Consider the following 54,205-nt stretch of genomic DNA (forward strand, 5'->3'; position numbering starts at 1 on the left):
CCTGTGCAGCGACGGAGCGGCGTTCACCACCGGCCACGCCTTGGCCGTGGACGGTGGCGCGACGGCGATCTAGGACCTTGCGTCGGCCCCCATTCGAAATAGGCTGGGGCGCTGTGGGGCGTTTCCAGAGCTGGCACAACGCCGCGACCGAATATGTGTCATTAGGTAAATAACCCAATAAAATCAATACTTTAATAAATTTATGCGCCCGGCAATCAACCGCTTCTGTGCTTAACTCTTTGGGTTGATAACAGACAGTTGAAGTGAGTGGCTCATGGATTTAGGGATCGATCGACAAGCCCTTGTACCGGTGGTGCAGCAAATCGTCAGTGCAGTGGCGCAATGGATTCGCAAGGACGGGATCAGCCCCGGCACGCGCTTGCCGTCCATCCGCCAGTTGGCCCTGGATAACCTGCTCAGCCAATCCAGCGTGATCGAAGCACTCGAACGGATGGTCGCGCAGGGGGTGCTGGCGCCCCGGCAGGGCTCGGGATTTGTGGTGGCCCAGCCGGGGGATTCCCACGAAGGCAATTGGTATGAGGGGGCGGAGCGCGAATGGGGCAGCTTTGCCGACAACCCGCTGGGCGAGTTGAAACTGGGCTGCGGCTGGTTACCCGATGCCTGGCGCGAGAGCGATGACATCAGTTATGCGATTCGTGAAGTCACCCGTACCGACACTGCAGGCCTGTTCAACTACAGCACGCCGTTGGGGCTGCCCGCGTTGCGTGAGCAACTGCTCAAGCGTCTGACGCAGATTCATATCGCTTCCAGCGTGGACCGCATCCTCACGACCGCAGGCGCGGGCCATGCCCAGGACTTGCTGATACGCACGCTGCTCAAGGCAGGCGATTGCGTGGTGGTGGAAACACCGGGGTACGGCAACCTCTATCAGCAACTGGTGTTCCAGGGCGTGCAACTGCTGGAGGTGCCGCGTATACAGGGCGGTCCCGATCTCTCGGTCCTGGAAGCCTTGCTGCAGCAACATCGGCCCAAGTGCCTGTTCATCCACAGCGTTCATCACAACCCTACGGGTACGAGTTTGTGCCGCGAGGTGGCCGAGCGCCTGCTGGAGCTGGCTCACCGCGAAAACTTCCTGATCATTGAGGAAGACGTCTACGGTGACCTGCAACATGCCAGTTGCGTGCGGCTCGCGGCGTTGCCCCATGATGATCGGGTGATCTACGTCGCGAGTTTCTCCAAGACCTTGAGCAGTGCGTTGCGCGTGGGGTATCTGAGTGCCAGTTCGGCGATCATCGCGCAACTGGCCAGCCTCAAGACCTTGACCGGGTTCGGCACCTCGCGGTTCGCCGAGGCAGTGGTGGCCACGCTGCTGGCCAATGGCACCTATCGTAAATGGGTACAGCGCCTGCGCAAGCGACTGGGTACCGAAATGAAGGCCACCCTGCAAGTGCTGGAAGACGAAGAATGGGAGGTGTTCGCGGTGCCCGCCGGGGGCATGTTCCTGTGGGCGCGACCGGGAGAGGTGCAGCCTTCGCTGTTGCAGATGTGTGCCCGGCGGCTAGGGGTGTTGTTGTCTCCTGGGGCGTTGTTCAGCCCGACGGCGCAGGCCAGCGAGTGGCTGCGCATCAATGTGGCCTATGCAACTGATCCGCGGGCCTTGGCGTTGTTCAGTGCCATGGGACCCGCCAGATCGACCTCGATCATTCTGAAAACGACGAGCGTGTAGCTTTTTGCCATTATTGTGGCGCCAGCGTCTTGTGTTCAGTGCCTTGTGGTTGCGAATCTCGCTGCATGTCAATCGGGCTTGATGGCATCTGCCATTGCAAGAGGATTCAAGTGCAATGATTTCAGGCGTGCAACGACGTTTCGCCAACCTCGGTATGGCGAAAAAACTGGGCTTGGGCTTTATGCTGGTGCTGCTGCTGACCGCGTTGGTGGCGGCCATTGGCGTGTGGTCCCTGCAGACCGTTGGCCAGCGTTTCGAAGGGCTCAAGGCCATGTCGTCGCTCAATAGCGGCTTGCTCAAGGTGCGCCTGATCGAGCAGGACTACGCGCTGCACGCCGACCCCAAGGCGGTCGACGCGCTGCATGAAAGCGTCGACGCCTTGGCAGCCCAGGCCGCCTCCCTCAAGGTCCAGTCTGCGGCGAACGTGCCGGTGATGACCGATGTCGAGCAGGCACTGGCCGCTTACCGCAAAGCGTTCGATGAGTTTGTCGAACTGACCCAGACCAAGGATCTGGCGCTGGAAATGGCCAGTTGGTCGGTGTCCAGCGTGGCGAATAACCTTGATGTGTTGCAGGCCGGCCTTGCGGACGATGGGGCTTATGGCCTCAAGCAAAGCCAGGGCAAGGAGGGCGCCGAGTTTATCGAGCAGGCCGGACAGGTCAGCCAGGTATCGCGCTTGATGTTGCAAGCCATGAACGAAGCCCATGTGCGCCTTGACCAGAGCCGCAAAGGGGACGCCGAGGACGCCGAGCAAGGCAAGATCGAGCAGGCCGACCAGGCCTTGGCTCAGGTCGAACAGCTGAAAACCTCGGTCAAGGACTCCGGATACCAGACAGTGCTCAATGAAGTCTCCGGGCACATTGCTGCGTTCAGCGAGAAGCTGGGTGAGTACACCGGCCTGCTGGCGCAGGAAAAAGTGGTCTACAAACAACTGCATGACCGGGCGGCCCTGGTGGTCAGCCGGGTCAATCAGGCCTATGACGCCGAAGACCTGTCGATGCAGGCACAACTGAAAAAAAGCGCACTGTTGATCATCGGCTCGTCGGCCCTGGCCTTGCTGGTGGGGCTGATTGCCGCATGGGTGATTACCCGTTTGATCGTCGCGCCGCTGCGCAGTGTGATTGCGGTGGCGCAGCAGATTGCCGCTGGGGATCTGAGCGGGCGCATGGAGGTCAGTCGTCGTGATGAGATCGGCCAGTTGATGCAGGCCATGCAACAGATGGGCAACGGCCTGAGCCAGATGGTCAGCGGCCTGCAGGCCGGAATCGAGCAATTGGCCAGCTCGGCGCAGACGCTCTCAAGCGTCACCGAGCAAACCAATGTCGAGGTCAGCAGCCAGAAGGAAGAAACCGAGCAGGTGGCCACCGCGATGAACCAGATGACCGCCACGGTGCACGACGTGGCGCGCAACGCCGAAGAGGCCGCGCAAGCCGCGCAGACGGCGGATGACAAGGTCGACAGTGGGCAGCAAGTGGTGCGCCAGAGTCTGCAGCGCATCGAGTTGCTGGCCACTTCCAGCACCAGTGCCAGTGCGAGCATCGAGAGCCTCAGTGCCGAAATCCAGAACATCGGCACCGTGCTGGGCGTGATCAAAAGCGTGGCGGAACAGACCAACCTGCTGGCCCTGAACGCGGCGATCGAAGCCGCGCGCGCAGGTGAACAGGGCCGTGGCTTTGCGGTAGTGGCCGATGAGGTGCGGGCGCTCGCCAAGCGTACCCAGCAATCAACCGAAGAAATCGAGCGGTTGGTCAGCACTTTGCGCAGCGCGGCGCAATCCTCGGTGCAGCAGATCCAGCAAAGCGGCGAGCTGGTCAAACTGGCGGTCAGCGATGCCCTGGAAACCGAAAGTGCCCTGGGCAGTATCGCGGGCGCGGTGTCGTTGATCCAGCAGATGAACCAGCAGATCGCCGCTGCGGCCGAGGAGCAAAGCTCAGTGGCCGAAGAGATCAACCGCAGCGTCACCAGTATCCGGGCGAGTGCTGATCAGTCGGCGTTGAGCATGCAGGGCAACGCGGCGTCGAGCATCCAGCTGGCGCAGTTGGGGGCGGAGCTCAAGGGGATGGTGGGGCATTTCCGCCTTTGACCGCAGTGCAGAGGCTGCGATCAAAGGGGAGGGCGATCAGCGTGGTTGGCGAGAAAGGTCAGCAGCGCTTCGTTGACGAAGTCCGGGTTTTCGCGGCTGGAGATATGCCCGGCGTCTGGAATCAACGTCAGGGCACAGCCAATCAGTTCGGCCATTTCGTTGGATTCGGTGGGTGGGCGGGGTTTGTCCTGCTCGCCGCACATCACCAGGGTGGTGTCAGCGTCCAGGTCCGACAGCTGTTCCAGCACGTCGTCGCGGCTGAAGATCAACCGACCCAAGGGCACGATGCTCTGCAGCAGGCGGTCTCGGGAAAAAGCTTGCAGCGACGCGCGAAAGTCCTGGTAGAGCGCTGATTTGCGGTCGATCTCCGGGCGGAAGAAGATCGGCGCGATCACATCCAGCAACGGCTCGGGAATCGCGCCGGCGTCTTCAATCATCTTGAACAGCGAGAAGTAATACTGGCGCGTAGCCTCGGGCTCTGCGCCGAGGTAGGTGTCCAGGAGCACCAGGCTATTGATGCGCTCGGGCGCCTTCAACGCCAGGCGCGCACCCCACATTCCGCCGACCGAGAGGCCCACCAGGTTGATCTGCGTAATATCCAAGTGATCCAGCAGGGCCAGGTTCTGGTGCGCGAGGTCGTCGAGGGAGCGAGTCTGCGTGGGTAGTTGGCCCGATTCACCGTGGCCCCAGAGTTCGGGCACGATCACACGGTACTGTTGCGACAGGGCTTCGATCTGCGGCGCCCACATGCCGCGGTCCCACAGGTAGCTGGAGCCGAGCAGGACGGCCGGGCCGGTGCCCTGGTCGAGATAATGCAGTGGATGTCCATCAATGACGGCGATAGGCATAGCAGGCCTCTGACTTCACGGAGTGAGGGGCACTTTTTTACGCTAGTCGGCGGGTGGAGGATAGGTGCCAGGGTGATGGCACCTATTGTTTCGCGAGCATCAGTCGTAGATGACTTTCTTCTTCCACTCGGCGTCGGCTTCGACTTCTTTCATGCCTTCGGTCAATTCGCTGACTTCTTCTACCGCCTGTTGGCTGTTAGCCAGCACCGTGGAGTTGGCGCGGGCCAGTTGGCCTTCCAGTTGTTGCAACTGGGCGCTGTAGAGCACCGGCTCCGGCTGCTTGCGCAGGTACTGCACGCCACGTTCGAAAGCCAGTCGTGCCTGGCCTGGTTGGCCTTGCTGCAGCGCGTGCTGGCCGAGATTGTTGAAGAATTCGATGTGCAGCAGCACCAGGATATGGCGGATTTCCTTGATCCAGTGCTTGGCTTCGTTGGAGGGCAGGAAGCCATCCTGGGCCGCGCGCGTTACCTGGCCGTGCAGGGCTTCGAGCAGGAAACGCACGTCCTTGGCCTTGGCTTCGGTCTGGATCGGTGCCGGCGGGTTGTTTACCGGGATGGATTCGCCCTGGGCCACCAAGGTGTTCAGCTCGGTGATGCGCGCCTTGATCGGTGCACTGGTCTTGTTGAGATTCAACAACCGCTGGTTGACGTTGAGCTCCAGGCGGGTCAACAACAGTTTGAGCGCCGGCGTCATCAGTTGGCCTGGGAATGTTTCGGTGATCTCACCGCAACGGCGCAGGCGATCGTTAAGCTCGATCTGGGTGCGCTGCTTTTCCAGCTTGTTGTTTTCCACCACGTGGTTCATGTAGCCAATGGCGATCAGTATTGCGATCCCGGCTATTACCAGCAGGGTGATCATGAGTGGTGTCACCGGTGTGACCTCTTTATAGGGTTTGCAGTGGAGTGTAGTGACTGAGCCGGCTATCGGATAGGTCTGATCGACCAGTTGCCCAGGTAGTTTCTTCTATATAGATACGCGCTCCCTGCGTGAATGCACATTGCCATCATTTGCCAGGGCGAACTATAGCGTCTTGTCGGGTGCCAGAATATAGGCGTCAAGGTGCGGACAGGCAGAATGCCCGCAAGCGCCGGTAAACGCGGGCGAAGTCATTGATTTTAATAAATTTATCCTTGGGGGTTGACGACCTCCCAATCCATCCATAGAATGCGCGCCACTTAAAGCGTAAAGCACACAGCGAAACGCGATGAGTAGTGAATGTTGTACGTGTGTCCCCTTCGTCTAGTGGCCTAGGACACCGCCCTTTCACGGCGGTAACAGGGGTTCGAGTCCCCTAGGGGACGCCATATGCGGGAATAGCTCAGTTGGTAGAGCACGACCTTGCCAAGGTCGGGGTCGCGAGTTCGAGTCTCGTTTCCCGCTCCAATTTACAAACAGTGTGGCTTTAGGGCGGCACTGAGTGAAACCAGGACCCCATCCTCGGATGCGGCCTCTGGGCACTGAAGCACACACCATGTGTTTCAGTAGCGTGTCCCCTTCGTCTAGTGGCCTAGGACACCGCCCTTTCACGGCGGTAACAGGGGTTCGAGTCCCCTAGGGGACGCCATTTGCGGGAATAGCTCAGTTGGTAGAGCACGACCTTGCCAAGGTCGGGGTCGCGAGTTCGAGTCTCGTTTCCCGCTCCATTTTAAGCAGTGTGGCCTTCGGGCGGCGCTGAGTGAAACCAGGGCCTCATCTTCGGATTCGGCCTCTGGGCACTGAAATACACACCATGTGTTTCAGTAGCGTGTCCCCTTCGTCTAGTGGCCTAGGACACCGCCCTTTCACGGCGGTAACAGGGGTTCGAGTCCCCTAGGGGACGCCATTTGCGGGAATAGCTCAGTTGGTAGAGCACGACCTTGCCAAGGTCGGGGTCGCGAGTTCGAGTCTCGTTTCCCGCTCCATATTCAAGAAAAAAGCCACTCAATCGAGTGGCTTTTTTTTGCCTGGGATTTGAGCAACACCCTGAAGTGAGGGGCCAACGCCCGCCTGGCGGCGGGCGCGAACGCGGGTCAGAGCGTGGGCAGTTGGCCGATGCGGCCCATCATTTCGGTGACGATTTGCAAGTCCAGCAAGAACTGGTCGACCGTCTTGAACTCGTTGTCGGTATGCCCGGTGTATTTCACTTCCGGGCGCGCGAGGCCAAACTGTACACCGTTCGGCAGCTCGTGGACCGAGGTGGCGCCGGCCGAAGTACCGAATTTATGTTCCATGCCCAGGTTTTCGCTGGCGACCGCGAGCAAGGCCTTCACCCATTCACCTTCCGGGTTGCGGAACATCGGCTCGGCCACCGAGTAGGTGAAGTCCACGTTGACCTTGGTCTTCTTGTCCCAGGCGCTCAGTTTCTCGGCGATCTCAGCCTTGAGTTTCTCCGGGGATTTGCCCTTCGGCACCCGCAGGTTGACCGCCAGCTTGAAGGTGTTGTCGTCCAGCCCGACAAAGGTCAGCGACGTGGTCAGCGGCCCCATGAAATCATCGGAGAAGCCCACGCCCAATTTGCCACCCAGGTAATCCAGGCCCCAATTGTCGGACGCATACCGTGCAGCGTCGGTGATGTGGTTGTGCTTGAGGGCAATCTTGCCGTCGACGCTGTGGATCAGCTCCAGCATGCGCGCCACCGGGTTGATACCGGCCTCCGGCTCGGAGGAGTGCGCCGACACGCCGGTGACGGTCAGTTTGACATCCTTGCCCACGACCTTGGCGCTCACCTCAAAATCACCACCGTTGCGCTTGGCGTATGCCGTGCCGGCGTTTTGCAGGCTGGCTGCCAATTCGGCAGGTTTTTCGCTGACGAACGTGGCCACCGACGCCGACGGAATCTGGTTGGTGGCCATGCCGCCGGTCATTGCGATGATTTCTGCGCCTTTGCCTTCCCCTTTACGGCGCGGGAAAGTGGCCATGACGGTGCCATAACCTTTTTCGGCAATCACCACCGGATAGCCGCCGTCCAGCGCCAGGTTGTATTGCGGCGTCGGGTTGCGTTCGAAGTAGTAAGGGATTGCGTCGCCGGAGGTTTCTTCAGTGGTGTCCACCAGCAGCTTGAAATTACGCGCCAACGGCAGCTTTTCTTCCTTGATCACCTTCATGGCATACATCGCTACCACGATGCCGTTTTTATCATCCTCGGTGCCGCGGCCATACATGCGGTCGCCGATCAGCGTGACCTTGAAGGGATCGAGGTGGGTGCCGTCCTTCAATACCCAGTTTTCCGGTGTCACCGGCACCACGTCGGCGTGAGCGTGGATACCCACTACCTCGTCGCCGCTGCCTGCCAGGGAGATTTCATACACGCGGTTGTCGACGTTACGGAAATTCAGGTCAAAGCTCTCGGCCAGGGCCTGGATCTTGTCGGCAATCCGAATGAATTCCGGGTTCTTGTATTGCGGCACACCGTCCACGTTGAAGGTCGGGATTTCCACCAGTTCGCGCAGGGTGTCGAGGGCGGCTTTGCCGTACTTCACTCGGGTGTAAATGCCCAGCAAGCGATGGATGTCGTTCTGCTGGTCGGCGGTCAGGGCCTGGTTGTCGAGGAAGGCGCTGATGGCCGGGCCCACGTCAGCGGTTTTACCCAGGTCGCCCTTGGCCAGGGTGCTGAGGAAACCACGAAAATCGGTAACTGACGTTTCGTTGAAACCCTTCAGAATTGCCGTGCTTTGCTCCGGCGTAATGTTGGCAAAAACGGCGGAGCTCATCACCGAAAGGCTCGCCGCGAGCAAGGTCGCAGCTGCCAATTGCTTGAGGGGAAAGTGCATGGTTAGAGGCATTCCTTTGCAAAGGGAGAGTAGGGGGTTTCTGATCAATGTGTCAGAAACATTTCCACACACTAACACTGCAAAGGTGTGCCAGGGAGGCCAAAAAGAGGCTTATCTAAAAACTCGATAGCACCCTCGAATGCGCACGTTGCAGCGCTGTAACCTGCGGTTTAGAGGCGTCTCTGGGCGCAGCGCTCGAAGAATCGTCGCGGTTTAGTCCAGGCTGTACCGCACCGACAGCGCGCCCTTTTTTTCCGACAGGGCCAGGATAGTTACCTCACCCAGCTCGCCAAGTGTTTGCACATGGGTACCGCCGCAAGCGTAGGTGGGCAGCTCGCCGAAGCCCACCTCGCGGGTGCCGTCATCCAGGGCCATATGGCGCGGATAATCTGCGGCGATCCATTGGTTGATCCGCTGCTGGAGGGTCTCGGCGTCAATGGCTTGCGCGCTTTCGCCACGGATAAAAGTGATCTTGCCTTCGCCCGGCCAGTGGTGCGCCTTGATCGGCATCCAGCCCAGGGTTTCGCCGGCGTTGCCGATCAAATGTCCGGCGGAATGCAGGCGTGTGTGCAGGGTACGGCGTGGTTCATCGACCCGCGCGGTGATGGGACCCACAGCTACAGGTTGGTTGACATAGTGCACTACGCGATCAGCTTCCTGAGTGACGCGCAGGACCTGAGCATCACCGAGCCAGCCCGTGTCGAACGGCTGGCCACCGCCCTGGGGATGGAAAATCGTCGACTGTAAAATGACCGCAAACTGGTCGTCGCAGTGCGTGCAACTCAGTACTTCAAGCTCGGCACTGAGGTGATCGTGGGTGAAAAACAGGCGCTCGGTCATCTTCTACATCCGCATCAGGGTTCTGCGGGCAGTATAAATAGTGCTTGGATAGGTGATAATCCGCTCAAATATCAATGGACCTGTGCGTCATGAGCATCAATCTTCCGTTACCGCTGCTGGGGGAAATGGCGATTTTCGTCAAGGTGGTAGAGACCGGCAGCTTCTCCGGAGCGGCACGGCAATTGAGCGTTTCGCCCTCGGCGGTGAGTCGCAGTATTTCGCGCCTGGAAAAGGCCCTGGCTACCCGGTTGCTGCAACGCACCACGCGCAAACTGCGCTTGAGCGAAGGCGGTGAAGAGGTGTTCAAGCGCTGCCAGGAGATGGTCAGCGCAGCGCGTTCGGTGATGGAAATAAGTGGCCAATTCACCCATGAGGCCGAGGGGCTGGTGCGGGTCAGTGTGCCTAAGGCGGTGGGGCGGTTTGTGGTGCACCCACATATGCCGGAGTTTCTGCGGCGGTATCCCAAGGTGGATGTGCAGTTGATCCTAGAGGACCGGCAGGTAGACATGATCGATGACAATGTTGATCTGAGCATTCGCATCACCGACAGCCCGCCGCCGGGGCTGGTGGGGCGGCAGCTATTGCCGATTGAGCATTTGCTGTGTGCTACGCCGCAGTACCTGGCCAATCACGGTATGCCGGAGCATCCCCACGATTTGCTGGAACACAGCTGCATTTACCTTGGCGAAACCCCCGGCGACTCGCGTTGGAAATTCCGACAGGACGGTAAGGCAGTGACCGTCGGCGTGCACGGGCGTTATGCAGCGAATCACACCGGCGTGCGGCTGGATGCGGTGTTGCAACATGTGGGGATTGGCAGCCTGCCGTTCTTTACGGCGCGCCATGCGCTGGAGGAGGGGCGTTTGGTACAGGTGTTGCCAGGGTGGGATTTTATTGCGTCCTACCATGGCGAGGCGTGGTTGCTGCATTCGCCCACGCGCTACCTGCCGCCGAAGCTGCGGGTGTTTATTGATTATCTGGTGGAGTGTATGGCGAAGGAGCCGACATTGCGTCGGCCCTCTGGTACGGCTGGCTGATCAGTGCTTGCTCTGATCCTGGGGCATGGCCAGCAGTTGCTTTTCCTGGTTCCAGTCGAACGGCTCGTCGTTCTGTTCGGCCTCATAACGACGTTCTTCCAGAGCCTGGTACAGGTCCAGCTCTTCGTCGGGCATAAAATGCAGGCAATCGCCGCCGAAGAACCACAGCAGATCGCGTGGCACCAGGTGGGCAATTTGCGGGTAGCGCAGAATGACTTGGCTCATCAGGTCCTGGCCCAGGTATTGGCTTTCGATCGGGTCAATCGGCAGCAGGGCGCGCAGTTCGTCGAAGCGCTCCAGGAACAGGGTGTGGCTTTCCTCGGGCACCTGTTCGGCTTCGCCGACGGCAACCAGGATGCTGCGCAGGTGGTCGAGCAAGACGAGATGATCGGCAACGACGTTGGACACGAGATAAGTCCTCTAAAGCAAAAACGGGCGCGAGAGTATATAGCCCTCGCGCCCGTTTTTATATGACCGCTGGGATCAGCGGACTGTGCCCTCAGCCTGGGTCAGTTCTTCCTTGCTGAAATCATCCACGTCGATCACCTTGCGCCGCGCTGCTTCAGCGTCGCGCAACGTCTGCGCCTCGCCCGGTTGCAGCACGTTGGCATGCAGCGCGGCGTCGATGGCATGCTCGCCGGCCGTCGGTTTGACCTGGCCGCTTTTGAGCGCGGTGTGGAGTTTTTTCTGCAGCGGATGGCTGGCACCCAATAGGTCGTAGGCGTGTTGCAGGGCGCCGACCGGATCGTCCGCCGATTGTGGGCGGTAGCAGCCGGCCAGCAATTCTTCCAGTGTCGGGTCGCCTTTGGCGCGGCCGATGACGGCGGCCACCTCGGCATCCAGTGCATCGGACGGCCCGGTATGGCGACGGCCGAACGGGAACACAATCACCCGCAGCAGGCAGCCGAGCACCTTGTTCGGGAAGTTGCCCAGCAACTCATCCAGCGCACGTTCCGACTCGCCGAGGCTTTCTTCCATGGCCCAGGCGAACAGCGGTTCCAGGTGGTCCGGCGAATCCAGATCGTGATAGCGCTTGAGCGCCGCTGAAGCCAGGTACATATGGCTCAGTACATCCCCCAGGCGTGCCGACAGGCGTTCGCGGCGTTTCAGCTCGCCGCCCAGCAGCATCATGCTCAAGTCCGCAAGCAGGGCGAAGGCCGCAGCCTGGCGATTGAGTGCACGGAAATAACCCTGGCTCAAGCGGTTACCCGGCGCTTTCTCAAAGCGGCCAAAGCCCAAGTTCAGTACCAGGGTGCTCGCGGCGTTGCTCACGGCAAAACCGACGTGTTGCATCAGCAGGCCGTCAAATTCCTTCAGCGCCTGGTCATGGTCTTCGCGACCGGCCAGCGCCATTTCCTTGAGCACGAACGGATGGCAGCGGATGGCGCCCTGGCCAAAGATCATCAGGTTGCGCGAGAGGATATTCGCGCCCTCGACAGTGATGAAGATCGGCGCACCTTGCCAGCTACGGCCCAGGTAATTGTTGGGGCCCATGATGATGCCCTTGCCGCCGTGTACGTCCATCGCGTGGCTGATGCATTCACGGCCGCGCTCGGTGAGGTGGTACTTGAGGATTGCCGACAGCACTGAAGGTTTTTCCCCGAGGTCAACGGCATTGGCGGTGAGCATGCGCGCACTGTCCATCAGCCAGGCGTTGCCGCCGATACGGGCCAGGGCTTCCTGGATACCTTCGAAGGCGGAGAGTGGCACGTTGAATTGTTCGCGCACCTGGGCGTACTGGCCGGTCACCAGGCTGGTGAACTTGGCCGCGCCGGTGCCGACTGCCGGCAGGGAAATCGAACGGCCCACCGACAGGCAATTCATCAGCATCATCCAGCCCTTGCCGAGCATTTCCTGGCCGCCGATGAGGAATTCCAGGGGGATGAACACGTCCTTGCCGGAGTTGGGGCCGTTCATGAAGGCGGCGCCGAGCGGCAGGTGACGACGGCCGATTTCCACACCGGGGGTGTCGGTGGGAATCAGCGCCAGGCTGATACCCAGATCTTCCTCTTCACCCAACAGATGGTCCGGGTCATGGGCTTTGAAGGCCAGCCCGAGCAGGGTCGCGACCGGTCCCAGGGTGATGTAGCGTTTTTCCCAGTTCAGGCGCAGGCCGAGGGTTTCCTTGCCTTCCCATTCACCTTTGCAGATCACGCCAGTGTCAGGCATGGCGCCCGCATCGGAGCCGGCCAGTGGGCCGGTGAGGGCGAAGCACGGGATATCATCGCCGCGGGCCAGGCGTGGCAGGTAGTGGTTGCGTTGTTCATCGGTGCCGTAGTGCAGCAGCAGTTCGGCCGGGCCGAGGGAGTTTGGCACCATCACGGTGGAGGCGAGGTCGCCGCTGCGGGTGGCGAGTTTCATCGCCACCTGGGAGTGAGCGTAGGCTGAGAAACCCTTGCCGCCGTACTCCTTGGGAATGATAAGTGCGAAGAAACCGTGGGTCTTGATGTGCTCCCAGGCAGCCGGCGGCAAGTCCATGGCCTGGCCGATTTCCCAGTCGCTGACCATGGCGCAGAGTTCTTCGGTGGGGCCGTCGATGAAGGCTTGTTCCTCTTCGGTCAGCTGCACTTTGGGGTAGGCCAGCAACTTGTCCCAATCGGGGCGGCCGCTGAACAGCTCGCCGTCCCACCACACGGTGCCGGCGTCGATGGCATCGCGCTCGGTTTCGGACATGGGCGGAAGGACTTTCTGGAACCAGCTGAACAGTGGCTTGGTGAAATATTGGCGGCGCAGGTCCGGCAGCAGCAAGGGTGCGGCCACGACAGCGATCAACACCCAGAAGATCAGCAACAGCCAACCCGGTGCGTGGCTCCAGGCGCCCATCGCCAGCAGGTAGACGGCGACCACGCCCAAGGCGGGCAGGGGCGCGGTGCGGCGATGTGCCAGGTAGGCAACGCCGACCACCAGAACCAGTATCCACAACAACAGCATATTCAATCCTCCGTGAAACCAGGGGCGAAACCACCAGGGAGCTTAGTCGGCATCCGAGAAAGCGCGGTGATCAGGGTGTTACGAGATTTGGCCGATTCGTCGTTATCTCCACGGCCGACCTGTCGTTAGACTCCAGGCTTCCCTCGGAGACAGCGCTCATGGAAACGTACCTGAGTCCCAGCCGCTTCATCGATAGTGACCACCCTGCGGTGGTGGAGTTCGCCGAAAAACATCGCGGAACCCGTGCGGATTTAACTGACCAGGCAGTCAGTCTCTATTACGCCGTGCGTGATGCCGTGCGCTACAACCCCTACACCTTCAGCCGCGATCCAAACACCTTGAATGCCAGCTCTGCCTTGGCCACCCGTGAGAGCTACTGCGTGCCCAAGGCCACCTTGCTTGCTGCCTGCGCGCGCCACTGTGGGATCCCGGCGCGCATTGGCCTGGCGGATGTGCGCAATCACCTGTCGACCCCGCGCCTGCTTGCGTTGCTCAAGAGCGATGTGTTCGCCATGCACGGCTACACCGAGCTGTACTTGAACGGCCGCTGGGTCAAAGCCACGCCGGCATTCAATCAGCAATTGTGCGAAGTATTCGATGTTCCGCCGCTGGACTTCGACGGGCGCAACGACAGTGTGTTTCACGCGTTCAATCGCCAGGGCCAGCGCTCCATGGAGTACTTGGTGGACCACGGGCAATTTGCAGATGTGCCCGAGGAATTGTTCTTCACCCATATTCAGAAATGTTACCCGCACCTGTTTGTCGACGATAAGCCAAACCTGTTGGGCGACCTGCAGAGCGATTTAAGCCGCGGGTGAACCGGCGTATGCTGCTGCGTCCATCAAGCCATGTTCATCAACAATAAGGCGCGGTCATGCTGAAGATCTGGGGTCGTAAAAATTCATCAAACGTCAGGAAAGCACTGTGGTGCGCCGAGGAACTCGGCCTGGACTATGAGGCGATTGATGCGGGCGGGGCTTTTGGTGTGGTCGACACCCCGCAATACCGGGCGTTGAACCCCAATGGCCGGGTGCCGATGATTCAGGACGATGACTTTGTGTTGTGGGAATCCAACACCATCGTGCGTTATCTATGTGCTAAGCAAGCGTCGGAATTTTATCCGACCGATCTGCAAGCCCGAGCCAGCGCGGAGAAGTGGATGGACTGGACCACCTCGACCCTGGCCGAGCCGTTCAAGGCGGTGTTCTGGGGTGTCGTGCGTACCCCGGCGGAAAAACAGAACTGGGACAGCATCAATGCCGGGCGCCAAGCGTGTATCGATGCGCTCAAAACAGTCGACCAGGCCCTCGCCGAGCAGCCTTACCTGTCCGGCAGCGCCTTCGGCATGGGCGATATCCCCTTGGGCTGCTTCGCCTACGCCTGGTTCGAAATGCCCATTGAGCGCCCGGCAATGCCCCATCTTGAAGCCTGGTATCAGCGCCTGCAACAACGCCCGGCCTATCGCAAAGCGGTCATGACCGCGTTGACTTAATACTGACTATTAATACAGGTGACTGTACTTGTGCGGCGCGGGCAAGCACCATGCTTGTCATGCGCCGCCTTTGAACTACGTGGGCTGCGCGCTCATCTACTCTTTTCATTCCCTTCTTTGGTGCGTATTCCGATATGAGTTCCGCTCTGTCCATCCGGCAGCTAACCAAAACCTACGGCAACGGTTTCCAGGCCCTGAGTGGTATCGATCTGGATGTTGCCGAAGGTGACTTCTTCGCCTTGCTCGGCCCCAACGGTGCCGGCAAATCCACCACCATCGGCATCCTCTCCACCCTGGTCAACAAGACCAGCGGCACGGTGAATATCTTCGGCCATGACCTGGATAAATCCCCGGCGGCGCTCAAGCGCTCCATCGGTGTGGTGCCTCAGGAATTCAACTTCAACCAGTTCGAAAAGACCTTCGATATCGTTGTGACTCAGGCCGGTTACTACGGCATCCCGTCGAAAGTCGCCAAGGAACGCGCCGAGCAGTACCTGACCCAGCTCGGCCTGTGGGACAAGCGCGACGTGCCGTCCCGTTCATTGTCCGGCGGTATGAAGCGTCGCCTGATGATCGCTCGCGCCCTGGTGCATGAGCCACGCCTGCTGATCCTCGATGAGCCCACCGCTGGCGTGGATATCGAGTTGCGCCGTTCGATGTGGACCTTTCTCACCGAGCTGAACGAGAAGGGCATCACCATCATCCTCACCACCCATTACCTGGAAGAGGCTGAGCAGTTGTGCCGCAACATCGGCATCATTGACCACGGCACCATCGTCGAGAACACCAGCATGCGTAACCTGCTGGGCCAGTTGCATGTGGAAACTTTCCTGCTCGACCTGAAGAACAATCTGTCGGCGCCGCCGCAACTGCTGGGCTACCCAAGCCGGTTGTTGGACAGCCACACTCTGGAGGTCCAGGTCGACAAGGCCATGGGCATCACCGCGCTGTTCACGCAGTTGGCGACCCAGAACATCGAAGTGCTGAGCCTACGTAACAAAACCAATCGCCTTGAGGAGTTGTTCGTGTCCCTGGTGGAGAAAAATCTGACGAAGGTGGCGGTATGAGTTCCGAACTGCAACCCAACCTCGTCGCGCTGCAAACCATCGTTTACCGTGAAGTGAAGCGCTTTACCCGGATCTGGCCGCAGACCCTGCTACCGCCAGCGATCACCATGGTCCTGTACTTCGTGATCTTCGGTAACCTGATCGGCCGGCAGATCGGTGACATGGGTGGTTTCACCTATATGGAGTACATCGTGCCGGGCCTGATCATGATGTCGGTGATCACCAACTCCTACGGCAACGTGGTTTCAAGTTTCTTCGGCAGCAAGTTCCAGCGCTCGATTGAAGAACTGATGGTCTCGCCGGTGTCACCGCACACCATCCTGCTGGGCTACACCGCAGGCGGTGTGTTGCGTGGCTTGATGGTCGGGGTGATCGTGACGCTGTTGTCGCTGTTCTTCACTCACCTGCAGGTGCATCACCTCGGGGTCACCATTCTGGTGGTGGTGCTGACGGCGACGATCTTCTCGCTGCTGGGGTTCATCAACGCAGTGTTTGCACGCAACTTCGATGATATTTCGATCATCCCGACCTTTGTGCTGACGCCGCTGACCTACCTGGGCGGCGTGTTCTACTCCATCACCTTGCTGCCGCCGTTCTGGCAGACCGTGTCGCTGGCCAACCCGGTGTTGCACATGGTCAACGCCTTCCGTTACGGCATCCTGGGTGTGTCGGATATCAAGATCAGCGTGGCGATCACCTTCATGATCGTGGCGACCATCGTCTTGTATATCGGTTGCGCGAAGTTGCTGGTCAGTGGACGCGGGATGCGTACATAACTCACTGAATGCATGTGGGAAAGTGTGGGAAGGGGCTTGCCCCTCCCACATTGGGTTATGAGTGAGGCTTTTATCTCCCCAAGGCGAGTTCAATCAGTGCAGACAGTTCTTCAACCGCCAACGGTGCCGTCGAAAACAGAATCCGAAACACCGTCGGCGCCGCCAGCAAGTTGATCAGGCGGTCGACGCTGGGCGGGTTGTCATCCGGGTAGCGATCGACAATCGCCTGAAACTGCCCACTCAAGATGCTCACGCAATACCCAGGTGTCACGCTGCATTGCACGTCGCGCATCATGTTGCGCCCCGGTTCTGAACTCATTTCATCCAGATACTGCTCGGCCCAGGCTTGCAGGTCGCCGCGCAGACTGCCGGTGTTGGCCGGCTCGCTATCAGGCTGCATGCGCGCCAGGGCCACATCGGCCAGGAGAACGGAGAGGTCGCCCCAGCGTCGGTAGATGGTCGACGGCGTGACGCCTGCGCGAGTGGCAATCATCGGCACGGTGACGCTGGAGCGCTCGTGGGTTCCGAGCAGCTCACGCACGGCCGAATGAACGGATTCTTGTACCCGGGCACTACGGCCCCCCGGGCGGAGGCCTTCTTTAATCGCCATATTTACGACCTTAACACAAAGAATTTGCTTTAAGCGCTGACCAGTCGCACACTCCACAAAAGCAATATATTAGCTTTAGCGGAGCGTGCCGATGTCCAGTCCTATTTCCCACCGTTCCAGCCTGGTGTTTCTGGCGATCACCTTGCTGACATTCCTGGCCGCGTCCAGCGCGCCGACGCCGTTGTATCACCTGTATCAGCAAGGCCTGCATTTTTCTGCAGGTATGCTCACGCTGATCTTCGGTGTATACGCGCTGAGCCTGCTGGCGGCGCTGTTGACGGTGGGTTCGCTGTCGGACCACCTGGGGCGCAAGCCGGTGATTTTTGCTGCGCTGCTGCTGAATATGTTGGCGATGCTGCTGTTTATCAATGAAGACAGCGTGGCCTGGCTGATCGCGGCGCGTACATTACAGGGCTTTGCCACCGGCATGGCCACGGCGGTGCTGGGCGCGGCGCTGTTGGATACCGACCGCCAGCAAGGGCCATTGGTCAATAGTGTGGCACCGTTGCTGGGGATGGCGTGCGGGGCGATGGGTAGCAGTTTGCTGGTGGAGTTCGCGCCATTGCCGACGCAGTTGATCTACGCGGCGCTGCTGGCACTGATGTTGGTGCAGGCACTGTATGTGTGGCGCCTGCCGGAAACCGTCAGCCGTATTCCGGGTGCATGGGCATCGCTGCGGCCAACCCTGCATGTGCCGCCCCAGGCACGCCGGGCGCTGTGGTTGTCGTTGCCGGTGGATGTGGCGGTGTGGGCGATGGGTGGGTTCTATTTGTCCCTGGCGCCTTCGTTGGTGCGGGCGGCGACGGGATCCACGTCCAACCTCATCGGTGGCGGTCTGGTCGCGGTACTGACGTTGAGCGGGGCGCTGATGATCTTCACCTTGCGCAATCGCCCGGCCGACAAGGTGCTGCGCCTTGGCGCGGCATTGCTGGCAGTGGGGGTGGCGCTGATCCTGACGGCGGTACACAGCGCCAGCCTGTCGTTGTTTTTTATCGCCACTCTGATCGCCGGCAGCGGCTTCGGCGCAGGCTTTCTCGGGGCGTTGCGCAGCGTGGTGCCGCTGGCGTTGCCCCATGAGCGAGCCGGGTTGATGTCGGCGTTTTATGTGCTCAGTTATCTGGCGTTCTGCCTGCCGTCGTTGCTGGCGGGCAACCTGATCCGCAGTTACGGCCTGATCGTGACCACCGACGGCTACGGCGCGGCGCTGATCATATTGGCCCTGGCTGCACTGGTGGGGTTGCGGGTGCAGGACTCTTCACGCCAATCGAATATCTGCAAAATAGATAACAGTTAGAGATATTACCCGTTATATGGATATTCGATCGGGTTCTATGATGATCTCAACCTCATGCGAGGAAGAGGATTTTCATCATGACCTGCTCGAACACCATCAGCTACAAACCCCTCAGCCACCTGACCCGTCCCCGGGAAGTGATTCGCCAATTCACCCCCAACTGGTTCGCCGCAACGATGGGCACGGGGGTGCTGGCTCTGGCCCTGGCGCAATTGCCGGTCAACCTGCCCGTATTGCACACCATCGCTGAAGGCCTGTGGATGTTTACCATTGGGCTGTTCATCCTGTTCAGCGTCTTGTATGCCGCGCGCTGGGTGATGTTTTTCCACGAGGCGCGGCGGATCTTCGGGCATTCCACGGTTTCGATGTTTTTTGGCACGATTCCCATGGGGTTGGCGACGATTCTCAACGGTTTGCTGTTGTTCGGCCTGCCGCGCTGGGGCGTTGAGGTGATCCCGGTGGCCGAAGCCCTGTGGTGGCTGGACGTCGCGATGGCCCTGGCCTGCGGTGTATTGATCCCATTTATGATGTTCACCCGCCAGGAACACAGCATCGACCAGATGACCGCCGTGTGGCTGTTGCCGGTGGTCGCCGCCGAAGTCGCTGCGGCCAGCGGGGGCTTGCTGGCGCCGCATCTGGCGGACGCTCATTCGCAACTGGTGATGCTGGTGACCAGCTATGTGCTCTGGGCGTTTTCCCTGCCGGTGGCGTTCAGCATCCTGACCATCCTGATGTTGCGCATGGCCCTGCATAAATTGCCCCACGCCAGTATGGCCGCGTCGAGTTGGTTGGCGCTCGGCCCTATCGGCACCGGCGCCCTCGGCATGTTGCTGCTCGGTGGCGACGCACCCGCGATCTTCGCTGCCAATGGCTTGCCGGGTGTCGGCGAGATCGCCAACGGCATCGGCCTGATCGCGGGGGTAACCCTGTGGGGCTTCGGCTTGTGGTGGATGCTGATCGCGGTGCTGATCACCCTGCGTTACCTGCGCGCTGGCATCCCGTTTAACCTGGGCTGGTGGGGCTTTACCTTCCCCCTGGGCGTGTACGCCCTGGCCACGCTCAAGTTGGCGAATGTGCTGCATCTGACATTTTTCTACGTATTTGGCAGTGCGCTGGTGCTGGCATTGGCGCTGATGTGGCTGATCGTCGCCAGGCGCACCGTGCAGGGCGCCTATAAAGGTGAGCTTTTTGTTTCGCCATGTATTGCAGGGCTAGCGAATAAGTAAGCGGGATTAGGTAAAGTCGTGGCCTGATAAATAAAGGCCACGCAGGAACACGGACGATGAGCCACCCCTCGCAATTCACCTTGCTGCGCACGCGGCGCTTTCTGCCGTTTTTCATCACCCAGTTGCTGGGCGCCTTCAACGACAACATTTTCAAGCAATCGCTGATCCTGGCGATCCTCTACAAGCTCACCATCGACGGCGATCGCTCGATCTGGGTCAACCTGTGCGCCTTGCTGTTTATCCTGCCGTTCTTCCTGTTCTCGGCGCTGGCCGGGCAGTTTGGCGAGAAATTCAACAAGGATGCATTGATCCGCGCGATCAAGATCGGCGAGATCGTGATCATGGCCGTTGGCGCCACGGGCTTCCTGACTAACCACCTCGAATTGATGTTGCTGGCGCTGTTTGCCATGGGCACCCACTCGGCACTGTTTGGCCCGGTGAAGTACTCGATCATGCCCCAGGCCCTGCGCGACGATGAGTTGGTCGGCGGCAATGGCCTTGTGGAGATGGGCACGTTCCTGGCGATCCTGGCCGGCACCATTGGCGCCGGGATCATGATGTCGTCTACCCATTACGCGCCGATTGTGGCGGTGGCGATTGTCGGCGTGGCGGTGCTGGGTTACCTGGCCAGCCGCAGCATTCCACGGGCGGCGGCGTCTACCCCGCAACTGCGGCTGGACTGGAATATCTTCACCCAGTCCTGGGCCACGCTGCGCATGGGCCTGGGGCAGACGCCGGCGGTGTCGCGCTCCATTGTCGGCAACTCGTGGTTCTGGTTTGTCGGCGCGATCTACCTGACCCAGATCCCGGCCTACGCCAAGGAATGGTTGTACGGCGATGAAACCGTGGTGACCCTGATCCTCACGGTGTTCTCGGTGGGCATCGCCCTCGGCTCGATGCTTTGCGAAAAGCTCTCCGGGCGCAAGGTGGAAATCGGCCTGGTGCCGTTCGGTTCATTCGGCCTGACGGTGTTCGGCCTGCTGCTGTGGTGGCACTCTGGCGGCTTCCCGCAGAACGTGCAGGCCAATGACTGGCTGGCGGTGCTCGGTTACGGCCAAGCCTGGTGGGTGTTGATCGATATCCTCGGCCTCGGTGTGTTCGGCGGTTTTTATATCGTGCCGTTGTACGCGCTGATCCAGTCGCGCACCGCCGAGAACGAGCGTGCGCGGGTGATCGCCGCCAACAATATCCTCAACGCGTTGTTCATGGTGGTGTCGGCCATTGTGTCGATCCTGCTGCTGAGCGTGGCCAAGCTGTCGATCCCCGAGTTGTTCCTGGTGGTGTCGCTGCTCAACATCGCGGTCAACGCTTACATCTTCAAAATCGTCCCCGAGTTCACCATGCGTTTCATGATCTGGCTGCTCAGCCATTCCATGTACCGCGTGGAGCATAAAAGACTCGACCTGATCCCGGACGAAGGCGCGGCCTTGCTGGTGTGCAATCACGTGTCGTTTGTCGATGCGCTATTGATTGCAGGGTCCGTGCGTCGGCCGATTCGCTTTGTCATGTACTACAAGATCTACCGCCTGCCGGTGCTCAACTTCATCTTCCGCACCGCCGGGGCGATTCCGATTGCCGGGCGTCATGAAGATATCCAGATTTACGAAAAGGCCTTCACGCGAATTGCGCAGTATCTGAAGGAAGGTGAGTTGGTATGCATCTTCCCCGAAGGCAAGTTGACCGCTGATGGCGAGATGAACGAGTTCCGTGGCGGGGTGACGCGGATTCTGGAGGAGACGCCAGTGCCGGTGAATCCGATGGCGTTGCAGGGGTTGTGGGGGAGTTTCTTCAGTCGCGATCCGAACAAGGGGATTTTCCACCGCATCTGGTCGCGGGTGGTGTTGGTGGCCGGTGAGCCTGTTCGGGTAGAGGAGGCGACACCTGCGCAATTACAGGCTGTGGTTGGTGTTCTGCGTGGGAGTACAAGGTAGTTCTGCGCTGGATGTTGAGGCCTCATCGGGGGCAAGCCCCCTCCCACATTTGACCGAGTTGTTCTGACAAGCGCGGTCCAGTGTGGGAGGGGGCTTGCCCCCGATGGCGGTAGCGGCCTAAGTGCTGATTTTAAGCCCAACAAGCCCGCAGATAATCAACGCCACACTCGCCAACCTAAACAGCGCCATGGATTCCCCAAACAGGATAATCCCGGCAATCACAGTGCCCACGGCACCGACACCGGTCCAGATGGCATAGGCGGTGCCCAGTGGCAGCTCCTTCATGGCCAGCCCCAGCAGGCCAAGGCTGATGGCCATCGCCGCAATGGTCAGGGCGGTGGGCAGTGGCTTGCTGAACCCGTCGGTGTACTTCAGGCCCACGGCCCAGCCGACTTCAAACAACCCGGCAAAAAACAGAATGATCCAGGACATGATGACCTCGCTTATTCAGGCGGGGTCGTCCCCGGATTCAACGCTCGTTGGCGTCGCGAGGTCGTCCCCGCGAAGCCCGTAGAGTGCCGAAAACGGATCAGGCGATCAAGTTTGTGGGGTGTTCTCCAGGATACGACGGTCTTCCTTCTCGCTCATGCGACGGAAGTACGTCGACAGCAACGCCCCGGAAATATTGTGCCAGACACTGAACAGCGCACTCGGCACGGCAGCCAGCGGCGAGAAGTGCGCACTGGCCAGCGCGGCGCCCAGCCCGGAGTTCTGCATGCCCACTTCCAGTGCCAGCGACTTGCGTTGCGCCAAAGGCAACTTGAACAGGCGCCCGGTGAAGTAGCCCAGCAGGTAGCCGAAGCTGTTGTGCAGCATCACCACGGCCATGATCAACAGGCCCGATTCGGCGATCTTCGCCTGGCTGGCCGCAACCACCGCCGCGACGATGATCACGATGCTGACCACCGACACCAAGGGCAATACGTCCACCGCATGGCGAACCCGTTCGCCCAGTACGCGCTGGGCGACCACACCAAGCACGATCGGCAGCAGCACCACTTGCAGGATCGACCAGAACAACTCCATGAACGATACGGGCAGCCAGGCCGAGGCCAGCAGCCAGATCAGCGCTGGCGTGAGCAGCGGGGCGAGGAGGGTGGTGACGGCGGCGATGGCCACCGACAACGCCAGGTCGCCACGGGCCAGCCAGGTCATCACGTTGGACGAGGTGCCGCTTGGGCAGCAACCGACGAGGATCACGCCGACGGCAATTTCCGGCGGCAGGTGAAACACCTGGCACAGCAGCCAGGCCACGCCGGGCATGATCACAAAGTGCGCAACCACGCCGAGGGCCACACGCCAGGGGTGGCGAGCGACTTCGGCGAAGTCATCGAGTTTGAGGGTCAGCCCCATGCCGAACATCACCAGCCCCAGCAGCGGGACGATGGCGCTTTTCAGGCCGATGAACCAGCTCGGTTCGAGGAAGGCCAGCACGGCAAAAATCAACACCCAATAGGCGAAGGTATTGCCGACGAAGCGGCTCAAGGCGGCGAGTGCGCGCATGGCAGTGTCCTTGTTGTTAGATTCTTGAAGTACACATGCGATCAAATGTGGGAGGGGGGAAGGCCCCCGCCCACATTTTGATCTTCACATGGCTTAAATGCCCTGTGGAGTTTCTTCACCGCCCAGTGCTTCAACCAACGCCGGCAGGAACTCGCCGAAGGTCAGCATCATCAACGTAAAGCTCGCATCCAGTTGGCCCAGGGCTTCGTCGCCGCCGTCCTGTTCCGCCTGGTCTTGCAGCAGGTCTTCGAACTTCAGGCGCTTGACAGTCATCTTGTCGTCGAGCATGAAGGACAGCTTGTCCTGCCAGGCCAGCGACAGTTGAGTCACGACTTTGCCGGTGGTCAGGTGCAGTTGGATTTCTTCGCCAGTCAGGTCCTGGCGCTTGCAGCGCACGATGCCGCCGTCTTCGTGGGTGTCACGCAGCTCACATTCGTCGAGGACGAAAAAGTCATCGGCCGGTTTCTGGGTGGTGACCCAGTCGGTCATGATCGCGGTTGGTGCGGTTTTCACGGTGAGCGGACGTACTGGCAAGGTGCCGATCACTTCACGCAGGGTGGAGAGCAGGTCTTCGGCGCGTTTCGGGCTGGCCGAGTTGACCAGGATCAGGCCTTGTTTCGGCGCAATGGCGGCGAAGGTCGACGAGCGACGGATAAATGCGCGGGGCAGGAAGGCCTGGATGATTTCATCCTTGATCTGATCGCGTTCCTTCTTATAGACCTTGCGCATCTGCTCGGCCTCGATCTCTTCAACTTTCTCTTTAAGCGCGTCACGCACTACGCTGCCCGGCAGGATGCGTTCTTCCTTGCGCGCGGCAATCAGCAGGAAATCTCCGCTGATGTGAACCAGGGGAGCGTCTTCACCTTTACCAAAAGGCGCGACGAAACCGTAAGTGGTCAACTCCTGGCTTGCACAAGGGCGCGCCAGTTTGGTGGCCATTGCAGTTTCCAACGCCTCGGCATCAACAGGCAGATCTTGGGTCAGGCGATAGATAAGCAGGTTCTTGAACCACATGGGGTGAGTCTCTCCTTTATACAAAGGGGGGCATTATTCTCTTGATAGCGCCCCAGGCCAACCCTGCCTAAGCCATTGGAAGGCCTCAAAAAAAAGATTTAAGAAAGTGCTTGCCAGACCATAGGTCGCTCCGTAGAATGCGCGCCACACCGAGACGAAGGGTGATTAGCTCAGCTGGGAGAGCATCTGCCTTACAAGCAGAGGGTCGGCGGTTCGATCCCGTCATCACCCACCATTCGCTTCATGTGTTACGCGCAGCGGTAGTTCAGTCGGTTAGAATACCGGCCTGTCACGCCGGGGGTCGCGGGTTCGAGTCCCGTCCGCTGCGCCATATTCGGTAACCTGGAATGCTGAACGCCAGGTCACCACGGAAAGCCCGCTCATTGAGCGGGTTTTTTTTGCCCGAAATATGGCGAAAAATCGTGCGGTGAACTTTTTTTAAATAAATTGCATTTAAATCAAGACATTACGATTTTTTGGTGTATGATGCGCCCACACCGAAACGAAGGGTGATTAGCTCAGCTGGGAGAGCATCTGCCTTACAAGCAGAGGGTCGGCGGTTCGATCCCGTCATCACCCACCATTCGCTTCATGTGTTACGCGCAGCGGTAGTTCAGTCGGTTAGAATACCGGCCTGTCACGCCGGGGGTCGCGGGTTCGAGTCCCGTCCGCTGCGCCATATTCGGTAACCTGGAACACTGAACGCCAGGTCACCACAAGAAGCCCGCTCAATGAGCGGGCTTTTTTTTGCCTGCGATTTATACCGTTGGTTTTTTCTTGCGTGGCTGGCGGCGCGTCGCCATGTGATCAAAGAAAAAAGAGGCGGTACCGAACACGGCGATCAAGGTCAGTAAGAGCATGCCAAGGGTCGAGCTTTCCACGGTTATTTCCGACGTGACGGGGTAAGCCTTCACCGTAGAGGTGGGACGCAAACAGCTCAATAGACCCGACGCATTCTTTACGGCGTCGGGCCCATTGCTACGCACTTTTTACGGCGCGTTCCGGCTGTGACGATAGTCGCTGACGGCCTCATACACCGCCTTGCGCAAGCGGTTGATGCCGCCGATAGGGCGGTGCTCCGCCACGCCAAACCAGGGGTTGAATGACTGGTTGTCACAGGCCAGGTTCAGCTCAGGCGTATCGAAATCCTGGGCTGGGATCCTCACCTTGGCCACGCTTTCATACGGCGCGTCGCTTTCCTTCCATTCGATGCTGGTGTCTTCGATCGGCATGAATTTCTGTGGGTTCTGCCGCTGGATCTGCAACACGAAACAGGCCGGCATGCGGTCGGTGGACAATTGCTGGCTCAGGGCGCTGCGCAGGAAGTTCGGCAGGTCCTGGTTCTGCTTGGGCAGCGCGTATTCCGGGCAGCTTTGCGGGTCGGGTGCGACGCGGAACTTGGCGTTGGCCGCGCCGAACTTGTAGGGCGATACGGAAAAGTACGTGGTCTGCGTCGGGCTGGCCGGTGCGGGCGCCAGGGTTGCCAGGGCGATAAACAGATGGCGCACTTGCCAACTGCGCGGGTCGGCCTTGGGGAAGAACGCCAGGACTTTCTTGCCATCGGCCTGGGCACCGATGTTCTGCGCGTATTCCGCCACATCGCTGACGAAGAAGTTCGGATGGCTGAACATCACGAAGTCCTGTTCGGCACGGGTTTGCTGGTCGGCGAGCAACTGTTTGCCCGGCACATCAAGCAGCTTGATCGCCATGCCACGGGCATCACGAATGCTGTCGAACTGCGGGTAGGCGTTGCCGTTGGACAGCCGCATCAGCGCCTGCCAGGTCTTGCCCGGTTCGGCGAACACCCCCTGGCGCAACGCCGGGTCGAGGTCGGCGAGCACGCTGACTTCGGCCTTCACGCAACCGTGGGCCTTGGCGTGGGCATCACGCAGGTAGCGCGTGCCTTCGCGGTGCTGGTCGACGATGCGCACGGCGGTCTGGATGATGCCCTGGGTCATTGCCGCTTCACCCGGCGGGATCTGCTCATTGGGCGACACCGGTCCGCTGTGCTGCCAGGCGTACCAGGCGGTAGCGGCCAGCCAGCCGAGCAAGCCCAGGCCCATCAGCCACAGCAAGCTCTTGCCGAGGAATCTACCCATGCGCAGCCACAGGCGGGCGAGCAGGGACGGTTGGTCGTATCGAGATCGGATCATCATGGCAGTTGTTGCTCCAGCGGGCCGCCCAGCACTTTGAGGTATTCCAGCAGCGCCCAGCGTTCCTGCGGCAGCAGGCCGCGGCCGATGACGCCGTTGCCAAGAGCGCCGGCCCGGAATTCGTGGCCGCTGTTGTAGTTGCCGGTGATTTTGGTATCGAAGACAAAGGCATTCTTGAACGCCGTGGTCTCAAAGCCGAGATGGCGCGGGTCGTAATTGAAGGTGCCTTTATAGAAGGTGGTGCTGCGCTCGTCCTGGGGCGAGAGCAATTGGTAGATTGTCGGCACCGAACCGTTATGCAAAAACGGCGGCGTGGCCCACACGCCGGCCAGTGGGCGTGCCTTGTAGGCGCGCAGCTCGCGCACGCCAATCGGCAGGCCGTAGCCATCCATGCGCGGGCGCTCGGCCGGGGTGACACCGGCGGCGCGGTAGGCGTGGTCTTCGACAAAGGCAGTGACATAGGCCAGGCCCTTGGCCACAGACATATTTTTCGGGTCCAGGGGCTCGGTCGGTGTCGGGTGCAATTGGACATTCAGCTTGGCCAACTCCGCCGGGTCCCATTGCAGGGCGCTGAGGTCGTAGCGCTGGTCGGCGATGTTGCTGGCAGTGCCGGGGTCGGTGCCGATGTAGTCCACCGGCAGCATTTTCAGGGTTTGCACCGGGCGACCACTTTCCTGGCTGACAGTGGGCACGTGGCAGCCGGCGCAGTTCTCGGCGAACAGCGCTCGGCCTTGGGCGGCGAGCGGCTTGTCGACGGCGCCGAACAACTCCTCGGGCCAGGTAGGCGGTTTGAGGCGTTGCAGGGTTTCTTCGATCAGGTTGAGGTCGCGCACGCGTACGCTGGACGGATAACGTGCATCGCCTTGAAGGGGCTGGCCCGCGCCATCGAAAAACGTCAGGGTCGCCCCCACGCCGAGGGCTTCGCCGATATTGCGTGCCATAGGCTGCTGGGCCGAGCCGTTCCATTGCACCCAGTCGAAGGTCCAGATGTCCCACAGTTGCGGGTAGTCCACCGGTGCGTTGGCGACGCGATAATTTTCCGGGGAAATGGCATCGCCAAAGCTGGCGTTGGCGATGCGGCCAAACGCATCGGTACGCCCTGGGCCTTCTTCGGTGGGGTAAAGGCCACGGTGGGTGTCGTTCCAGGCGACCTTGAGGAATTGGTTCAGCGACTGCTTGAAGTCCTGGCGCAGCTGGCTGTGCTCGGCCTCGTAGCGATCGCCCAGCACTTGGCGGGCGAAGCGCTCAAATTTCCATGGGTTGTAATAGGTCGCGGCCAGGCTGGCGACCAGGGCCTGGCCGAAGCTGCCGCCGCGCAAGGTGGGCACGCTGGATGGCAGCACATGTTGCGCCGAGCCGCCGTCGATCCGCAGAGCCTGGCCCTTGAAGTGCAATTCGCCGGTGTGGCAGGCGGCGCAGGTGATATCCAGGTACTCAACGTTGCTGCCAGCGTTTTTATGGCGGGCAAACCCTACGGGCAGGTTGCCGGGGTTTTGTGTGGTGGGCACTTGCTTGGGATCCACCAGGAAGCCGAAGCGCGCCAGGTATTGCGGCGTGGCAAAGCGTCCCTCGGCGAACGGTAGCTCCAGGGCGGTGAACCAGTCGTAATGCAGGCCTTTTACCTGGGTGCCCTGGGGCGTGAAGTAATAGGTCTGGCGGTCGGCGGCACTCCACTGGTCCTGGTAATGCACCTGCTCCACAGGCACGTAGTCCGGTAGCTTGGGGTTGACGGTGTAATAGATCACCACGGCCAGCAACAGGACCAGAAGGGTGAATATCAGGAGTAAAACACGGGAAAAAATGCGCAAGATAACTATCCTTGTCGAGTTGTCGCGTTGTTATGCCACTACGGCACAAGTGCGGCAAGTGGCCATGAGCCCGTTGGCAGGCGGTCCCGCGATCCTTCGCGGGTGCTCATCATGAATGAAAATGCTTTTAAACACGTGAACTTATCGGAAGTTTCCTGCTCACATGCCGGTAGCCATTGGTCGTGGCCGCCTGATAAGCTCGCGACTTTATTCGAATGCCCTATTGGCGCATGAACAAGGAAATAGCATGAAACAGCATCGGTTGGCGGCGGCGGTGGCCCTGGTTAGCCTGGTACTTGCGGGTTGTGATTCGCAGACCAGCGTAGAGCTGAAAACCCCGGCGCAGAAAGCTTCCTACGGCATCGGCCTGAACATGGGCAAAAGCCTTGCTCAAGAAGGCATGGATGATCTGGATTCCAAAGCAGTAGCCCAGGGCATCGAAGATGCCGTCGGCAAGAAAGAGCAGAAGCTCAAAGACGACGAACTGGTAGAAGCGTTCGCCGCACTGCAAAAGCGTGCTGAAGAACGCATGACCAAAATGAGCGAAGAGTCGGCTACCGCCGGCAAGAAATTCCTCGAAGACAACGCCAAGAAAGACGGCGTCGTTACCACCGCTTCCGGTCTGCAGTACAAGATCACCAAGAAAGCCGATGGCGCCCAGCCTAAGCCGACTGACGTGGTGACTGTTCACTACACCGGTAAACTCACCAACGGCACCACTTTTGACAGCTCCGTGGATCGCGGTAGCCCGATTGACCTGCCGGTCAGCGGTGTGATCCCGGGTTGGGTCGAAGGCCTGCAACTGATGCACGTCGGCGAGAAGGTCGAGTTGTACATCCCATCCGACCTGGCCTACGGCGCCCAGAGCCCGAGCCCGGCGATTCCAGCCAACTCCGTGCTGGTTTTCGACCTGGAACTGCTGGCCATCAAGGACCCAGCCAAGGCTGAAGCCCCTGACGCACCAGCCGCCAAGAAGTAACAGGCGCCTGAACACACAACGCCCCGTCTCGACGGGGCGTTGTTGTATCTGAAGCTTGCACATTGCGGTTCGGGCAAATCCAAACGAACGTCCCCGGGCGGTAACAGTCTGATATAAGAGTTACGCACGACTAGCCGCACGCAATCGCCAAGTCAATGAAATCTTGGGTTTTTTTGATGTGCGCAAAAAACGCCCGATCTGACTGCAGGCCTTGTAAACCGTGGCTTTCAGCCAGTAAAACAGGCTCTGTTCACAAGGTTATCCACAATTTGTGTGGATAACCTTTCTGTTTGATGGAACTGGAGTGACAGATGAAACCACCCTTCAATTTCACCCGCTTCCTGCCCATGGCTGCACGCTTGCTGGGCCGTGGGCGTCTGCCGACCCTGCTGTTCGCGGTCGCCGCCAAGGGGTCGAGCCAAGGCAATCGCCTGGGCAAGCTCAAGGGCGATTTCAAGTTGCTCCAATCTCTGTGTCTGGCCTACTGGCGGGGCGAGTATCGAGCCATCAGCCCCAAAGCGCTGATCTCGGTGGTGGCGGGGCTGATGTATTTTCTGAGCCCGATTGACGCGATCCCGGACTTTATCCCGATGTTCGGCATGCTCGATGACATCGCCGTACTTGCGTGGGTCATGAAGGCCCTGGAGGGCGAACTGAGCGCTTTTCGCGCCTGGCGTGACGCGCAGCGCCCGGAAAAACTTGCGGTGGTTGAGCGCCTGCCTGCGACGCCCGCGTTGCTGGCCAAGGAAAACCCGCAAAAAAACGGATGAGGTGGCTATCCCCTGCGACCTTTGTGGCTGTTAGGATTACACTCCTAAGGAAAGAACTTACTCAGTAAGTGCAGTTATCCTACGGGGCAGTCATGGATATTCAGATAATTTCACGCGATGGCGAACCGGAATACGCGGTGTTGCCATGGGATCAGTACCAGGCGCTGCTAAAAGCTGCCGGTCAGCAACAACCTTCACCGACTCCTCCTCCTACTGTCCAAGCCGCACCTGACCAGGACTTGCGTGTGCTCGCAGACCTGCGCGGCTTGCGTGAAGCCAAGGGGCTGGCCATTGAAACCCTGGCCCGCACCGTGGGCATCAGCCCGTCGTATCTCGGATTGATCGAAAGTGGTGAACGCCAGCCGGATGCCGCGATCCGCCGCAGCCTGGCTTGGGAATTGGGCGTTGCAGGTTGGAGGGATGAATCTTGAGCCTACGTATCAGTCGTCAACACTGGGATGGGTTGCTTAACGAACTGGACCAGGCGCGCCGCCAGCGCCATCTGTTGACCTACCGCGCGCTGCTGGAGCGCCTGCAATTTCCGACGCCGGCGATGCAAACCCTGGCCGCGGCCCTGGAGCACCTGGCCGCGTTGGACGCCAAGGCCGAGCAACCGCTGCGCAGCTCCCTGGTGATCAGCCAGGGCGCCAGCCGCCTGCCGCGTACCGGTTTCTTTGAGTGCGTGGAGCGCCTTGGGCGCTTCAGCGGACCCTCCGATGGCGTGGCCGCTGCGTCCTGGCACGCCTCTGAAGTGGTGCGGGTGTTTGAATACGAGTACCCGGAGTCTGCCGAGGCTTAGAGCGCCTGGGGCAGCACGTCCATGCTGTCGATCACATGGATGCTGTAACCGGCCACATCCTTGGCATGGTGCTTGGCCTGCGACGCCAATTCCGCCAACTGGCTGGCATCGAGTTGTCCACAGGCCTGTGGATACAAATGCACCACCCCAATCGACAACGACAGCAGCGCAAACTCCTGGCGCACGCCCTGACGGTTCAGTGCCACGAAACAACCGGCTTCCAGATGCTCCGCGCGGTAGAAACGCCGGCATTGGGTATGGAAGTCATCCAGCAACTGGTTGAGCCGCTTGCGCCAGTCCTGTGGCCCGAGCACCAGCAAAAAGTCATCGCCGCCGATATGCCCGACAAAGTCGCGGCTCGGGTCGACCCGGTCGTTCAGGCACTGCGCCAGGCACAGCAACACCTCGTCCCCACGGCCATAGCCGTAGATGTCATTGAACGGTTTGAAGCTGTCGATATCCACGTAGCAGATCACTGATTCACGCTGTTGCTGCAACAGCCGCGTGAGGCACTGCTGGATCGGTACGTTGCCGGGCAGCAGGGTCAGCGGGTTGGCGTAGCGGGCCTGCTGGATCTTCAGTTCGGTGATCAACTTGAGCACATCGATCACCCGACCCAGGCCCAGGTAATCGCCATTGAGCGTGATGATGAAGTCCTCTTCGATGCGTTGCCGTGCGCGGCTGGTCAGCAAACGGCTGACCTGCTGCAGTGACTGGCTCAGCTCAACCGCCAGAAAATCGGTGCTCATCAAGCGGCTGATGGGTTTGCGGGCGAAGAGATCGGTGGCAAACGGCTTGAGCAGCGCGTCGGACAGCGAATGCCGGTGGACGATACCCACGGGGTGTCCGCGCTCATCCAGCACCGCCAGGGAATTAAGGTTGGCCTGGCGGCGGAATGCCTCCAGCACCTTGGCCGTGGCGGTGTCCTGGTCCACCGCTGGTTGCTCGTTGAGCAGGGCGCTGAGGTCGCTGCCTTCATCGTTGAGCACCACCGTGGATTGGTCCGGTTTGGGCAGCATCAGCCGTGCTTCCTGCGGCGGTTGTTCTTGTGGGCGGCAGAGCAGGTAACCCTGGACCAGATCGACACCCATCTCCGTTAACACCGCCAGTTCTTCCGGCAGTTCGATACCTTCGGCGATGACTTGGGCACGGGACGCCCTGGCGATTTGCAGGATCGAGCCGACAAACTCGCGCTTGAGCGCATCCTGGTGGATACCGTCGATAAAGTGCCGGTCGATCTTCACGTAGTCCGGGCGCAGCTCCGACCACAAGCGCAGGCTGGAATAGCCGGCACCCAGATCATCCAGAGCGATTGAAAAGCCCATGTTGCGGTAATGGTGCAGGGCGGTTTGCAGTAGGTCGAAATCGTCGGTGGGGGTTTGCTCGGTGAGTTCGATCACCACTTGGCTCGGCGCAATACCGAAGTCGCGCAGCAGTTGCAGGGTGCGTCCCGGTTGGTGCGCCGTTTCCATCAAGGATTCTGGCGAGATATTCAGGAACAGCTTGCCCGGCAGCTTTTGATCACTGAAGCGGCGGCATGCGCTTTCGCGGCAGGCCATTTCCAATTCGCTGAGGCGCCCGGCCTGGCCGGCCACCGAGAACAGGGCGACGGGGGAGTGCAGCGGGCTGTTGGACGGCCCGCGGCTAAGGGCTTCGTAGCCGAGGATGCGCCGTTCAGACAGGCAGATGATCGGTTGGAACAGGCTGTGCAAACTGCGTTGAGCCAGGATAGAGCCCAATGCATTCAGCTGTTCGGTCATGGTCATGGCGATCTCGATCGAAAAAAAAGGACCGCAGGCGATGAGCCTGCGGTCCTTCATTTCACGACAGAATGATGTCTATATGATGACACTCCGGAGAGCGATCACATTAAATCGCCATCATTTACTGCTTGGCCACCTGTTTGGTGATTTTCAGGTAGTCCAGCAGGATCCGGCCTGTCTCGGCCAGGTAAGCGTCGTCTTCCGGTTTGGTTTTATCCGCTTCGGTCGGCAGCGCGTCTTCGTCTTCTTTCTTCAGCTCCTTGAGTGGTTCTTCGCCCTTGGCCTTGCGGCGGACGTTTTCCAGCACAAGTTGCTTGTTTTCGATGTCGCTGTGCTGCGCGCGACGGTCCACTTCGTTGAGGCTGACGGTTTTTTCTTCCATCAACTTCTTGGCCAGGGCCAGCTTGTCGCGGATAAACACGAACTCGGCATCCTTGGCGGAGCGGGTGTCGTGGTCAGCCTTCAACTGCGTCAGGAACGGCTTGAATGGATCCGAAGCAGGCTTGATCGCAGGACGGATGGTGTCCCACGGCATGGCTTCCGGCAGGGCGCTTTCGCCGATTTCCTTGGTGTCGATGATCGACGGGAAATCGATGTCCGGCAGTACGCCCTGGTGCTGGGTGCTCTGCCCGGAAACCCGGTAGAACTTGGCCAGCGTCAGCTTGAGTTCGCCATGGTTCAGCGGCTGGATCGTCTGCACGGTGCCTTTGCCGAAGGTCTGGCCGCCGATGATCAGCGCACGGTGATAGTCCTGCATGGCGCCGGCGAAAATCTCCGAAGCCGAGGCTGAGAGGCGGTTGACCAGCAACGCCATCGGACCTTTGTAGAAGGCGCCCGGGTTCTCGTCTTCGAGCACGTCGACACGGCCGTCAGCATTGCGCACCAACACGGTCGGACCTTTGTCGATGAACAGACTGGTCAGCTCGGTGGCTTCCTGCAGGGAACCGCCGCCGTTGTTGCGCAGGTCGATGACCACGCCGTCGACTTTTTCTTTCTGCAGTTCCGTGAGGATTTTCTTCACGTCGCGGGTGGTGGACTTGTAGTCCGGATCGCCAGCTCGGAAGGCTTTGAAGTCGAGGTAGAAGGCCGGGATTTCGATGACGCCCAGTTTGTAGTCCTTGCCATCCTGCTTGAGGTTGAGGACTTTCTTCTGCACGGCCTGGTCTTCGAGCTTCACCGCTTCACGGGTGATGGACACGATCTTGCTGGTCTGGTCGTTTGGCGCATTGGTGTGCGGAATCACTTCCAGGCGCACCACGCTGCCTTTCGGCCCGCGGATCAGCTTGACCACTTCGTCCAGGCGCCAGCCGACCACATCGACCATCTCTTTGTCGGCCTGGGCCACACCGATGATCTTGTCCGCCGGAGCGACCTGCTTGGTCTTGTCTGCCGGACCGGCCGGCACCAGACGCACGATCTTCACCTGGTCATTGTCGCTTTGCAGGACGGCGCCGATGCCTTCCAACGACAGACTCATATTGATATCGAAATTTTCCGCGTTATCTGGCGACAGATAATTGGTGTGCGGGTCGTAGGACATTGCGAAGGTGTTGATGTAAGCCTGGAAGATATCTTCGGCACGGGTCTGGTCCAGACGCGCCAGTTGATTCTTGTAGCGCTTGGTCAACAGCTCCTGAATGGCCTTGGGGTCTTTGCCGGCGATCTTCAGGCGCAGCACTTCGTCCTTGACGCGTTTGCGCCACAGGTCGTCGAGGGCGGCGGTGCTGGTCAGCCAAGGCGCGTCCTTACGGTCCACCAGAAGGGTTTCCTTCTGGGTGAAGTCGAGTTTGTCGGTACCTTTGTTCAGCTCAGCCAAGGCGAAGTCCAGACGCGCTTTGACGCGGTCCAGGTAACGCTTGTAGATGGTGAAGCCGGGCTGCAGGTCGCCGCTCTTGAGGAAGTCGTCGAACTGCATCTTCCACTTGTCGAACTCAGCGATATCGCTGGCCAGAAAGTAGCTGCGCGACGGATCCAGCAGCTTGAGGTAGCTGTCATAGATGATCACCGAGCGAGCGTCGTCCAGCGGCGGCTTGCTGTAGTGATGGCGCTTGAGCAACTCGACCACGTTAAGGCTGGCAATCACCTCGTCGCGATCCGGTTGAAGGTTGTCCCAGCTGTTGGCTGCGAACGTATTGGTCGACATCGACGTGAAGCCGAGACCAATGAAAAGAGCGAGGGCGGTGCTGGGGAACAGATGCTTCATGCTGATTCGACGCGGGGGCAATTGATAACGCATATTAGGCCGTCTTTGAAGTTGCCGGTTCCATAGGGGCCGGTCGCATAATGCAAAAAGCCCGGCGCTACTGCTACGGGCTCAGTCCAGACTCACTATGGAGGCACTGTGAAAGCATTGCAAGGCGTTGAAGGTCATGTGGAGTGGTTGGACGAACCAAGTCCTACATGTGACGTAGGCCAAGTTCGCATTCGCGTGGCGGCTGCGGGTCTTAATCGCGCCGATTTATTACAGCGTGCCGGACTCTATCCGCCGCCGCCTGGCGCCAGCGCTGTGCTGGGCCTGGAATGTTCCGGCGTGATCAGTGAAGTGGGGCCAGGTTCTTCGTGGCAAGTGGGTGATCGCGTCTGTGCCCTGCTCGCCGGGGGTGGCATGGCCGAAGAAGTCGTGGTGGATGCGCGCCACGTGCTACCGGTGCCGGAAGGTTTGTCGTTGATTGAAGCGGCGGCCTTGCCCGAGGTGTACAGCACCGCCTGGCTCAATCTGTTCCAGCTGGCAGGCCTCAAGCCCGGCGAGAAAGTGCTGCTGCATGCCGGTGCCAGTGGCGTGGGCTCAGCGGCCATCCAGCTGTGCAAGGCGTTTGGCAGCCCGTGCTGGGTCAGCGTTGGCTCGGCGGAGCGCCTGGCTTATTGCGAGGAACTGGGCGCCCAGGGCGGCGTGGTCCGTACCGACGGGATCGAAGGGCTGCGCGACTTCGGGCCGTTCGATGTGATCCTCGACCCGGTGGGTGGCAACTATGCGGCGCTGGACCTCAAGCTGCTGGCGCTGGATGGACGCTGGGTGTTGATCGGTTTGATGGGCGGCCGCGAGGCGCAGATCGATTTGGCGCAGGTGCTGGGCAAGCGGGTGCAACTGCTCGGATCGACCTTGCGCAGCCGCAGTGATCAGTTCAAGGCTGACCTGTTCAGTGATCTGAGCCAGCATGTGTGGCCACTGTTTGGTGACGGGCGACTGAGCCCGCAATTGGCCAAGACGTACCCGATCAAGGATGCCGAGGCCGCGTTTGCCGAGTTGGCGACTAACCAGATCGCCGGGAAACTGGTGCTGGTAATTGACGAAAGCCTGGCCTGATCCCGGATTGGAATAGGGTCAATGTAGGAGGGGGCTTGCCCCCGATGACGGTGTTTCAGTGAAGAATGTTTCATCTGACGAACCGCGATCGGGGGAAAGCCCCCTCCCACATTTGGATCTCAGTTGAGTCAGACCCAATGGTGGATCGGCCAACCTGCCTTTTCAGCATGCTCGCGCAACACCGGGTCCGGATTCACCACCTGCGGGTGGTCCACCTTGAGCAGCAACGGTAGATCATTGCGCGAATCCGAATAAAAATAGGCCCCCTCCAGCGTTTCACCTTCCTGCTCCAACCACTCCAGCAACCGCGTGATCTTGCCTTCGCGATAGGTCAGTACACCGACGGTATGGCCGCTGTACACGCCATGGCTGACGTCCAGCTCAATGCCCAGTACCTCATCGATACCGATGCGCGCGGCAATCGGTTTCACCAGATGGGTGCCCGATGCCGAGATCACCAGAATCCGGTCGCCGTTGGCTCGGTGCCTGGCGATGGTCTTGGTGGCGTCGCTGTAGATCAACGGTTCAATCACGTCCTCCACCCACGGCTCGACCAGGTGATCAATCTCTTCCGGGCTACGGCCGATCATCGGCTCCAGGCTGAAGTCCATGAAGTCCTCCATGCGCAGCTTGCCCTGGCTGTAGGCCTCCATCAGTTCATTGTTCTTGCGCATGAACGACTCCGGGTCGACCCAGCCCAGGCGGCCCATCTGCTCGCTCCACAAGGTGGCGCAGTCGCCGTGGATCAAGGTCTCGTCCAGATCAAAAATTACCAATGCCATCCGTCACGCTCTCTTTGTAAATCGTTGCATCAGGCTACTTCACACAGCGCACTGGGGTCGATGGAAAGTGCCAGGCGCTGGCCGTCCGGGTGCAAATCGTCGGCCGAGCGGTTGAGCACGTCCACCACCAATTCCACGCCACGGGCTTCGATGCGGTAGCGGATGACGTTGCCCAGCAGGCTGTGGCTGCGCACCAGTGCATCCAGCTCGCCGCTGCGGCTGAGCTCGATGGCCTCGGGGCGAATTGCGATGCGCCCGCTGATCGGGCGTTGCAGCAACTGACTGGCCTTATCGGCATCCAGCAGGTTGTAGTTGCCGATAAAACCGGCGGCGAACACGTCGATCGGCGCCGTATAGAGGGTCTCGGCATCTCCGCTCTGCACGATCTTGCCCTGGTTCATCAGGAAGATGCGGTCGGACATGGTCAGGGCTTCTTCCTGGTCATGGGTCACGAAAATCGTGGTCAGCCCCAGCTCGCGCTGGATCTGACGGATCTGCTCACGCAGGTGCTTGCGAATCCGTGCGTCCAGCGCCGACAGCGGTTCGTCCAGCAGCAACAGGCGCGGGCGTGTGACCAGCGAACGGGCAAGGGCCACGCGCTGGCACTGGCCGCCCGACATCTGGTGCGGGTAACGCCCGGCCAGGTCCTTGAGCTCCACCAGTTGCAGGACTTCCTGCACGCGCTTGTGGCTGTCGTCGGCGTTGACCTTTTGCATGCGCAGGCCGAAGGCGACGTTCTGTTCCACGGTCATGTTGGGGAACAGCGCATAGCTCTGGAACACCATGCCGATGTTTCTTTTCTGCGGGCTCAGCGGGACGATGTCCTGGCCATCAAGCAGAATTTTCCCACTGTCCACCGAGGTCAGGCCGGCGATGCAGCGCAACAGGGTCGACTTGCCGCAGCCGGACGGGCCGAGCAGGGTGACGAACTCGCCCTTGGCAATTTCGCAGTTGATATCACTGAACACCGGGGTGCCGGCGTAGCCCTTTTGCAAATGTTGGACGCTGACGAAGCTCATTGGCTTTTGTCCTTGTTCAAGGTATTGGCGGCCCAGGTCAGCACCAGCACAAAGAAGAAATAGGAAATCACGACGGCACTGGTGAAGTGGCCGCTGCTGTTGCGCATGTTGTTGAGGTAGACCTGCAGGGTTTCGTAGCGGGTGCCCACCAGGATGTTGGCGAACACGAACTCACCGAACAGGAACGAAAACGACAGCAACAGCGCCACCATCAGACCTTTACGCAAGTTGGGCAGGACCACGAAGATTGCCGCCTGCCAAGTGCTGGCACCCAGCAGTTGCGAGGCGTCCATCAGGTCGCGCAGATTGATGGCTTGCAGGTTGTTGGTGATTGCCCGGTACATGAACGGCAGCGCCACGGTGAAGTAGCAGCCGATCAGAATCCACGGCGTGCCGACCATCGCCAACGGCCCGGAACCGTAGAGCTGCAGCAGGCCCACCGATGACACCACCGGCGGCACCGCGAAGGGCAGCAGGATCAGGATGTTCATCAACGCGTCGAGCTTGGGAAAGTGGTAATGCACCACGAACAGCAACGGCAGGATCAGCACCACCGACAGGATCAACGCGCCGACGCACACCAGCAACGATTGACCGAAGGCCATCAGAAAGCGCGGGTCGCTCCACAACTGCACGTACCACTTCACAGTGAAGCCAGCCGGCAGGATGGTCGCCGACCAGCTGCTGGCGATGGAGTAGACAAAGGTGCCCACCAGCGGCAACACCAGGATCGCAAACAGCAGGTACACCACTACACGGTGGTAGAGGGAGGCCGGGCCGGCTTCAGCGCGAGACATGGTAGCTCCTCTTGAGCAGCAGTTGATGGACCACCGTGACCAGGGTCATCAGCGCCACCAGCACCACGGCCAGGGCGCTGGCCATGTTCGGATCCAGGGACACATCGCCGGAAACCAGCCCTGCGATACGGATCGGCAGCACGTTGAAATTGCCGGTAGTCAAGGCGTAGACCGTGGCGTAGGCGCCCAGGGCATTGGCCAGCAGGATCACGAAGGTGCCCAGCAGCGCAGGCGTCAGCACCGGCAACCCGATATGCCGCCAGAACTGCCAGCCATTCGCACCGAGCAAGGCCGCCGACTCGCGCCAGTCTTCACGCAGCGCATCGAAGGCCGGGTACAGCAACAGCACGCCGAGGGGGATCTGGAAGTAGGTGTAGAGGATGATCAGCCCGGTCTTGGAATACAGGTTGAAGTCCTGAATGATCCCGGCCTGCTTGAGCATGAGCGTGATGCTGCCGTTGAACCCGAGCAAAATGATGAACGCGAACGCCAGGGGCACGCCGGCAAAGTTGCTGGTCATGTTGGCAAAGGCGGTGACGAAATTGCGCAGTGGCCCGTCGACGCGGCGTAGCGAATAACTGCCGAGGGTGGCGATCACGATGCCGAAAATGCTGGAGTAGAAACTGATCTCCAGGCTGAACTGGATCGCTTGCCGGTAGAACTTCGAGCTGAAGATGCGGGTGAAGTTTTCCAGGCCCCAGCCGGCTTCTTCGGTCTGCAGGCTGTTGATCAGTACCCACACCAGCGGGGCGATCTCGAACACGATAAAGAACAGTGCGAAGGGCACCAGGCATAGCAGGGCCAGCCATTTGCCTCGGGTCATTTCAACAGCTCCCGGCATACAGGTTTGTCGTGGGGCACGCCCAGCAGTTCGCAGACGGTGCCGCACAGGTCGGTCTGTTTCGGCGTAGCGTTGGCGTCCAGGCTGAAGGCGTCGCCAAGGACGAACAGCGGCACTTGCCGTTCTTCCGGCAGCAGGCCGTTGTGGGAGCGGTCGTTGTTCATGCCGTGGTCGGCGGTTACCAGTACCTGGTAGCCGGCGTCGATCCAGCCTTGCAGGTAATCAGCCAGGATGATGTCGGCCGAGCGCGCACTGTTGCGGTATTGCGCGCTGTCGAGGCCGTGCTTGTGGCCGGCGTCGTCGATGTTCATCGGGTGCACCAGCAGGAAGTCCGGCGAATGCTTGAGTCGCAGGCTTTCGGCGTCGGCGAACAGGTGGGAATCGGGGTAATGGTCATTCCAGTAGAAATGTCCGTGCTGGATCGCCAGCGCCTTGTCGTCGGTGTGACGATCACGGGCCGCGAGAAAGGGCGTTCGGTTATACAACTCGCTGACCCAATGGTAAGCCGCCGCCGCGGTGGTCAGGCCGGCGTCGGTGGCGTAATGGAAAATGCTGCGCTGGTTCGACAGGCGCGCGACCTGGTTGTGCACGATGCCGCTCTGGATCGGTGGCACGCCGGTGAGGATGCATTCATACAGTGGGCGGGACAGCGAGGGCAGTTCACATTCCAGCGTGTAAAGGGCTGCGCGTCCTGCGCCGACATAGGCCTGCAAGTGCCCCATGGCGTGCCTCGCGACCTCGAAGTTGAGGCCATCGAGCACGACAAGGATGACTTTGTGCTTCATGGGGGGAGACGCTCCGCAACAATAGACTTGACTCCATTTCCTGGAGGAACGAGGTCAAAACTGTGGGAGGGGGCAAACCCCCTCCCACATTGGATCTCCACAGTGTCTCTAATGTGGGTGATCGGCTTACTTCATCTCTACGATGACCTGCTCGTTCCACAGTTGCGGCAGCTTCTTGGAAGTTGCTTCCCAGGCATCGGCATCCTTGATCGGTTGCGGGTTGGCCTTGGTGTACTGTTCGCCCGGGATCAGGTTCTTGGCGATCTCGGCCGGCAGTTTCAGGTCGGTTTCCGCACGGATCGGCCGCGCATTGCCCTTGGCCAGGTTGAGTTGGCCGGCGTCGCTGAAAATGTACTCGCGGGTCAGCTTGGCGGCGTTCGGGTGCTTGGCGTATTTGTTGATGATGGTGGTGTAGCCGGATTTCACCGAGCCGTCCGAGGGGATCAGCACCACGTAATCATCCGGGTTGGCCATCTTGGCTTTGTAGCTCAGGCCGTTGAAGTCCCAGACGATGCCCACTTCGACTTCGCCTTTTTCCATGGTGGCGATGGTCGGGTTGGACAGGCCGAGTCGGCCTTGCTGGGCGATCTTGGTGAAGAACTGCAGGCCTGGCGCGATGTTCTTTTCATCGCCTTTGTTGGCAATGGCGGCAGCCAGCACGGCGTTGGACGCCTGCGCCGCGGTGCTGACGTCACCCACAGAGACTTTGTATTTGCCGGTTTGCAGGTCGGCCCAGCTGGTGGGGACTTCGGAACCGTGCAGCAGCTTCTTGTTGACGATAAACGCGATGGTGCCGGTGTAGGCCAGGGCCCAGTGACCGTCCTTGTCTTTTGCCCAATCCGGCACCGAGGCCCAGGTGGACGGTTTGTACGGCTGGGTCACTTCCTGCTTCACCGCAATCGGGCCGAACGCGGCGCCGACGTCGCCGATATCGGCGCTGGCATTGTCTTTTTCGGCCTTGAACTTGGCGATTTCCTGCGCCGAGCTCATATCGGTGTCGATGTGCTTGAGGCCGTAGGTCTTGGCCAGGTCTTCCCAGGTGCCTTTCCAGTTGGCCCAGTCATCGGGCATGCCGACGCTGTTGACGGCGCCTTCCGCTTTCGCGGCGGCTTCGAGAGTTTTTAGATCGGTATCAGCGGCCATGGCGGCGGTGCACATGGCAATGGAAGAGCCTAACAGTGATGCCAGGAAAAGCTGTTTCATCCGAAGCTCCTTTGGGCGTTTTCAACGCTGCGTTTTTATGAACGTTTGCGGTGGTGTTGGTCTAGGTCAGAGCAATACCTGAGCCAATCTAGGCTCGATGGATGACAGTTTCATGTCGATGTCGTTTTTAACCTGTCGATGTCGCTCAGCACAGACTGAGCGTAGACCATGCCCAAGTGCCCGCAGGCTCGGGACTTGGCCGATGTATTGCAAGACATGCGGCATGCACTTCAGGCGAGCTGTCATCTGTCGGTCATCTGCAATGCCTACGCTGGCACGCAGTCGCAAGGGCCCGATTGCGCAGTGTTTTATGCACCTGAACGGTGCTGGTCTAGTCCAGAAAGGTAACGTTGATGCGTGATGAGGCAATCAAGGCGGTGACCTCCATCGGCCTGGCGCTGCAAGAGCAGATCGATCATGGACTTTTGCCGCCCGCCAGCAAACTGCCCGCCGAGCGTAAGCTCAGCGAGTTGTTTGGTACCACCCGGATCACCGTGCGGGAAGCCTTGTTACAACTGGAGGCCCAAGGGCAGATTTATCGTGAGGAGCGCCGTGGCTGGTTCGTGTCCCCGCCGCGATTGGCCTACAACCTGATGCAGCGCAGCCACTTTCACGCAATGGTCAACGATCAGGGCCGCGTGGCCTCCACCGAAGTGATTTCTGCGCGGCTGCAACCGGCGTCGGCGGCGGTGTGTGCGTGGTTGCAACTGCCGGCCTTGTCCAGCGTGATTCAGATCTGCCGACACCGGCGGATCGATGGTCGTTTGGTGTTGTACGTGGAGCACTACCTGAACCCGCAGTATTTTCCGGGGATTCTTGAGTGTGACCTGAATCAGTCGATGACCGAGTTGTATGCGCGCAAGTACGACTTGCATTACGGGCGGGTGCGCTTCGAGATTGTGCCGACATCACTGCCGATCGAAGCCGCCGCCGCATTGCGCGTGTCGGTGGGTAGCCCGGGCTTGAGGATTGCCCGGGTCAACTATGACCAGCACCAGCGGTTGATCGACTGCGACCTGGAGTTCTGGCGGCATGATGCGATTCATGTGGGCGTGGATGTCATGAGCTCAGCGTCTTGATCACCTGATCCACATTGGTTTCCAACTCAGTCACCGGGTCGGCGCCGTCGACATTCAGCACCAGCAGCTTCGAGCCACCTGCCGTGATGGCGGCTTTCACCGCCTCACTCGGCTGGCGATGGTGCAGCACCACGGCCACATCGTTGTCCTTCAATTGGGCACTGAGTGCCTGTAACGCCTCAGGCGTCCAATCGGCATCCGGCCGTGCATCGGTGCTAACCAGTTCCAGGTTCAGGCTACTGACCAGATACCCAAAGTGATCGCTCAAACTGACCACACTCAGGTTGTCCGCCTTGGCCAATCGGGCTTCGCTGTCGGCGGTGAGCTTGAGCAGGCGTTGCTTGAGCGCGGCCAGGTTGGCGTCGATCCTGGCCTTGGCGCTCGGTGCCAGACGGCTCAGGTCGGTCGATAGCACGTCGGCCATGCGCCCCAGATTGTTGCTCGATTGCCAGGGCTGGCTGTTCAGCCCATCGGCTACGCCAGGTTGCACGGCGATCCCCGGCAAGCCGCCGTCCACCGGGCGTGCGGCATCGACTTCGACAATCCGGATGTTGCTGCGCCGTGCCACGGGGTACAGCGGATCATCGGCCCACAATGAGCGAAGGCCAATAGCGGCATCGGCGTCCTGGGCCAGCGCGCTCAGTGCGGGGGCGCCACGGCCGGTGAAGTACGACACCTGGCGCGAGCCTGGCAGGTTGGCCGGGGCCGCGCGCTCAAGCTGCACGTCGGTGCCCTTGAGCAGCACCTCGGCCAGGCCGTAAGTGATGGGCAGTGAGGCCAGCACCTTGACCGGTCTGGCGGCATGGGCAGCCGGTTTTACTGCCTCGGCGGCCATCAGCGGCAGGGCGATTAAACAGGCGATGGCCAAGGCCAGAGGTTGAAGAACAGAGCGCATTATCCAAGGTTCCCTTTGAGGCTGGGCACGGTGCCGCGCGCGATGGCGGCAAGGGCGAAGGCGATACCGGCCATCAGGATGATCGCGGCACCGGAGGGGATCGGCAGGTCGAAGATGATCGGCAACAGGATCCCGCACAGGGTGCTGACGGTGGCGATCACTACCGAGATCCAGAAGAAGCCTTTGAGTGACTGGCTCAACAGGCGTGCGGCGGCGGCGGGAATCACCAGCAGGGCGCCGACCAGGATCGCGCCGATGACTTTGACTGCCGCGACGGTGATCAGCGTTACCAGGATCACGAACAGGTAGTCCAGGGTCTTCACCGCTACCCCGCGCACTGCCGCCAGTTGCGGGTTGAAACTGGCGAGCATGATGCGGTTGTACAGCGGCAACGCCAGGGCCATCACCAGCGAGCCGACAATCGCCAGCACCAGCAGGTCGTTACCGTTGACCGTCAACACCGAACCAAACAGCACGTTTTCCAGGATGTGCACGTTGATCTTGCCCGCCAGGATCAGCAGCAGGCTCGCGCCCAACGCCAGGGACACCGACAGGAATACGCCGATCAGGGTGTCCGGCGCCAGGCCGGTGCGGTTGCGCAGGTAATTGAGCAGGATGCCGAACAGCAGGCAGTAACCAAACAGGCTGCCGTAGGGACCGGTGTAGGGTTCGCCGAGCAGGATGCCCACGGCAACGCCGGTCAACGCGGCATGGCCAACTGCTTCGGAGAAAAACGCAAAGCGCTTGACCACCACCAGCGTGCCCAGGCCGCCGAGCACCGGGCCGATCAGCAAACCGGCGAGCAGGGCGTTGACCACAAAACCATAGGCCAATGCTTCGGGTAGATAACCGGATGAGGCCCAGCCCTGGACCATCAGGCGAAACGCTTCATAACTCATTGCGCCGGGCTCCGAGGGTGGGTGGAAAACAGGGTCAGCAGGCGGTCCGGGGTCAGTGCCTCTTTGGGGGTGGCATCAAACAGCACGCGGCGGTTCAGGCCGGTGACGCGGTCGGCCAGGCGGCCAACGGCTTCCAGGTCGTGCTCGATCCACAGCACGGTGATCCCGGCCAGCCGCCAGTCATTGAGCAGGCGCTCAAACACCTGGATACCGGCTTCATCGAGCGCCGACATCGGCTCATCCAGTACCAGCAACTGCGGCGCCGGAATCAGGCCCTGGGCCAGCAGCACGCGCTGGCGTTCACCGCCGGACAGTGCGCCCATGCGCCGCTTGCGTTTGTCCTGCATGCCAACCCGTTCCAGGGCCTCGCCAATCGCAGCGGCGTAATGTTTGGACAAACCCAGAAACGCCGGGCGCCGCTGGCACATGGCGGCCATGAAGTCATCCACGGTCATCGGCAAGCCCCGGTCGAATTCCAGCGCCTGAGGCACATAGCCGATGGTGCCTGGCGTTGTCGGCCAGGCCAGACTCAAGCGCCCTTGGTGCGGGGTTTGCCCCAGGAGAGTCTTGATCAGCGAGCTTTTGCCGCCGCCATTGGGGCCGACCAGCGCGTGGATGCTGCCCGGTTGCACCTGAAAACTCACGCCGTCGAGGATCACGGTGCGGCCCAGGGTCAGTGACACGTTGTCGAAGTCGAGTGTCGGGCCGACGTTGGCGACCCTTAGCTGTTCTGCCGCCGTCATGTGCCCGACTCCTGAATCGCCCGGACCACGGTGTTGAGGTTGCCGGTCATCTCCACTTCGTACTTATCGGCGCTGTATTCGCCGTAGGAAATGTGTGAAAGCGGGTAGAGCTTGACCCCGGATTCACGCTGGATGGTGTCGACGTAGGTGGACGGGAAATCCATCTCCGAGAAGATCACTTTCACATCCAGGGCGCGCAGTTCGTCGATGGTCTTCTTCAGTTGGCTGGGGCTGGGCTCAATGCCGTGGGCGGGCTCGACCACGGCGGTGACTTCCAGGCCAAATTCACGCAGCAGGTAGTCGTAGGCCGCATGCACCGTGGCAACGCGCAGGTCCGGGTTGGGCGCGCTGGTCAATTTGGCGAGGGCATCGGCGCGCATCTGGCGCAGGCGTTTGCCATAGGCACGGGCGTTCTGGGTGTAGGTCTTGGCGTTGTCCGGGTCGAGCTTGCCCAGCTCACGGGCGATGTTGTTGACCTGGGCAATCGAGGCGCTGATCGACAGGAAGGTGTGCGGGTTGACCACCTTGCCCGCACCGCGCGCGGCATTGCCGGTGGCGGCCAGCAATGGCACGTTGGCGTTGGCTTCGATCACCGCAATGTCCGGGCGCTCGCTGGTGGCGATCATGCGGTCGGCGAAGTCATCATGACCGACGCCATTGAGCACGATCACGTCCAGGGTGCCAATGCGCTTGATGTCTTCGGCACGCGGCTCGTAGGCATGGGGGTTGAAACCGGCGGGAATCAGCGGCACCACGTCGGCCTTGTCGCCGACGATATTGGCCACGTAGCTGTAATAAGGATGCAGGGTGATGCCGATACGCAGGCGTTTAGCCGCCTCGGCATTGGCCAGCGGGGCGAGCATCAGGCTCAGCAGACTGACCAGCAACAGGCGCAACAGGGGGGATGAAATAGACATGGGCAATCGGTCTTCTCGTTCAGTGACGGTGCTGGCGGGTAACGCCGGCGTCGAATTGCGCAACCACTTGCTGCCAGCCGGCTGCGATCAGCGCCTGGTCAGTGAGGTCGGAGGGGGTGGCCAGGTCGACGCGGCGATTGAGCCAGATGTCCGGCTCGGTGCCCTGAACGCGCATCAGCAGTGAACCGCTGGTGGTCGGCGCCTGGCTCAAGCCGAAGTAGGCCGCAGGCGCGAGTAACTGCCAGCGGTGATCGCCACGGCTGACCGAACTGGCATCCTGGGCGAACGGCGCGAAGCCTTCTTCGGCCAATTGCTCAGGCGTCGGCAGGGCGCTTTGTTCCTGCTGCAGCAGGTGGATTTCATCCAGGGTCACCCGCAGGTCGGCGTAGATGCCTTGTTCGGCGGCGTTCAGGTCGCGGCGGGCGTCCAGTTGGTGGCTGGGTACGGCGGTGACTTCCTGGGATTCGCCGTGCAGCGCCACCACCGTGCCGGCCACCGCGAGGATGATCAGGCACAGCAGTAGAACATAGAGGGTTTCGTGACCAGCACCGGCGGGGCGTACAACCTGTGTCGTACTCATTGGGGCTGGATATCCGCTTGGTCGATTTCGACGACATGGCCGGGGCCTGCGTCAAACAGCACGTAGAACTCGGCGGATGGCTTTTTGAAGGTCAGGGTCGAGTCCTGGCCGAGCTTGCCCGGTACCAGGATGGTCTCGTCGTAGCCGATCACATCCAGGGTCACGCCGGGGGCGCCGCTGCCGTCGGAAAAACCGCCCTTGCACTGGATCTGCTCGCCGGGGATTTCCTTGCATTCGCACATCGGGTTGTGGGCCAGCGCTACGGTACTGAAACCCGCGCACAGCAACAGCGCAGCGCGGGACAGGTGCTTGATCATCATGGTTTGACTCCTTGCTTGTTCAGCCAGGCGATGGTGGCAGGCGAGGCCTGGCTCAGCGGGATGGAACCCTGGTGCATCGTGCCGTCCCAGCCCTCCATGGTGACCCACAGCTCGGCGTCGGCTGGCGTGCGTTCCGGGACAGGCAGGGCGGCGCCCATGCGGTACGGTGTGCCGAAAAAGATCACCCCGGCCGCCCGCAGGCTGCGTGGCTTGCCGATGCGCAGGTAAGTGGCCTTGACCTGGTCGGCGCAGGTGTCGCACAGGGCAGCGTTGAAGAATTTCATTGGGCCGGCCGGGTCCGGTCTGGGGCCTTCATTGCGGAATTCGGCAAGGGTCAGGCTCCAGGGGCCGACCTTCACCTCGCCGGCCACCCGCTCGCCGATACCTGTGTCACCGCGAAACAGCGCGGCGTCGGCAAAATACTTGGGCATGAAGCCCAGGGGCACCAGCAACAGCAGCACATTGATATGGAAACGCCATTTCAGCCAGAAAGCCCGCAGGGGTGTCGGCGGTGTCGCTGCGACCTTGCTCATCAGTGGCTCTCCGAGGTTTCAGCCTGCAAGGCCGGGGTGGAAACAGACTTACGCTGGGTCTTGGCCTCGCGCTTGAGGGCATTGAGGGTGGCCAGGGCTGTGCGCTTGGTCCAGATCAGCAAGCCGCTCAAGACCATCATGCTCAGCACCAGGCCGAAGAACGCCCAGATCAGCTTGATCCACAGCCCGCCAAAGTCACCGGTGTGCAGCGGGCGCATGGATTCGGTGACGAACTCAAGCGCGGTACGGTCGGACAGGAGGTGCGAGACCGCGATTTCGCCGTTATAGGGGTTGAGTTGGGCGGTCTGGTACATCAGCGGGTACCAGCCGCGTCCGCCGATTTGCAAGTGGCTGTAGGCATTGAGCGGCAGTCGCACGAAGCTGGCATCCAGACCGGGGATGCGTTGGGTCGCGATTTCGATCGCTTCGTCCAGGGCAATCATGGGCGCTGGCACGCCGGGAGCGGACATTGGCACTTTCTCCCGTGCAATCACCGGCACCACCGGCTCGCTCGAAATCGAAATCTGGTTATCGAAGAGGATCGCCTGGATCAGGAACCAGGTCCCGGTGATGGAGATTACGGCAATGAACCAGATTGACCAGATGCCGCTCAGGCGATGGAAGTCGCCCCAGAAAATCCGAGCGCCGTGGCGGATCCGCAGGGTCGGCTTGAAAAAACCTTTCCAGAAACGCTTGTACACCACCAGCCCGGTGATCAACGACGCCAGCAGTGGCAGGCCCAGCAGCGACACGAGGTACCAGCCCCAGCTGAATCCGTTGGTAAACGGCACCAGCCACCAGCCGTGCAGGGCTCGGGTGAATTGGGGGAAGTCAAAGGAAGGGCTGATGCCCTGGACCGCTCCGGTGTACGGGTTGACGTAGGCCTCTACCGAACGGCCGTCGGGGTAGTTGAGGTTGACGGTCAGGGCAAAGTGGGACTCATCCGGTCGAGTAATGGAGCTGACGATCACTTGGGGGTCGGAGTGTTTGATCGCGCCGAGCAGTTGATCGTAGCTCAGCATTTCGGCATCAGACGACGGCTTGCTCGCCCGGATATCCGGGTTGGCCAGCCAGACGATTTCCTGGCTGACCACCGCCAGGGTGCCGGTGACGCAGACGATCAGTACAAAGAACCAGATGGGCAACGCCAGCCAGCTATGTACGAGAAACCAGAGTTTGGAGCGTGACTTCTTCGACATGTGAATGAGGGTCTTGATCGGAGGGGGGCGAGGGAGGCCCGGAAATGGCCAGTCGTAGCTTTTGCTGACGCGACAGGCTGTATCTAAGTTAAGACGGATGAGAATGAGAAATCCCTAACCCGGAAATGAAAGAAAATGTTTCGGGTGCGTATTGAATGTGTTTTTACTTCGCCCCACGGCGCTTCACGTGCCCTTAAGTCGGTTCGAGCAACTGCGCGCCGGGGCCGCGCTCACCGAGCAGGTCATCCTGATTGCGCAGCGGGCATGCCTCCAACGATAAGCAGCCGCAGCCGATGCAGCCGTTGAGCTTGTCGCGCAGCAGCATCATCTTGTTGATGCGCTCATCCAGGTCTTCGCGCCAGAGTGCCGACAAACGCTCCCAGTCCTTGGCGGTGGGTGTGCGGCCATTTGGCAGCGTCTGTAACGCTTCGCCAATCGTCGCCAGCGGAATGCCCAGGCGCTGAGCGATTTTGATCACCACCACGCGGCGCAATACATCCCGTGGATAACGCCGTTGATTGCCCGCGTTACGATTGCTGTGGATCAGCCCCTTGGTTTCATAGAAATGCAGGGCCGTGACGGCCACCCCACTGCGGGCGGCCAGTTGGCCGACGGTGAGTTCCTTGGTAATCATGAAAAACTCCGATTAAGCGCTTGACCTTGACTTAACTGGAGGTTTTACCCTGCGTGGCATTGAATCGCAAGATTCTGCCTACAGAGAAAGGGGAGTGTTCATGCAGGTATCAGAGAAAAATCGCAGCTTCACTCAGTTGATCGAGTTCCATATCGAGCCCCAGCAACACGTTGCCCTGGTGGCGGCCCTGTCCGTCCAGAGTGAGCGTTTGGCCGAGGGCCATGACGGTTTCCTCAGTGCGAGCGTACAGGTCAGCGATGACGGACGGCGGGTGCTCAATTACCTGCAATGGGCGTCCCGCGAGGACGGCGAGGCCGCGTTCAAGCGTTTTGAGCAGGGCGAGGAAGATTTCTGGACGCTGCTTCGCGCCCATCAGGCCACGGCGGTGACCTTTGGTTCGTTCCAGGTGCTGCGCAGTTTTGAGCGCAGTCACGACAATGCATTGCACTGCCGACTATATGGATAAATGCAGCATCCGCTCACCTTGCACGTTTTCCCCCGGCCGTCGTTTGTTGACCGCCAATTCGCCGATCTTGATCAGGCGCGTGCGCGTGACGTTGCGGCTCAGGCCCAGCAGGTTGGCGGTGTGCACCTGGTTGTAGTGGCTGAAACGGTAAGCGGCCCGCAGCAGGGCGTCTTCGACCTTCTCATGCAGGGCGCCGGCCTGTTCTTCGAAGAGCTTCTGGAAGGCGCGCGCGAGCAGGGCTTCGGCACTGTTGTCGGTGCCGTGCTGGCTGTCGTCCTGGCGCTCGATGCGCATGTTCGACAGGCGTAGATCATCCCGTTCGATCACGCCGTTACGGCAAATCAGCAGGGTGTGGTGGATGACGTTTTCCAGCTCGCGGATATTGCCCGGCCAACTGTAACTCTTGAGCTTTTGTTCGGCTTCGCGGCTGATGGTGATCGGGCCGTAGCCCAGGCGCCGGCTGTACGCCTCGATAAAGTGTCGGGTCAGCGGCAGGATATCGCCGGGGCGTTCGCGCAGCGGGCTGAGTTCCAGGCTGACCACATCGAGCCGGTAGTAGAGGTCTTCGCGAAAATGCCCGGCGTTGATGGCTTTCTCCAACTGCACGTTGGTGGCAGCCAGTACGCGCACATCAATGGGAATGCTCTTGCGCGAACCCAAGCGCACGACTTCGCGTTCCTGTAGGACGCGTAGCAATTTGACCTGGATGGCCATCGGCAAATCGCCGATTTCATCCAGGAACAACGTGCCGCCATCGGCCTCTTCGAACCAGCCGGCCTTGGCGCTGAGGGCGCCGGTAAAGGCACCTTTTTCATGGCCGAACAGTTCAGCCTCCACCAGGGATTCAGAGAACGCGCCGCAGTTTACAGCCACGAACGGCCGGTTGCGCCGCGCACTGAGATTATGAATGTGGCGCGCCACCAGCTCTTTACCGGTCCCGGTTTCGCCGATGATCAGCACGCTGGCTTCGCTGGGTGCCACTTGCTGGATGTGGTCGAGCAGCGCCTGGGATTTCGGGTCTTCGAAGACCTGGGCCGTGGCGCGGATCGAGGTCGCAAGGGCGGGCGAGGGCGGTAGGGTTAGAAGCTGCATGGGCACCTCTTTTTTATGAGTAGAACGTAGGAATCGGCAGGGATTGGTTCAACGCCCAGTCCCCCAGTTCGTGGAGCTTGTAGTCCACCGGGTCGTGCAGGGTTTGCGTACGCAGGTTGCGCCAGTGACGATCCAGGCGCAGGGACGCGTGGGTGGAACGTGCCCCGGTGACTTCAAACAGACGGCTGCACAGGTCCAGGCCTTGGCGGGTGGCAGCGACCTTGGCCGTTGCGATGGCAATCGCCAGTTGGCCGCGTTCGTGTTCGCTGAGGTTCGGTCCTTTGGCCCAGGCCTGGTCCAGTAGCTCGGCGGCGCGTTCCACTAACAGACGCACGCCTTCGAGGGCCACCCAGAATTCGCCATAGTGGTGCAGCACGTAAGGGTCCTGGCGCACGTCTTCGGCTGAGGATTTGTGCCAGGCACGCGTTTCGGTGAGGGTGTAGGTGCGCGCTTCTTCGAAGGCTCCCTCGGCAATGCCGAGAAACATATGGGTGAAGGTCAACTGGGCGATCAGTGGGCGCAGGCAGGCGAAGGGGGTGCTCAGCGGGCCTGGATCGAGTAGCAATTCCGACTCTTCGACGCGCACCCGCTCGAAGCTGGCGCTGCCGCTGTCGGTCTGGCGTTGGCCGATATTGTTCCAGTCGTTGTGCAGCGTAATGCCACTGCGCCCGCTGGGAATGGCGGCGATCAGCAGCTTGCCGCCGGCATTTTCGTCCACGGCCGAGGCGATCAGCATCTGCGAGTCGCTGGCGCCGGAGCAGAAGCTTTTCTTGCCAGAGAATTCGCGCCAGCCGCCGAAATCCTTGACCACGGTGCGCGTGTCCAACGGGTTGAGGGCATTGCCCCAGAACCAGTTCTTGCGGGCGGTCTGTTCGAACCAGGGCTGCCATTGATCCGGGCGCGAAAACAGGCGCACGGTGGCCAGCATCAGGTGATGGAAGCCGAAGACGTGAGCAATGGAACTGTCCACCTTAGCGAATTCGCGCACGATGCCCAGGGTGTCGCTCCAGCGTGCGCCGAGGCCGCCGTATTGGGTGGGAATGCTCAGGGCCAGCAGGCCGCTTTGGCGCAAGGCGTCACGCTCGGTTTTAGGCGTGCCGCCGCGCTCGTCGCGTTCGACCGCGCTGAGGGCGAATTCGGCGGCCAGCAGTTTGGCGGTCTGCAAGGGGGATGGCAGGACGCTGTGGGGTTTGGCTGTCACGGGGTTTCCTCTCTATAAGCAGCAGCGGCCAGCGCAGTTGCCGCCGCTGCGCCGATCAGGCCTTGGCCGGTAGGACATCGTTGGCAATCATTTCGCCGAACGGGCCGGTGAGGTTGGTGATGCCGCGTCCGGCGAGGCTGGCATAGGGTTCCGGCAGCAGCGGGAACACCAGCTCGGCGAAGCGATAGGCCTCTTCCAAATGTGGATAGCCGGAGAAGATGAAGCTCTCGATGCCCAAGTCGGCGTATTCCTTGATGCGTTCAGCCACTTGTTGCGGGTTGCCCACCAGCGCGGTACCGGCACCGCCGCGCACCAGGCCGACACCGGCCCACAGGTTAGGGGCGATCTCCAGGTTGTCGCGGCGTCCGTCGTGAAGGGCGGCCATGCGGCGTTGGCCTTCGGAATCAAAGCGCGAGAAGGACTTTTGCGCGGCGGCGATGGTGTCGTCGCTGATGTGTTCGATCAGTTTATCGGCGGCTTTCCAGGCGTCTTCTTCGGTTTCGCGCACGATTACATGCAGGCGAATGCCGAACTTCACGGTGCGCCCGTGGCGCGCGGCGCGCTCACGTACATCCGCGAGTTTTTCCGCGACGGCGGCGGGTGGCTCGCCCCAGGTCAGGTACACGTCCACCTGTTCGGCGGCGAGATCGTGGGCGGCGTCGGAGGAACCGCCGAAGTACAACGGTGGATAGGGCTTCTGCACCGGTGGGTAAAGTGCCTTGGCGTTCTGCACACGCAGGTGTTTGCCTTCGAAATCTACCGATTCGCCCTGCAACACGCGGCGCCATATCCGCAGGAATTCGTCGGAGACTTCGTAACGCTCGGCGTGGTCAAGGAAGCTGCCGTCGCCACGGTTTTCGTCGGGATCGCCGCCGGTCACTACATTGATCAGCAGGCGGCCATTGGACAGACGATCCAGCGTGGCGGCCATGCGTGCCGAGACGGTGGGCGAAATGATGCCGGGACGAATCGCTACCAGATAGCGCAGGCGCTCGGTCAGCGGTACCAGCGCCGAGGCGATGACCCAGGAGTCTTCGCACGAGCGGCCTGTAGGAATCAACACGCCGTAGTAACCCAGGCTGTCGGCCGCCTGGGCGACTTGCTTCAGATAATTGAGGGTGACGGGCCTGGCACCTTGAGTGGTACCCAGGTAATGACCGTCGCCATGTGTCGGCAGAAACCAGAAAACATCCATGACCAATCCTTAAGCGATTTTCAGCAGAGAAGGGGAGTGCGCCGCAAACAAGGGGGCCGCGCGTTCTGCTGCCAGTTGAATCCGTGCTTTTAGTAATTCACTGGTTATTTGGTAGTCGGTGAAGTCGGCTTCGGTGGCGTACACACCGATCGGCAGGGTCAGGGCCTGGAAGAAGGCAAACAGCGGGCGCAGTTGATGGTCGAGGACCAGCGCGTGGCGCTCGCTGCCACCGGTGGCGGCGAGCAGCACCGGGATGTCGACCAGGGCGTTGAGGCCGACCAGGTCGAACAGGTGCTTGAGCAGGCCGGGGTAGGAACCGCGATAGACCGGTGCGGCGACGATCAGCAGGTCGGCCTGTTCGATGGCCAACAGTTGGGCTTCGACGTCGTCGGGCAATTCATCGCGCGACAATGCGCCGCCCAGGGGACGGGCAATGTCGCCCAGTTCGATCAGGGTGGTCTGGATCGGCAGCAAGGTGGCCAGTTCGGCCAGCACGGCTTGGGTCAACACCAGGGTGCGCGACGGGCGCCAGGTTCCGCCGGAGAGGGCAACGACATTCAGGGGACGGGTCATGAACAGTTCCTTTTTCAACAGTGGTTCATAGCAAGTGAGGTGCAAGGTGTTGAGCAAGAGCTGTACCAACGGCTGAAGGCCTTGATTGGCGGGGGCTGCGGCTTTACTGCTGAAAAGTGTTGCTGTTGCCCGCCTGGTGATTTGTTGAATGGCTGTTGCCTGGGCAACAGTTGCGTGGCGAACAGTGCCCGGCAGGCGTGGAGCTATTTATAGGAGGTTATGGTTATTCCGTAAATTAACCTATTTCCATATTTATAGATCATAAAGAAATATGAGGGGCCTATCGAGAGTGCCTGAGCGGTTGATAGCAACTATCACGGACGATGATTTTTCGCTGCGCAAGGCGAGGAGTAGCCTGTGTTCATTGACTCGAAACCACCTTCGCAGAGCCGCCGCCATGAACCGATTTCTCGCCGTTTGTTTACTGATTGTCAGCTCCGTACTCGCCGGCTGTGCGAGCCATCCATCGCCAGAATTGCGCCCCTACTCGGCTGAAGAGACCAAGCAGTTGGCCCTGGAAGCGCTGAGTCGTCGCGGCTTGTCGTTCGATGAATATCAACAGCAGCGTGCCGCGCTGACCGGCCAGCCACAGAAGCCCTTCGGCTTTGATCGCGAGGGTGAAATGAATGCCGAGCGCAATGTGGTACTTCATGGTCGTCCCAGTTGATCGCGTCCTGCGCAGCAAAAAGCCCGAGGCTCCCCTTAAGGAACCTCGGGCTTTTTGTTTGCCATGGTGCGACTTCAGCCTGTTAAGCTGAATTTCAGGAGCGTTCCTACGCACATTTACT

Annotated in this window: 53 protein-coding genes, 10 tRNA genes and 1 pseudogene (1 of these 64 running past the window's edge); 30 read left to right on the forward strand and 34 right to left on the reverse strand. The window is 60.5% G+C overall.

The genetic code is table 11. The features are described from left to right. The 4 genes and pseudogenes from AB3G88_RS08950 to AB3G88_RS08965 all read left to right on the forward strand — a co-directional run. On the forward strand, positions 1-73 hold the 3' portion of the coding sequence (locus tag AB3G88_RS08950; RefSeq protein WP_158877356.1) for an SDR family oxidoreductase. It extends 689 nt beyond the left edge of the window; the window shows 73 of its 762 coding nt (coding positions 690-762); its start codon lies beyond the left edge, outside the window; its stop codon occupies positions 71-73. Positions 74-274: 201 nt separating this feature from the next. Next, on the forward strand, positions 275-1,687 hold the full coding sequence (locus AB3G88_RS08955) for an aminotransferase-like domain-containing protein (protein ID WP_480453728.1): 1,413 nt from the start codon (positions 275-277) through the stop codon (positions 1,685-1,687). A gap of 997 nt (positions 1,688-2,684) precedes the next feature. Continuing rightward, positions 2,685-2,912: pseudogene (locus tag AB3G88_RS08960) on the forward strand (HAMP domain-containing protein); the annotation flags it as partial. 15 nt (positions 2,913-2,927) lie between these two features. Continuing rightward, positions 2,928-3,770: a methyl-accepting chemotaxis protein gene (locus tag AB3G88_RS08965; protein WP_371926548.1), complete on the forward strand. Its 843-nt coding sequence runs from the start codon at positions 2,928-2,930 to the stop codon at positions 3,768-3,770. A gap of 20 nt (positions 3,771-3,790) precedes the next feature. Here AB3G88_RS08965 and AB3G88_RS08970 read toward each other — a convergent pair whose 3' ends face one another. Together AB3G88_RS08970 and AB3G88_RS08975 are read right to left on the reverse strand one after the other, a co-directional pair. Beyond that, positions 3,791-4,618 (reverse strand): alpha/beta fold hydrolase, encoded by an 828-nt coding sequence (locus AB3G88_RS08970; RefSeq protein ID WP_480453729.1) that lies wholly within the window; start codon positions 4,616-4,618, stop codon positions 3,791-3,793. Between the two features lie 99 nt (positions 4,619-4,717). Next, the gene (locus AB3G88_RS08975) at positions 4,718-5,488 is read right to left on the reverse strand and encodes a hypothetical protein (protein ID WP_099586714.1); all 771 of its coding nucleotides are present in this window, start codon (positions 5,486-5,488) and stop codon (positions 4,718-4,720) included. 358 nt (positions 5,489-5,846) lie between these two features. On the opposite strand from AB3G88_RS08975, the gene AB3G88_RS08980 reads away from it, so the two are divergent. From AB3G88_RS08980 to AB3G88_RS09005, 6 genes are all read left to right on the forward strand, one after another. Next, positions 5,847-5,922, forward strand: a tRNA-Glu gene (locus AB3G88_RS08980). Between the two features lie 3 nt (positions 5,923-5,925). After that, positions 5,926-6,001: transfer RNA gene (locus tag AB3G88_RS08985), tRNA-Gly, on the forward strand. A 105-nt stretch (positions 6,002-6,106) separates the two neighbouring features. Continuing rightward, positions 6,107-6,182: transfer RNA gene (locus AB3G88_RS08990), tRNA-Glu, on the forward strand. A gap of 3 nt (positions 6,183-6,185) precedes the next feature. Further along, positions 6,186-6,261: transfer RNA gene (locus AB3G88_RS08995), tRNA-Gly, on the forward strand. A 103-nt stretch (positions 6,262-6,364) separates the two neighbouring features. Next, a tRNA-Glu gene (locus AB3G88_RS09000) sits at positions 6,365-6,440 on the forward strand. Between the two features lie 3 nt (positions 6,441-6,443). Further along, positions 6,444-6,519: transfer RNA gene (locus AB3G88_RS09005), tRNA-Gly, on the forward strand. 108 nt (positions 6,520-6,627) lie between these two features. Here the strand turns inward: AB3G88_RS09005 and AB3G88_RS09010 are convergent. Further along, on the reverse strand, positions 6,628-8,367 hold the full coding sequence (locus tag AB3G88_RS09010) for a dipeptidase (RefSeq protein ID WP_480453730.1): 1,740 nt from the start codon (positions 8,365-8,367) through the stop codon (positions 6,628-6,630). Positions 8,368-8,580: 213 nt separating this feature from the next. Beyond that, positions 8,581-9,207, reverse strand: a complete 627-nt coding sequence (locus AB3G88_RS09015) for an alanyl-tRNA editing protein (RefSeq protein ID WP_191960404.1) — start codon at positions 9,205-9,207, stop codon at positions 8,581-8,583. A gap of 89 nt (positions 9,208-9,296) precedes the next feature. Between AB3G88_RS09015 and AB3G88_RS09020 the strand changes: the two genes are divergently transcribed. Next, positions 9,297-10,244: a LysR family transcriptional regulator gene (locus AB3G88_RS09020; protein WP_480453732.1), complete on the forward strand. Its 948-nt coding sequence runs from the start codon at positions 9,297-9,299 to the stop codon at positions 10,242-10,244. Here AB3G88_RS09020 and AB3G88_RS09025 read toward each other — a convergent pair whose 3' ends face one another. Beyond that, positions 10,245-10,652, reverse strand: a complete 408-nt coding sequence (locus AB3G88_RS09025) for a PA2817 family protein (RefSeq protein ID WP_078732357.1) — start codon at positions 10,650-10,652, stop codon at positions 10,245-10,247. A gap of 75 nt (positions 10,653-10,727) precedes the next feature. After that, positions 10,728-13,175, reverse strand: coding sequence for an acyl-CoA dehydrogenase (locus AB3G88_RS09030; RefSeq protein ID WP_480453733.1), 2,448 nt, complete (start codon positions 13,173-13,175; stop codon positions 10,728-10,730). A 158-nt stretch (positions 13,176-13,333) separates the two neighbouring features. On the opposite strand from AB3G88_RS09030, the gene AB3G88_RS09035 reads away from it, so the two are divergent. The 4 genes from AB3G88_RS09035 to AB3G88_RS09050 all read left to right on the forward strand — a co-directional run bounded on the left by AB3G88_RS09035 (position 13,334) and on the right by AB3G88_RS09050 (position 16,510). After that, on the forward strand, positions 13,334-13,993 hold the full coding sequence (locus AB3G88_RS09035) for a transglutaminase-like domain-containing protein (protein ID WP_480453735.1): 660 nt from the start codon (positions 13,334-13,336) through the stop codon (positions 13,991-13,993). A gap of 56 nt (positions 13,994-14,049) precedes the next feature. Next, positions 14,050-14,667, forward strand: coding sequence for a glutathione S-transferase (locus tag AB3G88_RS09040; RefSeq protein ID WP_112194368.1), 618 nt, complete (start codon positions 14,050-14,052; stop codon positions 14,665-14,667). A 134-nt stretch (positions 14,668-14,801) separates the two neighbouring features. Then, positions 14,802-15,734 carry an ABC transporter ATP-binding protein gene (locus AB3G88_RS09045; protein WP_099582808.1) on the forward strand — a complete coding sequence of 311 codons (933 nt, stop codon included), beginning with the start codon at positions 14,802-14,804 and terminating at the stop codon, positions 15,732-15,734. Continuing rightward, complete coding sequence (locus AB3G88_RS09050) at positions 15,731-16,510, forward strand: ABC transporter permease (RefSeq protein ID WP_099582809.1); 780 nt, start codon at positions 15,731-15,733, stop codon at positions 16,508-16,510. Before AB3G88_RS09045 ends, AB3G88_RS09050 begins: the two co-directional genes overlap by 4 nt. 70 nt (positions 16,511-16,580) lie before the next feature. Here the strand turns inward: AB3G88_RS09050 and AB3G88_RS09055 are convergent, their stop codons facing one another. Then, on the reverse strand, positions 16,581-17,120 hold the full coding sequence (locus tag AB3G88_RS09055; protein WP_480453737.1) for a TetR/AcrR family transcriptional regulator: 540 nt from the start codon (positions 17,118-17,120) through the stop codon (positions 16,581-16,583). 91 nt (positions 17,121-17,211) lie between these two features. Between AB3G88_RS09055 and AB3G88_RS09060 the strand changes: the two genes are divergently transcribed. From AB3G88_RS09060 to AB3G88_RS09070, 3 genes are all read left to right on the forward strand, one after another. Beyond that, positions 17,212-18,414, forward strand: coding sequence for an MFS transporter (locus AB3G88_RS09060; RefSeq protein ID WP_480453739.1), 1,203 nt, complete (start codon positions 17,212-17,214; stop codon positions 18,412-18,414). Positions 18,415-18,491: 77 nt separating this feature from the next. Further along, positions 18,492-19,640 carry a TDT family transporter gene (locus tag AB3G88_RS09065; protein ID WP_158877383.1) on the forward strand — a complete coding sequence of 383 codons (1,149 nt, stop codon included), beginning with the start codon at positions 18,492-18,494 and terminating at the stop codon, positions 19,638-19,640. A 56-nt stretch (positions 19,641-19,696) separates the two neighbouring features. Further along, positions 19,697-21,571: an MFS transporter gene (locus AB3G88_RS09070; protein ID WP_480453740.1), complete on the forward strand. Its 1,875-nt coding sequence runs from the start codon at positions 19,697-19,699 to the stop codon at positions 21,569-21,571. A 117-nt stretch (positions 21,572-21,688) separates the two neighbouring features. On the opposite strand, the gene sugE is transcribed toward AB3G88_RS09070, so the two are convergent. The 3 genes from sugE to rdgC form a co-directional block, all read right to left on the reverse strand. Beyond that, complete coding sequence (gene sugE, locus AB3G88_RS09075; RefSeq protein WP_016970241.1) at positions 21,689-22,003, reverse strand: quaternary ammonium compound efflux SMR transporter SugE; 315 nt, start codon at positions 22,001-22,003, stop codon at positions 21,689-21,691. A gap of 105 nt (positions 22,004-22,108) precedes the next feature. After that, positions 22,109-23,074: a bile acid:sodium symporter family protein gene (locus tag AB3G88_RS09080; RefSeq protein WP_099582815.1), complete on the reverse strand. Its 966-nt coding sequence runs from the start codon at positions 23,072-23,074 to the stop codon at positions 22,109-22,111. 93 nt (positions 23,075-23,167) lie between these two features. Then, positions 23,168-24,088: a recombination-associated protein RdgC gene (gene rdgC / locus AB3G88_RS09085; protein ID WP_191960397.1), complete on the reverse strand. Its 921-nt coding sequence runs from the start codon at positions 24,086-24,088 to the stop codon at positions 23,168-23,170. Positions 24,089-24,247: 159 nt separating this feature from the next. On the opposite strand from rdgC, the gene AB3G88_RS09090 reads away from it, so the two are divergent. The 4 genes from AB3G88_RS09090 to AB3G88_RS09105 all read left to right on the forward strand — a co-directional run bounded on the left by AB3G88_RS09090 (position 24,248) and on the right by AB3G88_RS09105 (position 24,767). After that, positions 24,248-24,323 (forward strand) — tRNA-Val (locus tag AB3G88_RS09090). A 19-nt stretch (positions 24,324-24,342) separates the two neighbouring features. After that, positions 24,343-24,419 (forward strand) — tRNA-Asp (locus AB3G88_RS09095). A 176-nt stretch (positions 24,420-24,595) separates the two neighbouring features. Continuing rightward, positions 24,596-24,671 (forward strand) — tRNA-Val (locus AB3G88_RS09100). A gap of 19 nt (positions 24,672-24,690) precedes the next feature. After that, positions 24,691-24,767 (forward strand) — tRNA-Asp (locus AB3G88_RS09105). Between the two features lie 79 nt (positions 24,768-24,846). On the opposite strand, the gene AB3G88_RS09110 is transcribed toward AB3G88_RS09105, so the two are convergent. From AB3G88_RS09110 to AB3G88_RS09120, 3 genes are all read right to left on the reverse strand, one after another. Further along, on the reverse strand, positions 24,847-24,969 hold the full coding sequence (locus AB3G88_RS09110) for a hypothetical protein (RefSeq protein WP_256592825.1): 123 nt from the start codon (positions 24,967-24,969) through the stop codon (positions 24,847-24,849). A gap of 108 nt (positions 24,970-25,077) precedes the next feature. After that, positions 25,078-26,244, reverse strand: coding sequence for a catalase family protein (locus AB3G88_RS09115; protein WP_480453742.1), 1,167 nt, complete (start codon positions 26,242-26,244; stop codon positions 25,078-25,080). Beyond that, the gene (locus AB3G88_RS09120; RefSeq protein WP_480453743.1) at positions 26,241-28,049 is read right to left on the reverse strand and encodes a di-heme-cytochrome C peroxidase; all 1,809 of its coding nucleotides are present in this window, start codon (positions 28,047-28,049) and stop codon (positions 26,241-26,243) included. The genes AB3G88_RS09115 and AB3G88_RS09120 overlap by 4 nt, the downstream gene beginning before the upstream one ends. A 247-nt stretch (positions 28,050-28,296) precedes the next feature. Between AB3G88_RS09120 and bamJ the strand changes: the two genes are divergently transcribed. The 4 genes from bamJ (at position 28,297) to AB3G88_RS09140 (ending at position 30,597) form a co-directional block, all read left to right on the forward strand. After that, positions 28,297-29,028, forward strand: coding sequence for a BamJ family beta-barrel-assembly machinery protein (bamJ, locus tag AB3G88_RS09125; protein WP_099584450.1), 732 nt, complete (start codon positions 28,297-28,299; stop codon positions 29,026-29,028). Positions 29,029-29,339: 311 nt separating this feature from the next. Next, positions 29,340-29,798, forward strand: coding sequence for a YkvA family protein (locus tag AB3G88_RS09130; protein ID WP_400525353.1), 459 nt, complete (start codon positions 29,340-29,342; stop codon positions 29,796-29,798). Between the two features lie 92 nt (positions 29,799-29,890). Next, positions 29,891-30,229, forward strand: coding sequence for a helix-turn-helix domain-containing protein (locus AB3G88_RS09135; RefSeq protein ID WP_191960394.1), 339 nt, complete (start codon positions 29,891-29,893; stop codon positions 30,227-30,229). Continuing rightward, a complete protein-coding gene (locus AB3G88_RS09140) occupies positions 30,226-30,597 on the forward strand; it encodes a hypothetical protein (RefSeq protein ID WP_005786715.1) in 372 nt (123 codons plus the stop codon). Before AB3G88_RS09135 ends, AB3G88_RS09140 begins: the two co-directional genes overlap by 4 nt. On the opposite strand, the gene AB3G88_RS09145 is transcribed toward AB3G88_RS09140, so the two are convergent. Together AB3G88_RS09145 and AB3G88_RS09150 are read right to left on the reverse strand one after the other, a co-directional pair. Further along, entirely contained in the window at positions 30,594-32,363 is a 1,770-nt protein-coding gene (locus AB3G88_RS09145) for a bifunctional diguanylate cyclase/phosphodiesterase (protein ID WP_480453745.1), read from the reverse strand. The genes AB3G88_RS09140 and AB3G88_RS09145 overlap by 4 nt on opposite strands. 118 nt (positions 32,364-32,481) lie before the next feature. Continuing rightward, a complete protein-coding gene (locus AB3G88_RS09150) occupies positions 32,482-34,563 on the reverse strand; it encodes a carboxy terminal-processing peptidase (RefSeq protein ID WP_177411518.1) in 2,082 nt (693 codons plus the stop codon). A gap of 138 nt (positions 34,564-34,701) precedes the next feature. Between AB3G88_RS09150 and AB3G88_RS09155 the strand changes: the two genes are divergently transcribed. Next, complete coding sequence (locus tag AB3G88_RS09155) at positions 34,702-35,664, forward strand: zinc-binding dehydrogenase (protein ID WP_112194388.1); 963 nt, start codon at positions 34,702-34,704, stop codon at positions 35,662-35,664. A 128-nt stretch (positions 35,665-35,792) separates the two neighbouring features. Here AB3G88_RS09155 and AB3G88_RS09160 read toward each other — a convergent pair whose 3' ends face one another. The 6 genes from AB3G88_RS09160 to AB3G88_RS09185 form a co-directional block, all read right to left on the reverse strand. Continuing rightward, the gene (locus AB3G88_RS09160; RefSeq protein WP_400525363.1) at positions 35,793-36,446 is read right to left on the reverse strand and encodes an HAD family hydrolase; all 654 of its coding nucleotides are present in this window, start codon (positions 36,444-36,446) and stop codon (positions 35,793-35,795) included. 29 nt (positions 36,447-36,475) lie between these two features. After that, positions 36,476-37,465, reverse strand: a complete 990-nt coding sequence (locus AB3G88_RS09165) for an ABC transporter ATP-binding protein (protein ID WP_099584456.1) — start codon at positions 37,463-37,465, stop codon at positions 36,476-36,478. Further along, positions 37,462-38,262, reverse strand: coding sequence for an ABC transporter permease (locus AB3G88_RS09170; RefSeq protein WP_099584457.1), 801 nt, complete (start codon positions 38,260-38,262; stop codon positions 37,462-37,464). Before AB3G88_RS09170 ends, AB3G88_RS09165 begins: the two co-directional genes overlap by 4 nt. Beyond that, positions 38,249-39,085: an ABC transporter permease gene (locus AB3G88_RS09175; RefSeq protein WP_099584458.1), complete on the reverse strand. Its 837-nt coding sequence runs from the start codon at positions 39,083-39,085 to the stop codon at positions 38,249-38,251. The genes AB3G88_RS09170 and AB3G88_RS09175 overlap by 14 nt, the downstream gene beginning before the upstream one ends. Continuing rightward, on the reverse strand, positions 39,082-39,888 hold the full coding sequence (locus AB3G88_RS09180) for an alkaline phosphatase family protein (protein ID WP_112194394.1): 807 nt from the start codon (positions 39,886-39,888) through the stop codon (positions 39,082-39,084). The genes AB3G88_RS09175 and AB3G88_RS09180 overlap by 4 nt, the downstream gene beginning before the upstream one ends. 126 nt (positions 39,889-40,014) lie before the next feature. Further along, entirely contained in the window at positions 40,015-41,091 is a 1,077-nt protein-coding gene (locus AB3G88_RS09185) for an ABC transporter substrate-binding protein (RefSeq protein WP_480453747.1), read from the reverse strand. Positions 41,092-41,444: 353 nt separating this feature from the next. Between AB3G88_RS09185 and AB3G88_RS09190 the strand changes: the two genes are divergently transcribed. Then, the gene (locus AB3G88_RS09190; protein ID WP_099584460.1) at positions 41,445-42,170 is read left to right on the forward strand and encodes a UTRA domain-containing protein; all 726 of its coding nucleotides are present in this window, start codon (positions 41,445-41,447) and stop codon (positions 42,168-42,170) included. Here the strand turns inward: AB3G88_RS09190 and AB3G88_RS09195 are convergent. From AB3G88_RS09195 to soxR, 9 genes are all read right to left on the reverse strand, one after another. After that, a complete protein-coding gene (locus tag AB3G88_RS09195) occupies positions 42,151-43,065 on the reverse strand; it encodes a metal ABC transporter substrate-binding protein (RefSeq protein WP_480453749.1) in 915 nt (304 codons plus the stop codon). The genes AB3G88_RS09190 and AB3G88_RS09195 overlap by 20 nt on opposite strands. Beyond that, a complete protein-coding gene (locus tag AB3G88_RS09200; protein ID WP_099584462.1) occupies positions 43,065-43,964 on the reverse strand; it encodes a metal ABC transporter permease in 900 nt (299 codons plus the stop codon). Before AB3G88_RS09200 ends, AB3G88_RS09195 begins: the two co-directional genes overlap by 1 nt. Then, positions 43,961-44,707: a metal ABC transporter ATP-binding protein gene (locus AB3G88_RS09205; RefSeq protein WP_112194397.1), complete on the reverse strand. Its 747-nt coding sequence runs from the start codon at positions 44,705-44,707 to the stop codon at positions 43,961-43,963. The genes AB3G88_RS09200 and AB3G88_RS09205 overlap by 4 nt, the downstream gene beginning before the upstream one ends. Continuing rightward, entirely contained in the window at positions 44,704-45,624 is a 921-nt protein-coding gene (locus AB3G88_RS09210; protein WP_158877402.1) for a metal ABC transporter substrate-binding protein, read from the reverse strand. Before AB3G88_RS09210 ends, AB3G88_RS09205 begins: the two co-directional genes overlap by 4 nt. A 19-nt stretch (positions 45,625-45,643) precedes the next feature. Further along, a complete protein-coding gene (locus tag AB3G88_RS09215; RefSeq protein ID WP_480453751.1) occupies positions 45,644-46,204 on the reverse strand; it encodes a DUF6162 family protein in 561 nt (186 codons plus the stop codon). Next, on the reverse strand, positions 46,201-46,524 hold the full coding sequence (locus AB3G88_RS09220; RefSeq protein WP_099584466.1) for a hypothetical protein: 324 nt from the start codon (positions 46,522-46,524) through the stop codon (positions 46,201-46,203). Before AB3G88_RS09220 ends, AB3G88_RS09215 begins: the two co-directional genes overlap by 4 nt. Beyond that, positions 46,521-47,057, reverse strand: a complete 537-nt coding sequence (locus AB3G88_RS09225) for a PA2404 family protein (RefSeq protein ID WP_099584467.1) — start codon at positions 47,055-47,057, stop codon at positions 46,521-46,523. Before AB3G88_RS09225 ends, AB3G88_RS09220 begins: the two co-directional genes overlap by 4 nt. After that, positions 47,057-48,256: a PepSY-associated TM helix domain-containing protein gene (locus AB3G88_RS09230; RefSeq protein WP_480453753.1), complete on the reverse strand. Its 1,200-nt coding sequence runs from the start codon at positions 48,254-48,256 to the stop codon at positions 47,057-47,059. Before AB3G88_RS09230 ends, AB3G88_RS09225 begins: the two co-directional genes overlap by 1 nt. 193 nt (positions 48,257-48,449) lie before the next feature. Further along, positions 48,450-48,890 (reverse strand): redox-sensitive transcriptional activator SoxR, encoded by a 441-nt coding sequence (gene soxR / locus AB3G88_RS09235; protein WP_112194403.1) that lies wholly within the window; start codon positions 48,888-48,890, stop codon positions 48,450-48,452. A 100-nt stretch (positions 48,891-48,990) separates the two neighbouring features. Here soxR and AB3G88_RS09240 point away from each other — a divergent pair, with 100 nt between their 5' ends. Beyond that, positions 48,991-49,356, forward strand: coding sequence for an antibiotic biosynthesis monooxygenase (locus AB3G88_RS09240; RefSeq protein ID WP_099584470.1), 366 nt, complete (start codon positions 48,991-48,993; stop codon positions 49,354-49,356). On the opposite strand, the gene AB3G88_RS09245 is transcribed toward AB3G88_RS09240, so the two are convergent. From AB3G88_RS09245 to msuE, 4 genes are read right to left on the reverse strand one after another with little or no spacing between them, the layout of a single operon-like run. Next, the gene (locus AB3G88_RS09245) at positions 49,345-50,448 is read right to left on the reverse strand and encodes a sigma-54 interaction domain-containing protein (RefSeq protein ID WP_099584471.1); all 1,104 of its coding nucleotides are present in this window, start codon (positions 50,446-50,448) and stop codon (positions 49,345-49,347) included. The genes AB3G88_RS09240 and AB3G88_RS09245 overlap by 12 nt on opposite strands. A 13-nt stretch (positions 50,449-50,461) precedes the next feature. Further along, entirely contained in the window at positions 50,462-51,649 is a 1,188-nt protein-coding gene (locus AB3G88_RS09250; protein ID WP_099584472.1) for an acyl-CoA dehydrogenase family protein, read from the reverse strand. A 55-nt stretch (positions 51,650-51,704) separates the two neighbouring features. Further along, the gene (gene ssuD / locus AB3G88_RS09255) at positions 51,705-52,844 is read right to left on the reverse strand and encodes an FMNH2-dependent alkanesulfonate monooxygenase (protein ID WP_112194407.1); all 1,140 of its coding nucleotides are present in this window, start codon (positions 52,842-52,844) and stop codon (positions 51,705-51,707) included. A 9-nt stretch (positions 52,845-52,853) separates the two neighbouring features. Then, positions 52,854-53,417, reverse strand: coding sequence for an FMN reductase (msuE, locus tag AB3G88_RS09260; RefSeq protein ID WP_480453754.1), 564 nt, complete (start codon positions 53,415-53,417; stop codon positions 52,854-52,856). Between the two features lie 397 nt (positions 53,418-53,814). Here msuE and AB3G88_RS09265 point away from each other — a divergent pair, with 397 nt between their 5' ends. Continuing rightward, positions 53,815-54,084 carry a hypothetical protein gene (locus AB3G88_RS09265; protein WP_158877410.1) on the forward strand — a complete coding sequence of 90 codons (270 nt, stop codon included), beginning with the start codon at positions 53,815-53,817 and terminating at the stop codon, positions 54,082-54,084. Positions 54,085-54,205 lie beyond the last annotated feature (121 nt).

It is taken from the genome of Pseudomonas arvensis (assembly GCF_056688935.1).

What these genes read in the sequence shown, in the direction of transcription:
- AB3G88_RS09205 (WP_112194397.1), bottom strand. Translation starts at nt 44,707, where the DNA reads ATGACGGCGGCAGAACAGCTAAGGGTCGCCAACGTCGGCCCGACACTC.
- AB3G88_RS09050 (WP_099582809.1), top strand. Translation starts at nt 15,731, where the DNA reads ATGAGTTCCGAACTGCAACCCAACCTCGTCGCGCTGCAAACCATCGTT.
- AB3G88_RS09180 (WP_112194394.1), bottom strand. Translation starts at nt 39,888, where the DNA reads ATGAAGCACAAAGTCATCCTTGTCGTGCTCGATGGCCTCAACTTCGAG.
- AB3G88_RS09020 (WP_480453732.1), top strand. Translation starts at nt 9,297, where the DNA reads ATGAGCATCAATCTTCCGTTACCGCTGCTGGGGGAAATGGCGATTTTC.
- AB3G88_RS09195 (WP_480453749.1), bottom strand. Translation starts at nt 43,065, where the DNA reads ATGCGCTCTGTTCTTCAACCTCTGGCCTTGGCCATCGCCTGTTTAATC.
- AB3G88_RS09220 (WP_099584466.1), bottom strand. Translation starts at nt 46,524, where the DNA reads ATGATGATCAAGCACCTGTCCCGCGCTGCGCTGTTGCTGTGCGCGGGT.
- AB3G88_RS08955 (WP_480453728.1), top strand. Translation starts at nt 275, where the DNA reads ATGGATTTAGGGATCGATCGACAAGCCCTTGTACCGGTGGTGCAGCAA.
- AB3G88_RS09145 (WP_480453745.1), bottom strand. Translation starts at nt 32,363, where the DNA reads ATGACCATGACCGAACAGCTGAATGCATTGGGCTCTATCCTGGCTCAA.
- sugE (WP_016970241.1), bottom strand. Translation starts at nt 22,003, where the DNA reads ATGTCCTGGATCATTCTGTTTTTTGCCGGGTTGTTTGAAGTCGGCTGG.
- AB3G88_RS09265 (WP_158877410.1), top strand. Translation starts at nt 53,815, where the DNA reads ATGAACCGATTTCTCGCCGTTTGTTTACTGATTGTCAGCTCCGTACTC.
- AB3G88_RS09130 (WP_400525353.1), top strand. Translation starts at nt 29,340, where the DNA reads ATGAAACCACCCTTCAATTTCACCCGCTTCCTGCCCATGGCTGCACGC.
- AB3G88_RS09210 (WP_158877402.1), bottom strand. Translation starts at nt 45,624, where the DNA reads ATGTCTATTTCATCCCCCCTGTTGCGCCTGTTGCTGGTCAGTCTGCTG.
- AB3G88_RS09010 (WP_480453730.1), bottom strand. Translation starts at nt 8,367, where the DNA reads ATGCACTTTCCCCTCAAGCAATTGGCAGCTGCGACCTTGCTCGCGGCG.
- AB3G88_RS09070 (WP_480453740.1), top strand. Translation starts at nt 19,697, where the DNA reads ATGAGCCACCCCTCGCAATTCACCTTGCTGCGCACGCGGCGCTTTCTG.
- rdgC (WP_191960397.1), bottom strand. Translation starts at nt 24,088, where the DNA reads ATGTGGTTCAAGAACCTGCTTATCTATCGCCTGACCCAAGATCTGCCT.
- AB3G88_RS09160 (WP_400525363.1), bottom strand. Translation starts at nt 36,446, where the DNA reads ATGGCATTGGTAATTTTTGATCTGGACGAGACCTTGATCCACGGCGAC.
- soxR (WP_112194403.1), bottom strand. Translation starts at nt 48,890, where the DNA reads ATGATTACCAAGGAACTCACCGTCGGCCAACTGGCCGCCCGCAGTGGG.
- AB3G88_RS09230 (WP_480453753.1), bottom strand. Translation starts at nt 48,256, where the DNA reads ATGTCGAAGAAGTCACGCTCCAAACTCTGGTTTCTCGTACATAGCTGG.
- AB3G88_RS09190 (WP_099584460.1), top strand. Translation starts at nt 41,445, where the DNA reads ATGCGTGATGAGGCAATCAAGGCGGTGACCTCCATCGGCCTGGCGCTG.
- AB3G88_RS09165 (WP_099584456.1), bottom strand. Translation starts at nt 37,465, where the DNA reads ATGAGCTTCGTCAGCGTCCAACATTTGCAAAAGGGCTACGCCGGCACC.
- AB3G88_RS08965 (WP_371926548.1), top strand. Translation starts at nt 2,928, where the DNA reads ATGGTCAGCGGCCTGCAGGCCGGAATCGAGCAATTGGCCAGCTCGGCG.
- ssuD (WP_112194407.1), bottom strand. Translation starts at nt 52,844, where the DNA reads ATGGATGTTTTCTGGTTTCTGCCGACACATGGCGACGGTCATTACCTG.
- AB3G88_RS09030 (WP_480453733.1), bottom strand. Translation starts at nt 13,175, where the DNA reads ATGCTGTTGTTGTGGATACTGGTTCTGGTGGTCGGCGTTGCCTACCTG.
- AB3G88_RS09040 (WP_112194368.1), top strand. Translation starts at nt 14,050, where the DNA reads ATGCTGAAGATCTGGGGTCGTAAAAATTCATCAAACGTCAGGAAAGCA.
- msuE (WP_480453754.1), bottom strand. Translation starts at nt 53,417, where the DNA reads ATGACCCGTCCCCTGAATGTCGTTGCCCTCTCCGGCGGAACCTGGCGC.
- AB3G88_RS09225 (WP_099584467.1), bottom strand. Translation starts at nt 47,057, where the DNA reads ATGAGCAAGGTCGCAGCGACACCGCCGACACCCCTGCGGGCTTTCTGG.
- AB3G88_RS09055 (WP_480453737.1), bottom strand. Translation starts at nt 17,120, where the DNA reads ATGGCGATTAAAGAAGGCCTCCGCCCGGGGGGCCGTAGTGCCCGGGTA.
- AB3G88_RS09080 (WP_099582815.1), bottom strand. Translation starts at nt 23,074, where the DNA reads ATGCGCGCACTCGCCGCCTTGAGCCGCTTCGTCGGCAATACCTTCGCC.
- AB3G88_RS09150 (WP_177411518.1), bottom strand. Translation starts at nt 34,563, where the DNA reads ATGAAGCATCTGTTCCCCAGCACCGCCCTCGCTCTTTTCATTGGTCTC.
- AB3G88_RS09015 (WP_191960404.1), bottom strand. Translation starts at nt 9,207, where the DNA reads ATGACCGAGCGCCTGTTTTTCACCCACGATCACCTCAGTGCCGAGCTT.
- AB3G88_RS09060 (WP_480453739.1), top strand. Translation starts at nt 17,212, where the DNA reads ATGTCCAGTCCTATTTCCCACCGTTCCAGCCTGGTGTTTCTGGCGATC.
- AB3G88_RS08970 (WP_480453729.1), bottom strand. Translation starts at nt 4,618, where the DNA reads ATGCCTATCGCCGTCATTGATGGACATCCACTGCATTATCTCGACCAG.
- bamJ (WP_099584450.1), top strand. Translation starts at nt 28,297, where the DNA reads ATGAAACAGCATCGGTTGGCGGCGGCGGTGGCCCTGGTTAGCCTGGTA.
- AB3G88_RS09115 (WP_480453742.1), bottom strand. Translation starts at nt 26,244, where the DNA reads ATGATGATCCGATCTCGATACGACCAACCGTCCCTGCTCGCCCGCCTG.
- AB3G88_RS09200 (WP_099584462.1), bottom strand. Translation starts at nt 43,964, where the DNA reads ATGAGTTATGAAGCGTTTCGCCTGATGGTCCAGGGCTGGGCCTCATCC.
- AB3G88_RS09215 (WP_480453751.1), bottom strand. Translation starts at nt 46,204, where the DNA reads ATGAGTACGACACAGGTTGTACGCCCCGCCGGTGCTGGTCACGAAACC.
- AB3G88_RS09045 (WP_099582808.1), top strand. Translation starts at nt 14,802, where the DNA reads ATGAGTTCCGCTCTGTCCATCCGGCAGCTAACCAAAACCTACGGCAAC.
- AB3G88_RS09170 (WP_099584457.1), bottom strand. Translation starts at nt 38,262, where the DNA reads ATGTCTCGCGCTGAAGCCGGCCCGGCCTCCCTCTACCACCGTGTAGTG.
- AB3G88_RS09135 (WP_191960394.1), top strand. Translation starts at nt 29,891, where the DNA reads ATGGATATTCAGATAATTTCACGCGATGGCGAACCGGAATACGCGGTG.
- AB3G88_RS09185 (WP_480453747.1), bottom strand. Translation starts at nt 41,091, where the DNA reads ATGAAACAGCTTTTCCTGGCATCACTGTTAGGCTCTTCCATTGCCATG.
- AB3G88_RS09240 (WP_099584470.1), top strand. Translation starts at nt 48,991, where the DNA reads ATGCAGGTATCAGAGAAAAATCGCAGCTTCACTCAGTTGATCGAGTTC.
- AB3G88_RS09175 (WP_099584458.1), bottom strand. Translation starts at nt 39,085, where the DNA reads ATGACCCGAGGCAAATGGCTGGCCCTGCTATGCCTGGTGCCCTTCGCA.
- AB3G88_RS09065 (WP_158877383.1), top strand. Translation starts at nt 18,492, where the DNA reads ATGACCTGCTCGAACACCATCAGCTACAAACCCCTCAGCCACCTGACC.
- AB3G88_RS09245 (WP_099584471.1), bottom strand. Translation starts at nt 50,448, where the DNA reads ATGCAGCTTCTAACCCTACCGCCCTCGCCCGCCCTTGCGACCTCGATC.
- AB3G88_RS09035 (WP_480453735.1), top strand. Translation starts at nt 13,334, where the DNA reads ATGGAAACGTACCTGAGTCCCAGCCGCTTCATCGATAGTGACCACCCT.